This window comes from Kluyvera huaxiensis (assembly GCF_040149365.1).
Lineage (GTDB): Bacteria > Pseudomonadota > Gammaproteobacteria > Enterobacterales > Enterobacteriaceae > Kluyvera > Kluyvera intermedia_A.
In genome coordinates this window covers 1-57,671 of record NZ_JBEFLV010000004.1, presented here as the reverse complement: position 1 = coordinate 57,671, position 57,671 = coordinate 1, and the positions used below count along the sequence as shown (strand labels likewise).

General features: G+C 53.6%; 51 protein-coding genes and 1 rRNA gene (1 of these 52 running past the window's edge). 24 read left to right on the top strand and 28 right to left on the bottom strand.

Features of this window, described 5'->3' with window-relative positions:
• Window positions 1-3,763, top strand: the 3' portion of a protein-coding gene (gene gltB / locus ABOC97_RS05765; protein WP_349595084.1) for a glutamate synthase large subunit. It extends 698 nt beyond the left edge of the window; the window shows 3,763 of its 4,461 coding nt (coding positions 699-4,461); its start codon lies off the left edge, out of view; its stop codon occupies window positions 3,761-3,763.
• A gap of 9 nt (window positions 3,764-3,772) precedes the next feature.
• Window positions 3,773-5,191 (top strand): glutamate synthase small subunit, encoded by a 1,419-nt coding sequence (locus tag ABOC97_RS05760; protein ID WP_349595081.1) that lies wholly within the window; start codon window positions 3,773-3,775, stop codon window positions 5,189-5,191.
• A 566-nt stretch (window positions 5,192-5,757) separates the two neighbouring features.
• Here the strand turns inward: ABOC97_RS05760 and nanQ are convergent.
• The 11 genes from nanQ to zapE all read right to left on the bottom strand — a co-directional run bounded on the left by nanQ (window position 5,758) and on the right by zapE (window position 15,037).
• Window positions 5,758-6,264 (bottom strand): N-acetylneuraminate anomerase, encoded by a 507-nt coding sequence (gene nanQ / locus ABOC97_RS05755; protein ID WP_349595078.1) that lies wholly within the window; start codon window positions 6,262-6,264, stop codon window positions 5,758-5,760.
• A 2-nt stretch (window positions 6,265-6,266) separates the two neighbouring features.
• The gene (gene nanK, locus ABOC97_RS05750; protein ID WP_349595075.1) at window positions 6,267-7,136 is read right to left on the bottom strand and encodes an N-acetylmannosamine kinase; all 870 of its coding nucleotides are present in this window, start codon (window positions 7,134-7,136) and stop codon (window positions 6,267-6,269) included.
• Window positions 7,133-7,822, bottom strand: a complete 690-nt coding sequence (locus tag ABOC97_RS05745) for an N-acetylmannosamine-6-phosphate 2-epimerase (protein WP_349595528.1) — start codon at window positions 7,820-7,822, stop codon at window positions 7,133-7,135. Before ABOC97_RS05745 ends, nanK begins: the two co-directional genes overlap by 4 nt.
• A 45-nt stretch (window positions 7,823-7,867) precedes the next feature.
• Window positions 7,868-9,358, bottom strand: a complete 1,491-nt coding sequence (locus tag ABOC97_RS05740; RefSeq protein WP_349595072.1) for an MFS transporter — start codon at window positions 9,356-9,358, stop codon at window positions 7,868-7,870.
• A gap of 105 nt (window positions 9,359-9,463) precedes the next feature.
• Window positions 9,464-10,357: an N-acetylneuraminate lyase gene (gene nanA, locus ABOC97_RS05735; RefSeq protein WP_349595069.1), complete on the bottom strand. Its 894-nt coding sequence runs from the start codon at window positions 10,355-10,357 to the stop codon at window positions 9,464-9,466.
• 134 nt (window positions 10,358-10,491) lie between these two features.
• Window positions 10,492-11,265, bottom strand: a complete 774-nt coding sequence (gene nanR, locus ABOC97_RS05730) for a transcriptional regulator NanR (RefSeq protein WP_349595066.1) — start codon at window positions 11,263-11,265, stop codon at window positions 10,492-10,494.
• 137 nt (window positions 11,266-11,402) lie between these two features.
• The gene (gene sspB, locus ABOC97_RS05725) at window positions 11,403-11,900 is read right to left on the bottom strand and encodes a ClpXP protease specificity-enhancing factor (protein ID WP_349595063.1); all 498 of its coding nucleotides are present in this window, start codon (window positions 11,898-11,900) and stop codon (window positions 11,403-11,405) included.
• Window positions 11,901-11,904: 4 nt separating this feature from the next.
• On the bottom strand, window positions 11,905-12,543 hold the full coding sequence (gene sspA / locus ABOC97_RS05720) for a stringent starvation protein SspA (RefSeq protein ID WP_234505836.1): 639 nt from the start codon (window positions 12,541-12,543) through the stop codon (window positions 11,905-11,907).
• A gap of 296 nt (window positions 12,544-12,839) precedes the next feature.
• On the bottom strand, window positions 12,840-13,232 hold the full coding sequence (gene rpsI / locus ABOC97_RS05715; RefSeq protein ID WP_000829815.1) for a 30S ribosomal protein S9: 393 nt from the start codon (window positions 13,230-13,232) through the stop codon (window positions 12,840-12,842).
• Between the two features lie 15 nt (window positions 13,233-13,247).
• Window positions 13,248-13,676 (bottom strand): 50S ribosomal protein L13, encoded by a 429-nt coding sequence (gene rplM / locus ABOC97_RS05710; RefSeq protein ID WP_052284015.1) that lies wholly within the window; start codon window positions 13,674-13,676, stop codon window positions 13,248-13,250.
• Between the two features lie 236 nt (window positions 13,677-13,912).
• Window positions 13,913-15,037, bottom strand: coding sequence for a cell division protein ZapE (zapE, locus tag ABOC97_RS05705; protein WP_349595050.1), 1,125 nt, complete (start codon window positions 15,035-15,037; stop codon window positions 13,913-13,915).
• Window positions 15,038-15,235: 198 nt separating this feature from the next.
• Here zapE and zapG point away from each other — a divergent pair, with 198 nt between their 5' ends.
• The 3 genes from zapG (at window position 15,236) to degS (ending at window position 18,303) form a co-directional block, all read left to right on the top strand.
• A complete protein-coding gene (zapG, locus tag ABOC97_RS05700) occupies window positions 15,236-15,634 on the top strand; it encodes a Z-ring associated protein ZapG (RefSeq protein ID WP_052284013.1) in 399 nt (132 codons plus the stop codon).
• Window positions 15,635-15,772: 138 nt separating this feature from the next.
• On the top strand, window positions 15,773-17,149 hold the full coding sequence (gene degQ / locus ABOC97_RS05695; RefSeq protein ID WP_349595047.1) for a serine endoprotease DegQ: 1,377 nt from the start codon (window positions 15,773-15,775) through the stop codon (window positions 17,147-17,149).
• 89 nt (window positions 17,150-17,238) lie between these two features.
• Window positions 17,239-18,303 carry an outer membrane-stress sensor serine endopeptidase DegS gene (gene degS, locus ABOC97_RS05690; RefSeq protein WP_349595045.1) on the top strand — a complete coding sequence of 355 codons (1,065 nt, stop codon included), beginning with the start codon at window positions 17,239-17,241 and terminating at the stop codon, window positions 18,301-18,303.
• A gap of 64 nt (window positions 18,304-18,367) precedes the next feature.
• Here degS and mdh read toward each other — a convergent pair whose 3' ends face one another.
• Window positions 18,368-19,306 carry a malate dehydrogenase gene (gene mdh, locus ABOC97_RS05685; protein WP_349595042.1) on the bottom strand — a complete coding sequence of 313 codons (939 nt, stop codon included), beginning with the start codon at window positions 19,304-19,306 and terminating at the stop codon, window positions 18,368-18,370.
• A 454-nt stretch (window positions 19,307-19,760) separates the two neighbouring features.
• On the opposite strand from mdh, the gene argR reads away from it, so the two are divergent.
• The 3 genes from argR (at window position 19,761) to yhcN-B (ending at window position 21,249) form a co-directional block, all read left to right on the top strand.
• Window positions 19,761-20,231 (top strand): transcriptional regulator ArgR, encoded by a 471-nt coding sequence (argR, locus tag ABOC97_RS05680; protein ID WP_234505853.1) that lies wholly within the window; start codon window positions 19,761-19,763, stop codon window positions 20,229-20,231.
• A 376-nt stretch (window positions 20,232-20,607) separates the two neighbouring features.
• Entirely contained in the window at window positions 20,608-20,871 is a 264-nt protein-coding gene (gene yhcN, locus ABOC97_RS05675) for a peroxide/acid stress response protein YhcN (RefSeq protein ID WP_349595039.1), read from the top strand.
• Between the two features lie 111 nt (window positions 20,872-20,982).
• The gene (yhcN-B, locus tag ABOC97_RS05670) at window positions 20,983-21,249 is read left to right on the top strand and encodes a DUF1471 family stress response protein YhcN-B (RefSeq protein WP_349595036.1); all 267 of its coding nucleotides are present in this window, start codon (window positions 20,983-20,985) and stop codon (window positions 21,247-21,249) included.
• A gap of 54 nt (window positions 21,250-21,303) precedes the next feature.
• On the opposite strand, the gene ABOC97_RS05665 is transcribed toward yhcN-B, so the two are convergent.
• From ABOC97_RS05665 to aaeX, 5 genes are all read right to left on the bottom strand, one after another.
• Window positions 21,304-21,579 (bottom strand): barstar family protein, encoded by a 276-nt coding sequence (locus ABOC97_RS05665; protein WP_061281586.1) that lies wholly within the window; start codon window positions 21,577-21,579, stop codon window positions 21,304-21,306.
• 27 nt (window positions 21,580-21,606) lie between these two features.
• Window positions 21,607-23,061 carry an NAD-dependent succinate-semialdehyde dehydrogenase gene (locus ABOC97_RS05660; RefSeq protein ID WP_349595033.1) on the bottom strand — a complete coding sequence of 485 codons (1,455 nt, stop codon included), beginning with the start codon at window positions 23,059-23,061 and terminating at the stop codon, window positions 21,607-21,609.
• Window positions 23,062-23,165: 104 nt separating this feature from the next.
• Window positions 23,166-25,133: a p-hydroxybenzoic acid efflux pump subunit AaeB gene (gene aaeB, locus ABOC97_RS05655; protein ID WP_349595030.1), complete on the bottom strand. Its 1,968-nt coding sequence runs from the start codon at window positions 25,131-25,133 to the stop codon at window positions 23,166-23,168.
• Between the two features lie 5 nt (window positions 25,134-25,138).
• Window positions 25,139-26,071, bottom strand: coding sequence for a p-hydroxybenzoic acid efflux pump subunit AaeA (gene aaeA / locus ABOC97_RS05650; protein WP_349595027.1), 933 nt, complete (start codon window positions 26,069-26,071; stop codon window positions 25,139-25,141).
• A 7-nt stretch (window positions 26,072-26,078) separates the two neighbouring features.
• Complete coding sequence (gene aaeX / locus ABOC97_RS05645; RefSeq protein WP_349595025.1) at window positions 26,079-26,282, bottom strand: p-hydroxybenzoic acid efflux pump operon protein AaeX; 204 nt, start codon at window positions 26,280-26,282, stop codon at window positions 26,079-26,081.
• Between the two features lie 253 nt (window positions 26,283-26,535).
• Here aaeX and aaeR point away from each other — a divergent pair, with 253 nt between their 5' ends.
• Complete coding sequence (gene aaeR / locus ABOC97_RS05640; RefSeq protein ID WP_234505874.1) at window positions 26,536-27,462, top strand: HTH-type transcriptional activator AaeR; 927 nt, start codon at window positions 26,536-26,538, stop codon at window positions 27,460-27,462.
• Between the two features lie 239 nt (window positions 27,463-27,701).
• The gene (locus ABOC97_RS05635) at window positions 27,702-28,316 is read left to right on the top strand and encodes a YagU family protein (protein WP_349595023.1); all 615 of its coding nucleotides are present in this window, start codon (window positions 27,702-27,704) and stop codon (window positions 28,314-28,316) included.
• A gap of 52 nt (window positions 28,317-28,368) precedes the next feature.
• On the opposite strand, the gene tldD is transcribed toward ABOC97_RS05635, so the two are convergent.
• The 8 genes from tldD to csrD form a co-directional block, all read right to left on the bottom strand.
• On the bottom strand, window positions 28,369-29,814 hold the full coding sequence (tldD, locus tag ABOC97_RS05630; RefSeq protein WP_349595020.1) for a metalloprotease TldD: 1,446 nt from the start codon (window positions 29,812-29,814) through the stop codon (window positions 28,369-28,371).
• 100 nt (window positions 29,815-29,914) lie between these two features.
• A complete protein-coding gene (yhdP, locus tag ABOC97_RS05625; RefSeq protein ID WP_349595016.1) occupies window positions 29,915-33,715 on the bottom strand; it encodes an AsmA2 domain-containing protein YhdP in 3,801 nt (1,266 codons plus the stop codon).
• 33 nt (window positions 33,716-33,748) lie between these two features.
• On the bottom strand, window positions 33,749-35,218 hold the full coding sequence (gene rng, locus ABOC97_RS05620; protein WP_349595013.1) for a ribonuclease G: 1,470 nt from the start codon (window positions 35,216-35,218) through the stop codon (window positions 33,749-33,751).
• A complete protein-coding gene (locus tag ABOC97_RS05615; RefSeq protein WP_349595010.1) occupies window positions 35,208-35,801 on the bottom strand; it encodes a Maf family protein in 594 nt (197 codons plus the stop codon). The genes rng and ABOC97_RS05615 overlap by 11 nt, the downstream gene beginning before the upstream one ends.
• A 7-nt stretch (window positions 35,802-35,808) precedes the next feature.
• Entirely contained in the window at window positions 35,809-36,297 is a 489-nt protein-coding gene (gene mreD, locus ABOC97_RS05610) for a rod shape-determining protein MreD (protein WP_349595007.1), read from the bottom strand.
• Window positions 36,297-37,304 carry a rod shape-determining protein MreC gene (mreC, locus tag ABOC97_RS05605; protein WP_349595004.1) on the bottom strand — a complete coding sequence of 336 codons (1,008 nt, stop codon included), beginning with the start codon at window positions 37,302-37,304 and terminating at the stop codon, window positions 36,297-36,299. Before mreC ends, mreD begins: the two co-directional genes overlap by 1 nt.
• A 68-nt stretch (window positions 37,305-37,372) precedes the next feature.
• On the bottom strand, window positions 37,373-38,416 hold the full coding sequence (mreB, locus tag ABOC97_RS05600) for a rod shape-determining protein MreB (RefSeq protein ID WP_000913396.1): 1,044 nt from the start codon (window positions 38,414-38,416) through the stop codon (window positions 37,373-37,375).
• Between the two features lie 305 nt (window positions 38,417-38,721).
• Window positions 38,722-40,662 (bottom strand): RNase E specificity factor CsrD, encoded by a 1,941-nt coding sequence (gene csrD, locus ABOC97_RS05595; protein WP_349595002.1) that lies wholly within the window; start codon window positions 40,660-40,662, stop codon window positions 38,722-38,724.
• Window positions 40,663-40,880: 218 nt separating this feature from the next.
• Here csrD and acuI point away from each other — a divergent pair, with 218 nt between their 5' ends.
• From acuI to fis, 11 genes are all read left to right on the top strand, one after another.
• Window positions 40,881-41,855 carry an acrylyl-CoA reductase (NADPH) gene (gene acuI, locus ABOC97_RS05590; protein ID WP_349594999.1) on the top strand — a complete coding sequence of 325 codons (975 nt, stop codon included), beginning with the start codon at window positions 40,881-40,883 and terminating at the stop codon, window positions 41,853-41,855.
• Between the two features lie 77 nt (window positions 41,856-41,932).
• Window positions 41,933-42,931 (top strand): protein-methionine-sulfoxide reductase catalytic subunit MsrP, encoded by a 999-nt coding sequence (gene msrP, locus ABOC97_RS05585; protein WP_349594996.1) that lies wholly within the window; start codon window positions 41,933-41,935, stop codon window positions 42,929-42,931.
• Window positions 42,931-43,530 (top strand): protein-methionine-sulfoxide reductase heme-binding subunit MsrQ, encoded by a 600-nt coding sequence (msrQ, locus tag ABOC97_RS05580; protein ID WP_349594993.1) that lies wholly within the window; start codon window positions 42,931-42,933, stop codon window positions 43,528-43,530. Before msrP ends, msrQ begins: the two co-directional genes overlap by 1 nt.
• A gap of 234 nt (window positions 43,531-43,764) precedes the next feature.
• On the top strand, window positions 43,765-44,217 hold the full coding sequence (aroQ, locus tag ABOC97_RS05575; protein WP_052283991.1) for a type II 3-dehydroquinate dehydratase: 453 nt from the start codon (window positions 43,765-43,767) through the stop codon (window positions 44,215-44,217).
• A 22-nt stretch (window positions 44,218-44,239) separates the two neighbouring features.
• On the top strand, window positions 44,240-44,701 hold the full coding sequence (gene accB / locus ABOC97_RS05570; protein ID WP_349594989.1) for an acetyl-CoA carboxylase biotin carboxyl carrier protein: 462 nt from the start codon (window positions 44,240-44,242) through the stop codon (window positions 44,699-44,701).
• A 10-nt stretch (window positions 44,702-44,711) separates the two neighbouring features.
• A complete protein-coding gene (gene accC, locus ABOC97_RS05565; RefSeq protein WP_349594986.1) occupies window positions 44,712-46,061 on the top strand; it encodes an acetyl-CoA carboxylase biotin carboxylase subunit in 1,350 nt (449 codons plus the stop codon).
• Between the two features lie 109 nt (window positions 46,062-46,170).
• Window positions 46,171-46,413 carry a YhdT family protein gene (locus ABOC97_RS05560; protein ID WP_052283988.1) on the top strand — a complete coding sequence of 81 codons (243 nt, stop codon included), beginning with the start codon at window positions 46,171-46,173 and terminating at the stop codon, window positions 46,411-46,413.
• The gene (panF, locus tag ABOC97_RS05555) at window positions 46,403-47,854 is read left to right on the top strand and encodes a sodium/pantothenate symporter (protein ID WP_349594983.1); all 1,452 of its coding nucleotides are present in this window, start codon (window positions 46,403-46,405) and stop codon (window positions 47,852-47,854) included. The genes ABOC97_RS05560 and panF overlap by 11 nt, the downstream gene beginning before the upstream one ends.
• An 11-nt stretch (window positions 47,855-47,865) precedes the next feature.
• Window positions 47,866-48,747 carry a 50S ribosomal protein L11 methyltransferase gene (prmA, locus tag ABOC97_RS05550; protein ID WP_349594980.1) on the top strand — a complete coding sequence of 294 codons (882 nt, stop codon included), beginning with the start codon at window positions 47,866-47,868 and terminating at the stop codon, window positions 48,745-48,747.
• Between the two features lie 360 nt (window positions 48,748-49,107).
• The gene (dusB, locus tag ABOC97_RS05545) at window positions 49,108-50,073 is read left to right on the top strand and encodes a tRNA dihydrouridine synthase DusB (protein WP_234508690.1); all 966 of its coding nucleotides are present in this window, start codon (window positions 49,108-49,110) and stop codon (window positions 50,071-50,073) included.
• Window positions 50,074-50,098: 25 nt separating this feature from the next.
• On the top strand, window positions 50,099-50,395 hold the full coding sequence (gene fis / locus ABOC97_RS05540; RefSeq protein ID WP_000462905.1) for a DNA-binding transcriptional regulator Fis: 297 nt from the start codon (window positions 50,099-50,101) through the stop codon (window positions 50,393-50,395).
• Between the two features lie 71 nt (window positions 50,396-50,466).
• On the opposite strand, the gene ABOC97_RS05535 is transcribed toward fis, so the two are convergent.
• Both ABOC97_RS05535 and envR read right to left on the bottom strand, forming a co-directional pair.
• Entirely contained in the window at window positions 50,467-51,300 is an 834-nt protein-coding gene (locus tag ABOC97_RS05535) for an MBL fold metallo-hydrolase (protein ID WP_349595525.1), read from the bottom strand.
• A gap of 119 nt (window positions 51,301-51,419) precedes the next feature.
• A complete protein-coding gene (gene envR / locus ABOC97_RS05530) occupies window positions 51,420-52,073 on the bottom strand; it encodes an acrEF/envCD operon transcriptional regulator (RefSeq protein WP_349594977.1) in 654 nt (217 codons plus the stop codon).
• Between the two features lie 356 nt (window positions 52,074-52,429).
• On the opposite strand from envR, the gene ABOC97_RS05525 reads away from it, so the two are divergent.
• From ABOC97_RS05525 to ABOC97_RS05515, 3 genes are all read left to right on the top strand, one after another.
• Window positions 52,430-53,569 (top strand): efflux RND transporter periplasmic adaptor subunit, encoded by a 1,140-nt coding sequence (locus ABOC97_RS05525; RefSeq protein WP_349594974.1) that lies wholly within the window; start codon window positions 52,430-52,432, stop codon window positions 53,567-53,569.
• Window positions 53,570-53,581: 12 nt separating this feature from the next.
• Entirely contained in the window at window positions 53,582-56,689 is a 3,108-nt protein-coding gene (locus tag ABOC97_RS05520) for an efflux RND transporter permease subunit (RefSeq protein ID WP_349594971.1), read from the top strand.
• A gap of 313 nt (window positions 56,690-57,002) precedes the next feature.
• Complete coding sequence (locus tag ABOC97_RS05515; RefSeq protein WP_234508679.1) at window positions 57,003-57,224, top strand: lipoprotein; 222 nt, start codon at window positions 57,003-57,005, stop codon at window positions 57,222-57,224.
• Window positions 57,225-57,574: 350 nt separating this feature from the next.
• Here ABOC97_RS05515 and rrf read toward each other — a convergent pair.
• Window positions 57,575-57,671, bottom strand: a 5S ribosomal RNA gene (gene rrf, locus ABOC97_RS05510); the annotation flags it as partial.

The following is a 57,671-nucleotide window of genomic DNA, read 5'->3' as shown; positions in this document are numbered from 1 at the left end:
CTATCTGGCGCACAACGGTGAAATCAACACCATTACCGGCAACCGCCAGTGGGCGCGCGCCCGTACCTATAAATTCCAGACTCCGTTGATCCCGGATCTGCACGACGCCGCGCCGTTCGTCAATGAAACCGGCTCCGACTCAAGCTCGATGGATAACATGCTGGAGCTGCTGCTGGCAGGCGGTATGGACATCATTCGCGCGATGCGTTTACTGGTACCACCGGCCTGGCAGAACAACCCGGATATGGACCCGGATCTGCGTTCATTCTTCGACTTTAACTCCATGCACATGGAACCGTGGGATGGTCCTGCGGGTATCGTTATGTCCGACGGTCGCTACGCTGCCTGTAACCTGGACCGTAACGGTCTGCGCCCGGCACGCTACGTCATCACCAAAGATAAGCTCATCACCTGCGCCTCTGAAGTCGGTATCTGGGACTACCAGCCTGATGAAGTGGTCGAAAAAGGCCGTGTAGGCCCGGGCGAACTGATGGTTATCGACACCCGTTCTGGCCGTATTCTGCACTCGGCAGAAACCGATGACGATCTGAAAAGCCGCCACCCGTATAAAGAGTGGATGGAGAAAAACGTTCGCCGCCTGGTGCCGTTCGAAGACCTGTCTGACGATCGCGTGGGTAGCCGTGAATTGGACGACGATACCCTCGCCAGCTACCAGAAACAGTTTAACTACAGCGCGGAAGAGCTGGACTCCGTTCTGCGCGTGCTGGGCGAAAATGGTCAGGAAGCGGTCGGTTCAATGGGTGATGATACCCCGTTTGCCGTGCTCTCCAGCCAGCCACGCATTATTTATGACTACTTCCGTCAGCAGTTTGCGCAGGTCACTAACCCGCCAATCGATCCGCTGCGTGAAGCGCACGTCATGTCGCTGGCCACCAGCATTGGTCGTGAGATGAACGTCTTCTGCGAAGCGGAAGGCCAGGCGCACCGCCTGAGCTTCAAATCGCCGATTCTGCTGTACTCCGATTTCAATCAGCTCACCACGATGAAGGAAGAGCACTACCGCGCTGACACGCTGGATATCACCTTCGATGTGACTGAAACCAGCCTGGAAGAGACGGTAAAAACGCTGTGTGATAAAGCCGAACAGATGGTCCGCGACGGTACCGTTCTGCTGGTTCTCTCCGACCGTAATATTGCCAAAAATCGTCTGCCGGTGCCGGCACCAATGGCGGTAGGCGCGGTTCAGGCGCGTCTGGTAGATAAGAGCCTGCGCTGCGATGCCAACATCATCGTCGAAACCGCTAGCGCCCGCGATCCGCACCACTTTGCGGTGCTGCTCGGCTTTGGCGCAACGGCTATCTATCCGTACCTGGCCTACGAAACGCTGGGGCGTCTGATTGACACCCACGCTATCGAAAAAGATTACCGCACGGTGATGCTGAACTACCGTAACGGCATCAACAAAGGTCTGTACAAGATCATGTCCAAAATGGGCATCTCGACTATCGCCTCCTACCGTTGCTCCAAACTGTTTGAAGCGGTTGGCCTGCACGATGACGTAGTCAGCCACTGCTTCCAGGGCGTGGTTAGTCGTATCGGCGGCGCATCGTTCGACGACTTCCAGCAGGATCTGCTGAATCTGTCGAAGCGTGCCTGGCTGGCGCGTAAACCGCTGGATCAGGGCGGCCTGCTGAAATACGTCCACGGCGGCGAATATCACGCCTACAACCCGGACGTGGTGCGCACCCTGCAACAGGCGGTACAAAGCGGCGAATACAGTGATTATCAGGAATACGCCAAGCTGGTTAACGAACGCCCAGCGGCGACGCTGCGTGATTTGCTGGCGATTGCCCCGAACGGCGATACCGTTGATCTGGCCGACGTTGAGCCTGCCAGCTCGCTGTTCAAGCGTTTCGATACGGCAGCGATGTCTATCGGTGCGCTGAGCCCGGAAGCGCATGAAGCGCTGGCGGAAGCGATGAACAGCATCGGCGGCAACTCTAACTCCGGCGAAGGCGGCGAAGACCCGGCGCGCTACGGCACCAACAAAGTGTCGCGCATCAAACAGGTGGCTTCTGGCCGTTTCGGCGTGACGCCAGCGTATCTGGTCAATGCCGACGTCATCCAAATTAAAGTCGCTCAAGGCGCGAAGCCTGGCGAAGGTGGTCAGTTGCCGGGTGATAAAGTCACCCCGTACATCGCCAAACTGCGTTATTCGGTACCTGGCGTGACGCTGATCTCCCCGCCGCCGCACCACGATATTTACTCTATCGAGGACTTAGCGCAGCTGATTTTCGACTTAAAACAGGTTAACCCGAAAGCGATGATCTCCGTGAAGCTGGTTTCCGAACCGGGCGTCGGCACCATCGCCACCGGTGTGGCCAAAGCCTACGCGGATCTGATAACCATCGCCGGTTACGACGGTGGCACCGGGGCAAGCCCGCTTTCTTCAGTGAAATATGCCGGCTGTCCATGGGAACTAGGCCTCGTAGAAACTCAGCAGGCGCTGGTCGCTAACGGCCTGCGTCACAAGATTCGTCTGCAGGTTGATGGCGGTCTGAAAACCGGTGTGGATATCATCAAAGCGGCAATTCTTGGTGCGGAAAGCTTCGGCTTCGGTACCGGCCCGATGGTCGCGTTGGGCTGTAAATACCTGCGTATTTGTCACCTCAACAACTGCGCAACGGGCGTTGCAACCCAGGACGAAAAACTGCGTAAGAACCACTATCACGGCCTGCCGTTCAAAGTGACCAACTACTTTGAATTTATCGCCCGCGAAGTTCGCGAGCTGATGGCAAGCCTGGGCGTAACCCGCCTGGTGGATCTGATTGGCCGTACCGACCTGCTCAAAGAGCTGGAAGGCTTCACCGCCAAGCAGCAGAAGCTGGAGCTGTCTCGTCTGCTGGAAACTGCTGAACCGCATCCAGGTAAAGCGCTGTTCTGCACCGAGAACAACCCACCGTTTGATAACGGTGTGCTGAACGCTCAGCTGTTGCAGCAGGCTAAACCGTTTGTTGATGAGCGCCAGAGCAAAACCTTCTGGTTCGATATTCGCAACACCGACCGTTCTGTGGGCGCATCATTGTCTGGCTATATTGCGCAAACGCACGGCGACCAGGGGCTGGCATCAGACCCAATCAAAGCGCACTTCAGCGGTACCGCGGGCCAGAGCTTCGGCGTGTGGAACGCAGGCGGCGTTGAGCTGTACCTGACCGGCGATGCCAACGACTATGTCGGTAAAGGCATGGCGGGCGGCCTGCTGGCCATTCGTCCTCCGGTGGGCTCCGCCTTCCGCAGCCACGAAGCGAGCATTATCGGTAACACCTGTCTGTACGGCGCGACCGGTGGTCGTCTGTACGCTGCAGGCCGCGCGGGCGAACGTTTCGGCGTACGTAACTCCGGCGCGATTACCGTCGTCGAAGGTATCGGCGACAACGGCTGTGAATACATGACCGGTGGCATCGTCTGTATCCTCGGAAAAACGGGCGTTAACTTCGGTGCCGGTATGACGGGCGGCTTCGCCTACGTGCTGGACGAAGACGGTGATTTCCGCAAACGCGTGAACCCGGAACTGGTGGAAGTGCTGGGCGTCGAAACCCTGGCGATTCACGAAGAGCATCTGCGTGGTCTGATTACCGAGCACGTACAGCTGACCGGTTCATCACGTGGTGAAGAGATCCTGGCGAACTGGCCGGCGTTCTCCGCGAAATTCGCGCTGGTTAAACCGAAATCCAGTGATGTGAAAGCACTGTTGGGTCACCGTAGTCGTAGCGCAGCAGAGCTGCGTGTGCAGGCGCAGTAAGGGGTCATCATGAGTCAGAACGTTTATCAATTTATCGACCTGCAGCGCGTTGATCCGCCGAAGAAGCCGCTGAAGATCCGCAAGATCGAATTTATCGAGATTTACGAGCCGTTTTCCGAAGGTCAGGCCAAAGCGCAGGCAGATCGTTGCCTGTCCTGCGGCAACCCTTACTGCGAGTGGAAATGTCCGGTACACAACTACATCCCGAACTGGCTGAAGTTGGCCAACGAAGGGCGTATTTTTGAGGCAGCCGAGCTGTCACACCAGACCAACACCCTGCCAGAAGTCTGCGGCCGCGTCTGTCCACAGGATCGTCTGTGCGAAGGTTCCTGTACCCTGAACGATGAGTTCGGTGCAGTAACCATCGGCAACATCGAGCGCTACATCAACGATAAAGCGTTCGAAATGGGCTGGCGTCCGGATCTGACCGGCGTGAAGCAGACCGGTAAGAAAGTCGCCATCATCGGTGCTGGCCCGGCAGGCCTGGCCTGTGCCGATGTGCTGACCCGCAACGGTGTGAAGGCGGTGGTCTTTGACCGCCACCCGGAAATCGGCGGTCTGCTGACCTTCGGTATTCCGGCCTTTAAGCTGGAGAAAGAAGTCATGACCCGCCGCCGTGAAATCTTCACCGGCATGGGCATTGAGTTCAAACTCAACGTCGAAGTGGGCCGTGATGTTCAGGTGGATGACCTGCTGAAAGATTACGACGCCGTATTCCTCGGCGTGGGCACCTATCAGTCGATGCGCGGCGGGCTGGAAAACGAAGATGCCTCTGGCGTATTCGACGCTCTGCCATTCCTGATTGCTAACACCAAGCAGATCATGGGCTTCGGCGAAACTACCGACGAGCCGTATGTCAGCATGGAAGGCAAGCGCGTTGTGGTACTGGGCGGTGGCGATACGGCGATGGACTGCGTACGCACCTCCATTCGCCAGAACGCGACCCACGTTATCTGCGCTTATCGTCGTGACGAAGAGAACATGCCGGGTTCCAAACGCGAAGTGAAAAACGCGCGTGAAGAAGGCGTGGAGTTCCAGTTCAACGTTCAGCCTCTGGGCGTGGAAGTGAATGCCAACGGTAAAGTGTGCGGCGTGAAAATGGCTCGTACTGAGATGGGCCAGCCGGATGCGAAAGGCCGCCGTCGCGCGGAAATCGTTGCCGGTTCTGAACACGTAGTTCCGGCTGATGCGGTGGTGATGGCGTTTGGTTTCCGACCTCACAGCATGGAGTGGCTGGCAAAGCACAACGTGGAGCTGGATTCTCAGGGTCGTATTGTCGCGCCGGAAGGTAACGAGAATGCATTCCAGACCAGCAACCCGAAAATCTTTGCCGGTGGCGACATCGTGCGTGGTTCGGATCTGGTGGTGACGGCTATCGCTGAAGGCCGTAAAGCTGCTGATGGGATTATGAACTGGCTGGAAGTGTAACGCGCGTTCCCCCCTCACCCTAACCCTCTCCCCATTGGGGAGAGGGGACCGATAGTGCCAATTAACAAGCTTACGGTTTTCTCTCCCATCTCTGAGAGAGAAACCTTTTTGCCCAGCGTTACACCTGTGCGGTTTTCTCCCTCTCCCCATGGGAGAGCAGGCCGATAGTGTCAACACTCAAACTTACGGTTCCCCTCCCTTCTCTGAGAAAGAAACCTTTTTGCCCAGCGTTACATCTGCGCGGTTTTCTCCCTCTCCCTGTGGGAGAGCAGACCGATAGTGCCAACACTCAAACTTACGGTTCCCCTCCCTTCTCTGAGAGAGAAACTTTTTTGCCCAGCGTTACACCTGCGCGGTTTTCTCCCTCTCCCTGTGGGAGAGCAGGCCGATAGTGCCAACACTCAAACTTACGGGTCCCCTCCCTTCTCTGAGAGAGAAACCTTTTTGCCCAGCGTTACACCTGCGCGGTTTTCTCCCTCTCCCCGTGGGAGAGCAGGCCGATAGTGCCAACACTCAAACTTACGGTTCCCCTCCCTTCTCTGAGAGAGGAACCTTTTTGCCCAGCGTTACACCTGCGCGGTTTTCTCCCTCTCCCTGTGGGAGAGGGTCGGGGTGAGGGCATCAGCGCGAACCTTGACCACCACCTTCTTAATCTCTCCGGCTTCACCCACCACACACCCCGGCTTATGCGGCTCGCCCGGCATAAACACCGCAAACATCCCCGGTCTTAGCGTCACACTCTGCTCATATTCCATTACGGCACAAAGCTGATAATCCTCTTCCACATGCCATGCTTCGCACTGCCTTGCGGTTCCTGCGACGCCAAACAGAATCCGCTCCTCACCCCTCAGCAAAAGCTGGATATCGATGTATTGCGCATGCAGCTCCGCCTTTTTGCTTTCCGCAGGCTGCGTGGCAAAGGCCATCACGTTCATAAAAATATCGTCCCCGCGTAGCTCATAGCGCCCCGGGACTTTGTCCTGCGGGCGAGCGGCTAACGCCAGCGTGAGCGCCCCGGTCAGAACCGGATGTAGCCCCGCGGAGTCCAGCGCCTGAATATCACCTGTTACCATGCTTAATCTCCCTGAGCCAACAGCGCAGCCCCCAGTAATCCGGCATCATGCCGATAATGTGCCGGTTGTAATCTCACCTGATAGGCCGCAGGTTCCTGCGCCAGATAGGTTTCGACCTGCTCCAGATAACCTTCCGCTAACCCAACGCTGCCGCCAATCACCACGCACTGACAGTCGGTGGTCGCCTTCACATCGGCGATGAGTCTCGCCAGCGTCTGCGCCGAACGGTGAATCAACTGTGCAGCCTGTTCATTACCTTCTCCTGCGCGAAGAAAGATGGCTTTAGCATCACATCCCGCCAGTTCACCCTGCGCGGCAGCGGCAATCCCGCGCCCGGAAGCTATTGCCTCCACGCAGCCGCGACGGCCGCAGCCACACATTGGCCCGTCAGGATCGGCCAGCGTATGACCCAGATGCCCTGCCAGCCCACCTGAACCGCAAACCAATTTACCGTCGAGCACCACGCCGCCGCCCACGCCGGTAGAAACGGTGATAAACACCATGTCATGATAATCACCGCCCAAGGCATGGAATTCCGCCCATGCCGCAGCCTGGGCATCATTCACCGCCAGCGTGGGCAGGCCCGTTATCGCAGCCAGTGTTTCCGTCAGCGGGAAATTGAGTAATCCGCCCAGATTTTGCGGATTGATGGCCAACAGCATGCCGTCACGAATCATCCCGGTCGACGCAATCGCCACGCGGTCCGCGCGGGGAAAGAGCGGTGCTACAAGCGTCCGTAAAGCCGCTTGTAGCGCATCGGGTGTTTGGCTGGCGGGCGTGGATAACTCACGCCGTTCAAGAAGATTCAACGCATCATCCACCAGCGCAGCGGCCAGTTTGGTGCCGCCAATATCAATCGCCAGCGTCGTCATAGCACCGCCTGTTTTAACGCCGCGTTATACCACTGACAGATATGCTCCAGACGGGTAATCGCGGAACCCACCGTCACCGCCCACGCGCCGCGCCGCATCGCCTCAGCCGCCTGCGCCGGCGTGTTGTATCGCCCTTCGGCAATCACCCGACATCCTGCATCACTTAAGGTTTTCACCAGTTCAAAGTCCGGCTCATCGGGGGTTTCCGCCGTGGTGTAACCGGAAAGCGTGGTACCAATAATCTCAGCGCCTAGCTGCTGGCAGGCCATGCCATCTGCAAAAGTTGAGCAATCGGTCATCGCCACTAATCCGTGCTGGTGAATAGCTGCCAGCAGCGACGCCACGGTGGCTGGACGAATGCGGTCTGTACCGTCGATGGCGATGATATCGGCACCGGCCTGCGCCAGCGCGGCAACATCATCAGGGAAAGGGGTGATTCGCACCGGTGAGTCGTCCAGGTCACGCTTGAGAATGCCGATAATCGGAATAGAAACCACGGCACGGGTGGCGCTTAAATTGGCGATACCTTCAATACGCAGCGCCACGGCGCCCGCCTGCTCCGCCGCCAGCGCCATCGCGGCCACAATGTCAGGTTTATCGAGCGGGCTGTTGGGAACCGGCTGGCAGGAAACAATCAGGCCACCGGATTGCGCAATTCGTTGATTAAGCTGTTCAAGTAAAGACATCATCACTTCCTCATGGATTTGCCCGACAGACGCCGGGCTCCCTGGTTAACTTTTACTTTTTACCAAACCGCTTTTGCTGCTGCCCAGCGGCACTGCACCGCTAAACGGCCTACCATCGATGGCATCGTGGGCGCGTAATGCTTCCGGACGGATCCACCGCTGAACGCGCGTCGGCATATCGAGGCCAATCAGCAGGATAACCACAAAGGTCAGGCTGAAGGAGAGCGAACCCAGCGCGGTTCCCAGATCCAACCGCTGCGCGATCAGCGCACCGAGGATCGGCGCCAGCGCACCGCCAAGCGCACCGACGTTATAGGTAAAGCCCAGCCCCGCCGCACGCTGATCGGTATCGAAATAGCCGCCGATGAGTTTTGGTAAGATCCCGGAGATCCCCTGCCCCAGCATCTGCTGGAAGAAGAGTAAGAAGCCCAGTACCCAGACGTTGGTGCCGCCAATCGCAAACACTGGGATTATCAGTAGTTGCGAAGCCAGCAGGCTACAAACGTAGGCTTTACGGGTGCCCAGCCAGTCGCCGAGGAATCCACCCACGCAGCAACCTACCGCCGCGCCAAAGCCGCTAAAGAACAGCACATTAGCCACGGTGTGTGGGTCATAAGCTAGTTCGGTTTTCAGGTAGGTCGGCAATAACGCCTGAATCGGCCATGAGTAGAGGAAGGCGAACAGCACCACCACCATCAGCATTACCCCGGTTGGCCAGCGTTTACCGCTGCTCTGTACCATAAAGCTGATGAAGATAATGGCGCAGACCAGCCCCAGCAGCGCCACCAGCCCGGCAATGCGCGCTTCACCGGCAAAGCAGTACCACAGCGACGCCCCCGCCACACAGGTCATGATGATGTTCATCACCCGATACTGGCCGCGGTAGAGAATATCGACCATGGTGCGCACCGGCGCTTTACCTTCGTGCTTCTGCTTCCAATCTTCCGCTTCCGGAATGTTTTTACGCAGCCAGAGGGCGAATACGATCGGCACAATGCCGATGAAGAAGAGCGCTCGCCAGCCCCAAACGGGAACCACCAGGCTATAAACTTGCGCCGCGATTACTGCGCCAACGGAGAAACCGGAGATCAGGAAACCACTGGCCTTATTACGCAGCTGCTTCGGCCAGCTTTCGATGACGTAGGTGGCGCTGGAGCCGTATTCCCCCGCCATCCCCATGCCGATAACCAGACGGGCGATAAACAAAGAGGTGTAGCCGGGCGCGAAACCGCAGGCGAGCGTGCCCGCAGAGAAAAGGATAATACTGGTCACCATCGCCAGACGACGGCCGTAGCGATCGCCCATGGCCCCCAGCATCAGACCGCCAAACCAGCGGGAGATAAAGGCGGCGGAAATCAGGCTCGCCGCCTGGATCGTGGTTAAACCAAACTCGCCCTGGACTTCGGTCAGCACCAGCGCAATTAAGACGAAATCAAAACCATCAAGCAAGTACCCCAACCAGGCAGCGGAAAATGCCCGCCACTGTGCCCGGTTGAGATGGCGATACCACGGGATGTTCTGGGTTGTTGTACTCATGGTGAGTCTCCCGCGGTGGGCGATGCCCACGCGCTTTGGTATGAATGAGAGCGGAATTTCCCCTTACCCTCTCCCTTCAGGGAGAGGAGGCCGTCGAGTGCGGTATTAGCCACGCTCCTGCATCAGCTGCTGCGCCAACGCTTTTAATTCCGGTAAGAATTTTTCATCCACCGCCGCAAACGGTTTGCGGCACAGCGGTACGGAAACCACGTCCATGTAATGCAATACCGTTTTCAGTCCGCGGAACACGCCCACTTTGATAAGCAGGTCGATAACCTTATTACACTCACGCTGCAGATCCTGAGCCTTGCCGATATCCCCTTCTTTCAGCGCCTGTACAATCGCCATATAGCGCCACCCCATAATGTTATAGGTGCTGCCGATACCACCGTCCGCCCCCGCCAACAGGCCAGAAGCGAAGATTTCATCGTAGCCGTTGTAGAGCACCAGATCCGGATGCGCGCGGCGGATCTGTTCCATCTGATAAAGATCGCCAGAGGTTTGCTTCAGCGCGCCGACGCCAGGCAACGTCACCAGCGTGTTGATTTGATCCAGCGTTAGTTTTACCCCACTCAGCGCTGGAATGTTGTAGACCACCATCGGCAATCCATCAGCCGAATCGATAATGGCGCGATAGTGATCGCAATGTTCTTCAAAGCTGAACGGGTAATAGAACGGAGTAACAGCGGATACCGCATCGAAGCCATAACGTTTCGCTGCCGCCGCCAGTTGCTGGCTCTCCGCTGTGCTCACGCAGCCGACATGCGCGATCAATGCAATCTTGCCTTTGCCTTCCTCCGCTACGATTTCCAGCACTTCCTCACGTTCAGCCAGGCTCTGGATAAACGCTTCGCCGGTTGAACCGCCCACGTAGACTCCGTCGATACCCTGTTCAATATTAAAGCGCACCAGTCGGCGCAGACTCGCTTTATCAATTTTCTGCTGGGCATCAAAAGGGGTGAGAAGCGCGGGCATCACGCCACGTAAATTGTTAGCCATACATACCTCGTAGTGATATTTAACTGAATTAGCTGTGTACCTTTATACCTGTTATACCAGATAGTTTTTGCAGCAGCGTAATACAGAAAGCTTATTGTGCGATCGACTTCACTAAACCGATCGCTTTTCGAGGATCACTTACGGGATTTTTTGGCTTTGCCGAAGGCGTGCCAGGTGGCAGAAACGCTATTGAGGTGGGCCTGCAGGGCGCGATCGGCTTCTTCCGGATCGTGGGCACGGATAGCTTCGACGATCGCAATATGCTGTTGATAGCTGACGCTATTATGTTCGTGCAGCTCCTGATCCGCCACTTTAGGACGTGCCGCAATCAGCCAATCGAGCAGCGCGACGTGGATCGCCATAAAGATCGGGTTGCCGGGAATTTCCGCCAGCACGCGGTGGAAGTCGACGTCCGAGCGAATAAACTGGGCGTTATCATCCAGCGATTGGCTGTTGATCTCCAGCGCTTTTCCCAGCAGAGCAATCTGTTCATCAGTGGCATGTTCAGCGGCGTAGCGTACCAGACTGGATTCGAAGAACAGACGCAGCTGTTCGAAATGGGCAATGCCGCCGGGATGCGAGAGAAAATCTTTCGCCATACCGGAGAGTTCGCCAATGATGGTGTCCGCCGATGGCCGCGAAACGCGCGCGCGTTCGCCGTTGTTGATCTGTACCAGGCCCTTACGTTTGAGCGCAGCCAGTGCTTCGCGTACCGAGGGGCGGCCAACGTTAAAGAACGCCATCAGCTCGCGTTCGGACGGCAGCTGTCCTTCTTCACCAAATTCACGGCGGCGGATCATCTGTTCCAGCTCTTCTTCCACCATTTCAGACAGCTTTTTGCGTGCCAAAGGGCGGCGACGCAGGCTGTTGCCGATTGTGTCTTCTGAGTTGGAGTCAAATGCGCTCATAGGTACCGTTTAACCTGGGTAGATGGGGAAAATGTACAACGTTTTCATCATATCACAAAAAGTGTAGGGGAAATGAGTGCGGGGATCTGGACGTAGGGCTGAAAAAAAACAGACCCGTTGGGTCTGTTCTTATTACGTTACTTCACGACACGGAGCGCCGGACGGCCACCGCGCGGCGGCGGCGGAGTGTCATCCGGAGAATGGTCATCGTCACTGTCAGGCTTATCGCCATCGATGATCGACATCACCGTTTCGCTTCCAGCGTTTTCCACGTTATCGTCGTTGAAACCTTCAGCGTCTTCATCATAAGCCGCTTCAGCTTCAAACATGGTTCCAGCACCGTTCTCGCGCGCATAAATAGCCAACACGGCTGCCAGCGGGACGGAAACCTGACGCGGTACGCCGCCGAAGCGCGCATTAAAGCGCACTTCATCGTTGGACAGCTCAAGATTGCCCACCGCACGTGGCGCGATGTTCAACACAATCTGACCATCCCGCGCATACTCCATCGGTACGTTTATTCCCGGCTGCATAACATCAACCACCAGGTGTGGCGTCAGCTGGTTGTCCAGCAGCCACTCATAAAACGCGCGAAGCAGATACGGGCGACGCGGAGAAAGCTGTGAAACGTCCATTCAATTAACCCCGGCCAATGCGCATTTCGCGCTCGGCTTCCGTTAAGGACGCAAGGAATGAGTCACGTTCAAAGACGCGCGTCATATAGCCTTTCAGCTCTTTCGCACCAGCACCAACCAGCTCAATGCCCATCACCGGCAGACGCCACAGCAGCGGAGCCAGGTAGCAATCTACGATGCTGAACTCATCGCTTAAGAAGAACGGCTTCTGGGTGAAGACCGGCGCAATGGCCAGCAGCTCTTCACGCAGCTGTTTACGTGCAGCATCAGCCTGAGAGGCAGAACCGTTCATCACGGTATGCATCAGCGAATACCAGTCTTTCTCGATACGGTGCATATACAGGCGGCTTTCACCACGCGCAACCGGATAAACCGGCATCAGCGGTGGATGAGGGAAACGCTCATCGAGATATTCCATAATGATGCGAGATTCCCAAAGGGTCAGCTCGCGATCTACCAGTGTCGGAACGCTTTGATTCGGGTTGAGGTCAATCAGATCCTGTGGTGGATTGTCCTTTTCCACGTGCTCTATCTCAAAACTCACACCTTTCTCAGCCAGCACGATGCGGACCTGATGGCTATAGATGTCAGTAGGACCAGAAAACAGCGTCATTACCGAACGTTTGTTGGCAGCGACAGCCATGAAAACCTCCAGGTATAATCAGAATTTGTACTGCTACCAGCCACAACGGCGGCTAGCCAGACGGTAAGCCTCATCTGCACGTTAGACAACATTCTCGTTCACAAACTAAACAAAAAATGAACAATCGCGCGCATTTGGGCAGAAAATTGGATGATAGTCTACCAGATTTTGAACGACTTGTGGTGAGGGGATTCTGGAAAAGCGGAAAAAGAGCCTGTTAACGCCATTTACGGACATAAAAAAACCCGCCGAGGCGGGTTTTTTCGCAAATTGCCCTCTGCCGAAGCAGAAACCAATTAACGTTTGGAGAACTGAGGACGACGACGTGCTTTACGCAGGCCGACTTTCTTACGTTCAACCTGACGAGCATCACGAGTAACGAAGCCAGCTTTACGCAGTTCGCCACGCAGGGATTCGTCGTACTCCATCAGAGCGCGTGTGATACCGTGACGGATCGCACCAGCCTGACCAGAGATACCACCACCTTTAACAGTGATGTACAGATCCAGTTTCTCAACCATGTCGACCAGTTCCAGCGGCTGACGAACTACCATGCGGGCAGTTTCACGACCGAAGTACTGTTCCAGAGAACGTTGGTTGATAACGATTTTGCCGTTGCCCGGTTTGATGAAAACGCGAGCTGCGGAACTTTTGCGGCGACCAGTGCCGTAGTATTGATTTTCAGCCATTGCCTATAATCCCGATTAGATGTCAAGAACTTGCGGTTGCTGTGCCGCGTGGTTGTGCTCGTTACCTGCGTAAACTTTCAGTTTACGGTACATTGCACGACCCAGCGGGCCTTTTGGCAGCATGCCTTTAACCGCGATTTCAATCACACGCTCAGGATGGCGAGCAATCATCTCTTCAAAGGTCGCTTCTTTAAGACCACCGACGTAGCCAGTGTGACGATAGTACACTTTGTCAGTACGCTTGTTGCCGGTTACAGCAACTTTATCAGCGTTCAGAACGATGATGTAATCACCGGTATCTACGTGCGGAGTGTATTCCGCTTTATGCTTACCGCGCAGGCGCAGAGCCAGTTCGGAAGCCAGACGGCCCAGAGTTTTACCGGTCGCGTCAACAACATACCAGTCGCGTTTTACGGTTTCTGGTTTAGCTGTAAAAGTTTTCATTAAAAGCTTACCCAAATAAATTAGTTACACGTTGGTGAACACCCAAACGTTTAGTCAGATGAGGTTCACACGACATTGTCCAGCAAACCTACCCCTTCGAATAGCCTATGCCGGCACATAGAAAGTTTTGGGAAAAAAACTCTCTCGTAACGTGGGGTCGCAAGAGTATAGAGAAGTCGGGGTCAAAGATCGACCCCTTTATGTGATTTGCGCAGGGTTTTATGCCGGGTCTAGCCTCACGGCATATGCGGGCGCTTCAAATACTCCTCGCTCTGCATCTCCTGCAGGCGCGAGAGGCAGCGCTGGAACTCAAACTTCAGCCGTTCACCCTGATAAATGTTGTATAGCTCGACTTCAGCGCTCACCACCAGTTTCACGTGGCGTTCGTAAAATTCGTCCACCAACGCAATAAAACGCCGCGCTTCGCTTTCCAGCATCGGCGTCATCACCGGCACATCAAACAGCATCACCGTATGGAACAGGCGCGAGAGTGCAATATAGTCGTGCTGGCTGCGCGCATCAACGCACAGGGTCGTAAACGAGACAGCCAGCGTTTGATTCTCTACGCCCAGCGTCGGCAGTTGACGATGGTTAATCTCCAGCGTGGTCTGATTCTGCCGCGAGGTTCCCGCCAACGCCAGCCACAGCTTGTCCATCTGCTGGCGCGTTTCGCTATTGAGCGGTGAAAGCCACAGGTGCGCCTGGGTCAACGTCCGTAGGCGATAGTCGATACCCGCATCCACATTCATGATATCGCAGTGTTCTTTGATAGCCTCAATCGCCGGCATAAAACGTGCCCGCTGCAGGCCGTTACGGTAGAGCTCATCCGGCGGAATGTTTGACGTCGCCACCAGCGTAATGCCGCGGGCAAAAAGCGCTTTCATCAAACCACCCAGCAACATGGCGTCAGTAATATCAGAGACAAAAAATTCATCAAAACAGAGCACGTCGGTTTCGGCTTTAAAGCGTTCCGCCACAATCTCCAGCGGGTCGCTGTGCCCCTGCAATGCCGCCAGCTCTTCGTGCACGCGCAGCATAAAACGGTGGAAGTGCAGCCGCTGTTTACGCGTGCCCGGCAGGCTTTGGTAGAACATATCCATCAGCCAGGTTTTGCCTCGCCCCACGCCGCCCCACATATAAAGGCCGCGAACTGCAGCCGGGCTGTCGTTCTCTTTCTTACCCAGCAGCTTACCAAAGCGCGCCCTCAGTCCACCGCCGGAGGCTGGATTCACTGTTTTGCTTTGAAGTTCCTGGTAAATGACACCAAGGCGGTTTACCGCCTCACGCTGGACATCATCGGGTTGGTGACTGCCCTGTTCGAGGGCCTGAAGATAGCGCGATGTGGGGGACAGGCTTTGCATGATCTAATTGTTATTCCTTTGAAAACCGGTATGTCTTACTTCACGATTGACCAAAAAAAGTCCGTTCTACACTACGCGATGATGCGTCAGGATTCCACTTCTACGGGATTAGCGGTTATAGTGGCACTATCGGGCGTAGGCATGGAGTTGCCGAAGCCGCCAAGACCCTACGGAACAACAAAACAACGGGAGATGTTCATGACCTGGGAATACGCGCTAATTGGGTTAGTCGTCGGTATCATTATCGGTGCCGTGGCCATGCGTTTTGGTAATAGTAAGCTACGCCAGCAGCAAGCGTTGCAGTACGAACTGGAGAAAAATAAAGCCGAACTGGAAGAGTACCGCGAAGAGCTGGTCAGCCATTTCGCCCGCAGCGCAGAGCTGCTTGATAACATGGCGGACGATTATCGCCAGATCTACCAGCACATGGCGAAAAGCTCCAGCAACCTGTTGCCGGGCATGTCGCCTGAAGCCAACCCGTTCCGCAACCGTCTGGCGGAATCCGAAGCGGGTAACGATCAGGCTCCGGTTCAGATGCCACGCGACTATTCTGACGGTGCTTCTGGCCTGCTGCGTAGCGGCGCTAAACGCGATTAATCTGCATTTCAGTTATTTTTTACGGGCGCATGCTATGCGCCCGTCCTCTTCTGCGCACGCCGACTATATTTACTTCAATAACATCAGTCTTTTCGGGAAGCATTGTCCTTATATCCAGGGTCATGAGGGCCAGCATCAATGAGCAAATCGACTTTACTGTTAAGTGCGTTAGCGTTAAGCATCGGGTTATCTCTTGCCGTACCGGCACCGGTGCTGGCATCGCTACCTACGCAGGTTCCCGGCCAGGGCGCACTGCCTAGCCTCGCGCCGATGCTGGAGAAAGTTCTGCCGGCGGTGGTGAGCGTGCAGGTTGAAGGTACCGCGCCGGTCAATCAGCAGGTGCCTGACGAATTAAAGAAATATTTTGGTGACGACGGCGGCAGCACGCCCAATCAACCGACACAGCAGTTTGAAGGCTTGGGTTCTGGCGTCATCATCGACGCTATTAAAGGCTACGTTCTGACCAACAACCATGTGATAAGTGACGCACAGAAGATCAGCGTGCAACTTAACGATGGTCGGGAGTTCGACGCCAAACTTATCGGCAGCGATGACCAAAGCGATATCGCCCTGCTGCAAATCCAGAAAGCCAGCCACCTGACGCAAATCGCTATCGCCGACTCCGACAAACTGCGCGTGGGTGACTTCGCCGTGGCCGTCGGTAATCCGTTTGGCCTCGGGCAGACCGTGACCTCCGGGATAGTCTCGGCGCTGGGTCGCAGCGGCCTGAATCTTGAAGGGCTGGAGAACTTTATTCAGACCGATGCCGCCATTAACCGCGGCAACTCCGGCGGTGCGTTGCTAAATCTGAACGGTGAACTGATTGGTATTAACACCGCCATTCTGGCCCCCGGCGGCGGCAGCGTGGGGATAGGCTTCGCCATCCCGAGCAATATGGCGCAGACCCTGGCTCAACAGCTGATTCAATTTGGCGAAATCAAGCGTGGTCTGCTCGGCATCCGCGGGATGGAAATGACCGCTGATATCGCTAAAGCCTTTAACCTAAACGTCCAGCGTGGCGCCTTCGTCAGCGAAGTTCTGCCGGGTTCAGGCTCAGCAAAAGCTGGGATCAAGTCAGGTGATGTGATTACCAGCCTGAACGGTAAACCGCTCAACAGCTTCGCTGAACTGCGCTCGCGCATTGCCACCACCGAGCCAGGATCCAAGGTCAAACTGGGTCTACTGCGCGACGGCAAACCGATGGACGTGGAAGTTACGCTGGATAAGAGCACTTCGTCGACCGCCAGCGCACAGCTGATTATCCCAGCCCTGGAAGGCGCATCGCTGAGCGATGGCCAGGCGAAAAACGGGACGAAAGGCGTTGTCATCTCGAACGTGGAGAAAGGTAGCCCGGCCGCACAGGTGGGTCTGCATAAAGATGACGTCATCATTGGCGTGAACCGCCAGCCAACTCAGTCGATAGCTGAGCTACGCAAGGTTCTGGAAGCCAAACCGGCGGTGATGGCAGTTAACGTACTTCGCGGCGAGGAGAGTATCTACCTGCTGCTGCGTTAATCCTCGGGAAACCGGACATAGCATGGAATGTATGTCCGGTTAAGTCGTGGTATGCTTCGTCCAGTTTCCTTATCAACGATACCGTTATCATGCTTGTAAAGCTCTTACGTTCGGTCGCACTCGGTTTATTGGTCGGTGGCATACTGATTGCCACCGTCCCTTCTTTACGCCAGTGGAATCCCTTATCCTCCCAGCGCTTTAGCAGCATGGATGAAGCTCCGGCGAGCTACAACTCGGCGGTGCGTCGTGCAGCGCCTGCGGTAGTCAACGTTTATAATCGCAGTTTGAACAGCAGCACCCATAGCCAACTTGAGATTAAGACGCTCGGCTCCGGGGTGATTATGGACGAGCGCGGCTACATCATTACCAACAAGCATGTCATCAATGACGCCGACCAAATTATCGTTGCCCTACAGGATGGCCGCGTGTTTGAAGCGCTGTTGGTGGGATCCGATAGTCTGACCGATCTGGCGGTGCTTAAAATTAACGCGACTGCCGGTCTGCCTGTTATCCCGATTAATCCTGGCCGCGTGCCGCACATCGGCGACGTCGTTCTGGCGATTGGCAACCCTTACAACCTCGGGCAGACCATTACTCAGGGGATCATCAGCGCCACCGGTCGTATCGGCCTCAACCCAAGCGGTCGGCAGAATTTCCTGCAAACCGACGCCTCTATCAACCACGGAAACTCCGGCGGCGCGCTGGTGAACTCGCTGGGTGAACTGATGGGCATCAACACCCTCTCCTTTGATAAGAGCAACGACGGCGAAACGCCGGAAGGGCTGAGCTTTGCTATCCCATTCCAGCTGGCGACCAAGATTATGGATAAGCTGATTCGCGATGGCCGGGTGATCCGTGGCTTTATCGGTATCAGCGGGCGCGAAATTGCCCCAGTCCACGCGCAGGGTGGCATCGATCCTATTCAAGGTATTGTGGTTAACGATATTTCGCCAGATGGCCCAGCCGCACAGGCAGGGATCCAGAATAACGACGTGATTGTCTCAGTGAACGGCAAGCAGGCCGTGTCCGCGCTGGAGACCATGGACCAGGTAGCGGAGATCCGCCCAGGATCAGTGATCCCAGTGGTGGTGATGCGTGATGATAAGAAAATAACGATGCAGGTGACGATTCAGGAATATCCGGCATCAAACTAAGCGGTTAAACAACAAAAGCAAAGGGGCCAATCGGCCCCTTTGTTATACGCTAAGACCTGAGGTCTTATTTATTGATAAACTCTTCACCCAGCTGAATATCTTTGCGCAGCGTCTCCAGCATACCGTTCAGCGCCTGCTCTTCGTAGGCACTCAGTTTGCCAATAGACTGACGCTCTTCAATGCCATTTTTCCCCAGCAGCAGTGGTTGTGAGAAGAAACGCGCATATTCGCCGTCACCTTCAACATACGCACATTCCACAACCCCTTTTTCGCCCTGTAATGCGCGGACTAAAGACAGGCCGAAACGCGCCGCAGCCTGGCCCATTGATAGGGTTGCTGACCCACCACCGGCCTTCGCTTCCACCACTTCGGTGCCTGCGTTCTGGATGCGTTTGGTTAAGTCATTCACTTCTTGTTCGGAGAAGCTAACACCAGGGATTTGCGACAATAAAGGCAGAATGGTCACACCGGAGTGGCCGCCAATCACTGGGACCTCAACATCGCCGCAGTTTTTACTTTTCAGCTCCGCCACAAAGGTATTGGAGCGGATGATATCCAGCGTGGTTACGCCAAACAGTTTGTTTTTATCGTACACGCCCGCCTTTTTCAGCACTTCAGCGGCGATAGCCACCGTGGTATTGACCGGGTTGGTAATGATACCAATGCAGGCTTTTGGCGCGGTTTTGGCAATTTGTTGTACCAGGTTTTTAACAATCCCGGCGTTAACGTTAAACAGATCGGAGCGATCCATGCCGGGTTTACGTGCAACACCCGCTGAAATCAGGACAACATCAGCCCCTATCAGCGCAGGCGTCGCATCTTCACCTGAAAACCCTTTGATTTTTACATCAGTAGGAATATGGCTGAGATCGACTGCCACGCCAGGCGTGACGGGGGCAATATCATACAGAGAGAGTTCTGAACCTGAAGGAAGTTGGGTCTTTAGTAGTAGGGCAAGCGCCTGGCCAATACCGCCGGCGGCACCAAGGACTGCGACTTTCATCCTAAACTCCTTATTATGGTTAATGACATTCAGGTAGCAACCTGTCGTGGACCGCATAACCAACGCAGGAGAGACCTATTGTTACTCCGTTGCGGCGACCTTAATTCACAAGGTAAATAATTACAATCTAATTGCTTACAGAATGCAGCGTCTCCAGCAGCATTGTTGGGACTACTGCACCACTCCCAGAAAAAGGCCTATCTACGAAACCAAATTTTCATCAACTATCGATTACAATATACGCAGCATGTTGCGTAAAACAACAGCAATTTAATAACAATTCATTTACTTTTAACTTATTTAGATCCCGTGATATAGGCATGTTTCTTAGGTCTAATTTTTGCTAAAATTCCGCCTTTCTCTATTCGAATTAGCCTCTTCAGGCAAATTGTTTGCATAAAAATTCACCTATATGCATAATAATGTTAATTTCACCACCATACTCGGGTGACTTATGCGAAGTTCAACCAAACAAGAAGAATTAGTTAAAGCCTTTAAAGCCTTACTGAAGGAAGAAAAATTTAGCTCACAGGGCGAAATTGTTCAGGCCTTGCAGGAAGAAGGCTTCGATAATATCAACCAATCCAAAGTCTCTCGTATGCTGACGAAGTTTGGTGCCGTGCGTACGCGCAACGCCAAAATGGAGATGGTTTACTGCCTGCCAGCCGAACTGGGCGTACCGACTACCACCAGCCCGCTTAAAAATCTGGTGCTGGATATCGATTACAACGATTCCGTAGTCGTCATCCACACCAGCCCTGGAGCAGCACAGCTTATCGCACGCCTGTTGGATTCTCTGGGTAAAGCAGAAGGCATCCTCGGCAGCATCGCCGGTGACGACACTATCTTCACCACCCCGGCAAGGGGCTTTAGCGTGAAGGATCTGTTCGAAGCGATTCAGGTTCTGTTCGAACAGGAACTGTAATCCTTCTCCCTCTCTCCTCTGGTGCTTCCAGAGGAGCTGCCTTTCCTTTCTATCCCCATATCTTCAACTACCGTTTCGTTAGCATTTAGTGCGATTCCGCGGCCTAACGCATAGATACAGTGAATATATCCCGACTTAATCGCACAAAATATCAAATTCTTCTATCTTTTTGATTTTACGCATCATTACAGATTCTCTTTGCCAAAATATGCGTTTTTTTATACGTAAATGTTCTAAAAATGACGTTTATTGACATGTAATTACACGCGAAACCATTAGGAGGGTATTAATATTTTGTGTGATTAGTGTATACTTAATTTCGTGATGAGGGTCACAAAACAAAGACCCTCCAAAAAAATTCGACGAGGTGAGTATCATGAAAATCAAAACTACCGTTGCTGCTCTGAGCATCCTTTCTGCTATCTCGTTTGGCGCGTTCGCCGCTGATTCTATCAACAGCGATCAGGCCCAGACCCGTCAGGCAATCGGCACCGTATCCATCGGTTCCGTCGGTTCATCTCCGATGGACATGCATGAAATGCTGAACAAAAAAGCAGAAGAACAAGGTGCTTCGTCATATCGCGTTATCGAAGCGCGTACCGGCGACCATTGGCACGCTACGGCTGAACTGTACAAATAAGTCAGTGTGAAGCAGTACGTCGGCAGTCAATAAATTAAATTACCCACAGCGGTCCAGGAATCAAAAAGATTATCCTCTCACCGCTGAAGAATAAGGTGAGGAGTAAACACTATGAAAAGCGCAATGATTATCGCATCCCTTGGTCTGGCATCCGTTCTGTCTTTCGGCGCAAGCGCCGCAGTACAACAGGTGAACTCAGAGCAAGCTCAGAGCCTTCAACCAATGGGCACCATCTCTGTATCTCAGGTTGGTAGCGCCCCGATGGATATGCGTAGTGAGTTAGCCGCAAAAGCTGAAAAAGAAGGCGCTAGCAGCTACCGCGTAATTGAAGCCCGTACCGGCGACCATTGGCACGCTACGGCTGAGCTGTACAAATAAACCCTCGTCGTCTTGTCCGACGACTTGCCCTCGCCCTTATGCGAGGGCTTTTTTTTATCCACGCTGAACGTTAAAACGCAGCATCCCTTCCAGTTCTTCTTCCGCCTCATCAAACAGCAGAATCAGCGCACCGTAACGCCGACGCTGTTTATCATCCAGGTGGATGAATTCAATCTCCAGTGGCGTCGGCATTTGCGGGCTAATGACCGCATCCCATAACGCGTCAAGATTGCGAATCTGTTCGCTGTCGAGGGCAAAGAGTCGAGCGAATTCCCGATAAAAATCGCCCTGGTTTTCTATTTCATCAAAATCAAAAGTATAGATTTCCATCTTATGCCCTCTCCCCATCCATCTGGACTAGAGTCCCCCGATGTGTAACGTTTTTACCTCAAGGTACTCTTCCAGCCCCAACACCGAACCTTCACGCCCCAGCCCAGATTCTTTCACGCCGCCAAAAGGCCCAAGCTCAGTCGACACCGCACATTCGTTAATGCCGATCATGCCGCTTTCCAGCGCCTGCGAGACGCGGAACACACGAGAGAGATTCTGAGTATAGAAATAAGCCGCCAGGCCGTAGGGGGTATTATTCGCGCGATGAATGACATCGTCTTCATCGCTAAAGCGGAAGCAGGCCGCCAGCGGGCCAAACGTCTCTTCCTGCGCCAACAGCATCTGCTCATGACACTCTCCCAGCACCGTCGGCTGCCAGAAGTTACCACCAAGCTCATGAGCCTCACCGCCGGCGAGCACTTCAGCCCCTTTAGCGAGCGCGTCTTCGACATGCTCACGTACTTTTTTGACCGCCGACGCTTCAATCAGCGGCCCAACGACCACCCCATCATCCAGACCATTACCCACTTTTAGCGCCTTAACCGCCGTTGCCAGCTGGCTGACAAAAGACTCGTAGATGGTGTCATGAATATAAAAACGGTTCACGCTGACGCACACCTGCCCGGCGTTGCGGAATTTGTTGGCAATCGCGCCCTGCACGGCGGCATCAATATCGGCATCCTCAAACACGATATAAGGCGCATTGCCGCCCAGTTCCATGGAGACTTTCTTCATGGTTTCAGCCGCATTGCGGACTAGCGTTTTCCCTACCGAGGTTGAGCCGGTGAAGGAGATTTTACGCACCTCGTGGCTGGCCATAATCGCGTCGCTGATCTCCTGAGTATTGCCCGCCACCGCATTCAGTACGCCATCCGGGATCCCCGCTTTCTTCGCCAGCGCCAGCAGCGCAAAGGCGCACAGAGGGGTGTTATTGGCAGGTTTTATCACCCCGGTACAACCTGCGGCCAGAGCCGGACCAAGCTTGCGGGTTAGCATTGCCATCGGGAAGTTCCACGGTGTAATTGCAGCGACCACGCCGATCGGTTCACGCGTTGCCAGAATGCGCGAACCGGGTTTTGCTGGCGGAATAATTTCCCCGTTCGCCCGCTTGCCCTGCTCGGCAAACCATTGGATAAAGCTCGCCGCATAATCCACTTCGCCTTCAGCTTCTTTCAGCGGCTTGCCCTGCTCAATGGTCATCAGCCGCGCCAGCCAGCTTTTATTGTCGATAATCAGCTGATACCAGCGATAAAGCAGCTCTGAACGCGCTTTCGCCGTTTTCGCACGCCATAGCGGAAACGCCTTCGCAGCGGCGGCTATCGCCTGTTCGGTCTCTTTTTTACCGGCTTTTGCTACCTTCGCCACGACTTCACCTGTTGCCGGGTTGAGTACGTCAAAGGTGGAATTGAGTTGCTGCCATTCGCCGTTGACCAGATATCCGGTCTGGAAAAGGTCATTATCCTGCAGTGCTTGCGTGGTCATTACACCCTCCTGAGAAATGGTTCTCTCTAAGTATAGGGCGGGATAGGGAATGTGGGGTTTGCGAAGGGAACCTGGCGTGGTGACACACGCCAGGGAAAAGCAACTTAACTGCTGGTCAGCGCGCCCTGATATTTATGCAACATGACTACCAGACGCTCAACCGGCTCCGTGACCTGCGCCGGGGCTTCCCAGGTGCGCAACTTCTGCTGATACACCTCAAGCTCACCCAACAATCGCGTGAAGTAATAGCGGCGTTTATCATCGTTACTGGCGGAAATCACCCGGTCAGCGGTACGACGCAGCTGGCGGTGAAACTCAGACAGATCGTCATTCACCGGGATCGGCGCATCTCGCAGGCGCTGGTGCGCAATAATCAGCGTCAGCGCCAGACGGAACTTGGCAATATCACCGGGAAATTTGTTCAGCAGTAAAAAGAGCTGCTGATAAAGTCCCGGCAGATGATTCTCTTTGCGTCGCGCCATGTTAGTGGTCATTGCCGACACGGCGGCAAATACAAACTGGTTTAACAGCACACGCCCCGTACGCAGACGGGAGTTATCGCGGATAAGCAGGATAACGATGAAGGCCATAAAGCAGCCGACGATTTGCCCTAACGCACTGTCGAGGAACTGGCTGAAGTGGAAAGTCATCGGGTTATCCAGCACCAGAATGTTGATGGTACTGGCCAACGCACCGAGCGAACCCAAACGCCTTTTCTGTACTTCAATCCCGATAAAGAAGCACATCACCGCCAGGCTCAGGCACAGCAGCAGCATACTTTGCTGGGTAGCAGGCATAACAACCAGGAAGTAGAACGCCCCGATGGGAAGAGCAGCGATAGTGCCGTAGAGGAAATCAATCGCCACCATGCGCGGGTTCGGTAAACGCATCGCCAGTGAGGTCACCACGGCGATCATCACCATCGCACCGCTGCCGGAAGTCCAGCCGGTCCACAGCCAGAATAAAATGCCCAACGCACAGGAGACAGTAGTACGCCAAAAGTTGATCATCGCATGATGGCGCTCGGCGGAGTCCGGGCGCACCACCACTTCACTTTGCAGGATCTCTTCTTCACGAGCGCTGATTTTAGCGTTGCCAATCACCCCACGTTTGAGCAGCAGATAGCGCGTCGCCGCGCCAACCCAGCTGTAAATGGTCACCGGGGTGTCATGTTCCCCCGTCCATGCCAACACGCGACGCATACGTTTGAGCTGGCGATGCACATCCTGCACCGTCTCAACCGGCTCTTCAAACAGCTCACGATAGGCGTCAGTGACGATCTCCGGACGTGAGTTTTGCATAATAAAGGTTTCGCAGGCCTGGGTAATCATAGTCAGCGAAACGGTATTCAGCGCTTTTAGACGGCGGTTGGCCCGCGCCCAGCGCGAGGATTCCATATTCAGGTTGCTGCGCATCCCTTCCAGCGCGGCGGTGCGACGCCCCAGCGCCAGCCAGGCGCGGTCCATTTCATCGCTATCGCCATGCTTGATGCACAGCTGCATCAGGCGGTATTGATCGATAAGCATGGCGTCGAGTTCGTTATCGATCTCTTTTTTGATCGAGCGCGGAGAGAACAGCAGATCGGCAACGATCGCGCAGATAATCCCGAGCACAATCTCGCTGCAGCGCTCAACGGCAAACTGTGGCGTCAGCAGCGGCTCTGCCTGAATGGTAACGACAATAATCAATGCCGTGTAGCCGGACAGCCCCCAGGCGTAGGAGTTCTCGACCCGCACCAGCGACGATACCCAGGTACAGAACCCGGCCCAGATACTGCACACCAGCAGCATTAATAACGGAGCGCGGATCATGGTGATGATAATCACCAGCGCGGCGATACAGCCAATAAAGGTGCCGACAATACGCAGCATCCCGCGATAGCGGATTGCCCCGGCGTAGGGTTCACCGCCCGCGGCAAACGCCGGACCTGCCGCAACAATCGCGGCGGTCAGCGCGGCCCAGCGAGGGGTTTCAAGCTGAAAGTGGAAACCAACAAAAAGCGCCAGCACCACCGCGCAGGCCAGCTTGATGGCAAAGCGAATGTGCTGGTTGGCAATACTGAAAATGCCCATGACGATTAACCGAATTCACGCAGGCGCAGCGCCAGTTTCTGGAAGAAAGTCATCTGGCTGGCATCACGATCTTTTTTGCCGGTAATCACCACCGTGGCGGTGGTGCCTGCTGGCCAGAGGTTGCCCGGCTCTTTATCCAGGCGAATACGCACCGGCACGCGCTGGGCCAGACGCACCCATTCAAGGTTAGAATCGACGGTTGCCATGCCTTTGCTGTCCACGCTGCTGCTGGCATTCGTCACACCGGCGGCGACGCTATCGACGGTGCCTTTCAGCACATGGTTGCTGCCCAGCGGCGTCACTTCAGCGCGGTAGCCTGGGCGAACGCCCTCAAGTTTGGTCTCTTCAAGGTAGGCCATGACGTAGAAAGAGTGCTGTTTAACCAGCGCCACTGCCGTTGAACCACGGGTAATAAATTCCCCCGCGTAAACGTTGAGGTTGGTAACCCAGCCATCTGCCGGAGCGCGAATGACGGTACGATCGAGGTCAAGACGCGCCAGGTCGCGCGTGGCTTGCGCTTTAGCCATCTGATGCAGCACGGTTTGCAGCACGTTATTGGATTGATCAATCTCTTCACGCGACATGGCACTTACGCCAAGCTTGTTACGACGCCCGGCTTCACGGCTTTTCTCTTCCGCCAGCGCCTTGTAGTAGGAAACGTCCGCTTCCGCTTCGGCAAGCGCTTTCTGATAACGCGGCTGGTCGATAACAAACAGAACCTGATTTTTAGTAACCAGTTGGTTATCCTTAACCGCAACCTGAGTAATCAGGCCTGAAACATCCGGGGCGATCGCCACCACATCTGCGCTAAAGCGGGCATCACGCGTCCACGGCGATTCGGTGTAATAAACCCAGGCGCGGAAAATCGCGATGAACGCCAGGATAACCAGTATCACCGTAATGGCGGTACGAGAGATTTTTCTTGTTAGTGTTTTCACTTCCACCTCAAACGAACAAACGTGATATCAAATAAAACAGACAGCAGTACAGCGCGGTATTGAACAACGCGGGATGCCAGACGAAATCATAGATCCCGGTTGGCGTCAGTAGCCGACGCACCAACCAAAAAATGACGAGCGATAACAGCAGCTCAAAGAAGATCGGTGGAAAAGAGAGACCGAAAATCACGATGACAGGGAACAGGCTCATGTTGACCTTAATAGACTAGCGTGCAGATGAGATTGAAACGCTACACTTTATCATTCGGGTATCTCTGTATTGGCGACACTCGTTCGTCCCGGCGGTTTACTTGCGTAGACGCCAGGGAATTCAGGCCGTTGCCACTGGGATACTGCTAGAATGGTTTTGTGTATTTAGTTATTCAGCTAACAGTATTTTAACGTAACAGTCATAGCCTTATCTACATAGTGTGATGCAAATCACTTTTAAGCCAGAGTGAACAATGGAACGATTAAAACGGATGTCGGTGTTTGCCAAAGTTGTCGAGCAAGGCTCCTTTACCGCCGCGGCACGACAGCTTCAGATGAGCGTTTCATCGATTAGCCAGACCGTCTCTAAACTGGAAGATGAACTCCAGGTCAAGCTGCTCAACCGCAGTACGCGCAGCATTGGCCTTACCGAAGCCGGGAAAATTTACTATCAGGGCTGCCGCCGGATGCTGTACGAAGTCCAGGAAGTTCACGAGCAGCTCTACGCCTTTAACAACACGCCCATCGGTACGCTGCGTATCGGTTGTTCATCAACTATGGCACAAAATGTCCTCGCTGCCATGACGGCGGAGATGCTCAAAGAGTATCCGGGATTATCCGTCAATCTGGTGACGGGTATCCCCGCGCCGGACCTCATTGCCGACGGTCTGGATGTCGTTATCCGCGTGGGTGCATTGCAAGACTCCAGCCTCTTTTCCCGTCGTCTCGGCAGCATGCCGATGGTGGTCTGTGCCTCGAAAAAATATCTGGCACAGTACGGCATTCCTGAGAAACCGGCCGATATGAGTAACCACTCGTGGCTCGAATACAGCGTTCGCCCGGATAACGAATTTGAGCTGATTGCACCCGAGGGGCTTTCCACCAGGCTGCAGCCAGAAGGCCGCTTTGTCACCAACGATCCGATGACAATCTCACGCTGGCTGGTTGCCGGTGCCGGAATTGCTTACGTCCCACTGATGTGGGTGATCAATGAGATCAACAGCGGCGAGTTAGAGATCTTATTCCCACGCTACCAATCAGATCCTCGTCCGGTGTACGCCTTGTATACCGAAAAGGACAAGTTGCCGCTTAAGGTCCAGGTCTGTATTAACTATCTGACCGACTATTTTGTAGAAGTTGCAGAGCTGTTTCAGGGAATGAGAGAGAGGAGAAAAGAGTAATTTAAATAATATTAATTTCTGAAATTAAATAACGACATAACTCATTTCTGGTATGGGCACTTCCTGAATTACCACCGATATAATTCAGGAAAAACACGCCATACTATCAATATTAGCTAATTGACACCGTTAACGCCCGCCTATTATCTTGTCCTTCTACAGATATTCATATGTTTGTATTTTGTTAAATCATAAATAATAAAATGTATTTTCAAGGCCATTTGAAACAAGGATTAAAAATGAATTTATTCGAACAGACACCGCCATCACGCAGGCGCTATGGACTCGCTGCATTCATTGGTTTAATCGCAGGGATTGTCTCCGCCTTTGTAAAATGGGGAGCCGAAGTCCCGCTCCCGCCGCGCAGCCCAACCGATCTTTTTAACGGCGCATGTGGGCCAGAGCAATTAATAAGAGCGGCGAGTCAAATTGATTGCTCTCGCAATTTCCTCAATCCCCCGTATGTATTTTTACGCGACTGGCTGGGTGTTGTTGATCCTAATGCTGCCGTTTATACATTTGCGGGGCATGTATTTAACTGGGTCGGCGTAACGCATATTATTTTTTCAATCATCTTCGCTTTAGGCTATTGCGTGGTCGCAGAAGTCTTTCCGAAAATAAAACTCTGGCAAGGTTTGCTGGCCGGTGCTTTAGCTCAGCTATTTGTCCACATGATCTCATTCCCTTTGATGGGGCTGACCCCTCCTCTCTTTGAACTTCCTTGGTATGAGCACGTTTCAGAGATAGTGGGCCATTTGATTTGGTTTTGGTCTATTGAAATTATTCGTCGTGATTTACGCAATCGCATCACTCACGAACCCGACCCTGAGATCCCGTTGGACCATTTACGCTAAAAAAAATGGCGCGCCTGTTTCAGGACGCGCCATTTTTTCAGGATTGCTCAGGTCAGGCCGTGCCGCCTACCGTCAAACTATCCACTTTCAGAGTCGGTTGACCTACGCCAACCGGCAGGCTCTGGCCTTCTTTACCACACACGCCCACACCGTTATCAAGCTTCAGATCGTTACCCACCATCGAGACCTGCTGCATGGTTTCGATCCCGGAGCCAATCAGGGTCGCCCCTTTCACCGGCTTAGTCACCTTGCCGTTTTCAATCAGGTAGGCTTCTGAAGTTGAGAAGACAAACTTACCGGAGGTGATGTCGACCTGGCCGCCACCAAAGTTCGGCGCATACAGGCCGTATTCAACGGACTCAATAATTTCCTGCGGCGTCGATTTACCGGCCAGCATATAGGTGTTGGTCATGCGCGGCATCGGCAGATGCGCGTAAGACTCACGACGGCCGTTACCGGTTGGCGCCACGCCCATCAGACGCGCGTTGAGCTTGTCCTGCATGTAGCCTTTGAGGATACCGTTTTCGATAAGCACGTTGTACTGACCCGGCGTCCCTTCATCATCGATAGCCACGGAACCACGACGGTCGGCCATCGTGCCGTCATCGACAATAGTACACAGCTCGGAAGCCACCAGCTGCCCCATCTGGCCGCTGAACACCGACGTGCCGCGACGGTTGAAGTCGCCTTCCAGGCCATGACCTACCGCTTCGTGCAGCAGTACGCCAGGCCAGCCCGCGCCCAGCACAACCGGCAGCGTTCCGGCCGGAGCCGCAACCGCCGACAGGTTCACCAGCGCCATGCGCACGGCTTCTTTCGCCCATGCGTCGGCACGCACTTCACCGTCAAGGTCGGCGAGGAAATAGTCATAGCCAAAACGACCGCCGCCACCGCTGGCACCGCGTTCGCGTTTGCCATCATCTTCAACCTGCACGCTCACCGACAGGCGCACCAGTGGACGAACGTCCGCTGCCAGCGTACCGTCAGTAGCCGCCACCAGGATAAGCTCATAGACGCCGGTCAGGCTGGCGGTCACTTCCTGCACGCGCTTATCAGCAGCACGGGCGACGCTGTCGACACGGCGCAGAATGTCCAGTTTCTCTTCGCGGGTCATGCTTTGCAGCGGGTCGAGCGTGGTGTACAGAGGCGAATATTCAACGGCACCAAGGGTCTGTACTTTGCCATTACCGCTGTCACGTACGATGGTACGCGCCGCTTGCGCGCTTTGCTCAAGCGCTAGCAGGCTAATCTGGTCGGCATAGGCGAAACCGGTTTTTTCACCGCTTACCGCACGTACCCCAACGCCCTGGTCGATATTGTAAGAACCATCTTTAATGATGCGGTCTTCTAAAACCCAGGATTCGTGATAGCTGGACTGAAAATAGAGATCGCCATAATCAAGACGGCGCTCCGTGAGTTGACCAAGAATAGCAAACAGATCCTGATGATTCAGGCCGTTCGCCGCCAGCAATTGTTCACTTACCAGATTTAGACTCATTATTTCGCTACTCGTTAATGCCCGCGCGTCTTACGCATTTCGGGCCTGTATTCCGGGTGTTAGTGTTATGAGATTGAGGCAATTCAAGGCTTGCGTCAAATCATGGCTTTTTATCGCCGCGCGCCTGGCGCAGCACTTCATTCACTTGTGGCTTATCGATTGGGCCGGTGATGCGATAGCGCAGTATCGACACTTTATTCCACAGTGGCCCCAGCACCTTCGTGGCGGCAAATACCGCCGCACCGATAATTGGGTTCACCGCAAAGGCGGTCGCCACGCTGACCGTCGCCGAAATTTCCGGAGCAACAATCGCTTCCATATCTACTTCACGGCGTACGAGGTTAACCGACCCCTTCATGGCAATATCAGCCTCCAGCCCATCCACCAGCGTATCGTCGGTATTCAGCACACCGTCTTTAATCCACGCGGTGCTGCGAATGGAATCGAAGTAGAAACCTTCGCTAAAGGTGTCGCTGAAGTCAAAGCGCAGTTTACGCAGCAGTGAATCCACGCTCAGCAGACGCAGTAGCTGCCCGGCATGTCCGGTCGACAGATCGGTAAACTGCCCCTTGCCGATATGCGATTTCAGGATACCGTTTAGCGATGCCATATCCGGCTGCCACGGTTTATCGCGCCAATGTAAATCGTAGTCCACATCAACAGAAGAATCGCGAATCGGCGTGGAAACGCCGAAGAAAGTCACCGCATCATCAATCTTGTTACCGTGGATTTTACCTTTCAGCGAGGTGCGCTGACCGGAAAGCGAGTTGACCCACACACCATCGGCGGTCAAACGCCCAAAACCGGTATCGACCAGACCATTTGCCAGCGATAGCGTGTCGCCTTTAATGCTGAAGTCGCCGTCAATACGGCCATACTTCTGTCCCCACAGCCAACACTCAGCGCAACGCAGCTGGAGATCTGGCCAGCCGTGGAAATCGATCGGGTTACTTACCGGCTGGCCGGCTGTAGCCACGCTCGACGCTGCCGCCAGCGGGTTAGCCGATGGATTGTAATAGAGATAGCGCACCGCTGCCTGCCACGGCTGGGCATCTTTCATCGTCAGGCTGGCGTTAACTTCGCGCCCCTGAGCTTCAATGCGTGTGCCACCGGCCGTCGGCTGCGAAACGATACTCAGGTTATTCCACTGCTGCCCGGCAAAAGTCAGCGATGGGGTACGCAGCGTCACGTTTTGCGGGAAGGCGGCGGCGCTACTCACGCCCTCGGCCGCTCCATGCTGGAACAGCGCTAGCCACTGCGCACCGTCCATCGGCGGCAGATTGAGCTCAATACCCGGTTGCGGCAGCGGCGGAATTGTCCGGCTGTCCGAGGCCCAAATAGCGCTTTCCAGCCTCAGCTTATTGCCCAGCAGCCAGCGGCTGTTGAGATGATTTGTCGGCCCAATGTTACCGGTCAGGTCAAAACTACGCAGATTGCCATCGACATTAATTTTCAGCGGCAGCGGCTGGCCGGCACGCTTATTCGCCGGAGGAGGTAAATCGCTGCTCACATTCTGCAAATCGCCGGTAATGCCAACCTTGTAGGTGCCGCTACCGCCGTACGGCAGTTCGATAGCGATATTGCCTTTCCACGGTACGCTACCTTTAAGCGCGTCATTCAGCTGTTTTGGCAACACGCCGGTCCGGGCCGGTTGCCAATCCGCCTGCATATTCACGCCCACCTGGTACGCTTTTGCCCCTTCGGTGGTGGTGAAATCAACGTTGAGCGGCTGGTTAAACCAGGTGGCGGTCAGTGGTTCACTGGTCAGGTTGCCATTGTTAAAGCTGAATTTACCTTTGAGGTTATGCAGCGTGCTGCCCAGCGGTTTGATAAACAGGCTGTTATTGTTCAAGGCTACGTCGCCGGTCGCGGAAACCAACTTGCCGTCCAGCGGAATATTAAGATGTAAGCGAGCACTCACATCCCCATCAAGCTGAAGTTCGTCGAGCGTAGCGCCTAACGATTTACTGAGCGGCGTGTCTTTGAAATACGGACCAACCGCTTTCCCTGGGCCGTTGATATCAGCATCAATGAGCAGCTTCTCTTTGGCGTAGTCCGGAATCGAAGCATCAAGATTGCGAGCGGTGACACCGCCCAGCATGGTCTTATCCGCCTTCATCCACAGGCCATTATTGACAAAGTTCAGCTCAATATCGAGGTCAGTCAGCGCCGGCCAGTCCGGCTGGAAAGCAAAGGTGGCGTCGTGCAATGGCACGTAGACCTGGAACTGGCCTTCGTTATGCGGATATGGGAATAGATGCGGGTTACCGCCGTAAACCAGCGTCGCATTTTCAGCCTTACCGGCCTTTATCGCACCGCTCAGATAGTCAACCAGCTTAGTGCCCATCAAGTTCTCAGGGAAATAGCGCCATGCCTGGCCACCATCGTTGGTGCTGATCCCCGCCAGAATACCCAGCCACGGCTGAACGTCCTTCGGCTGGAGATAACGGAAACCACCGGCTGCGCGAACGCCCGTCGCCTGCACGTCGATGTTGCGACCGTCCAGCATGAAACCTTTGTCGTTATTCACCCAATTAAGGGTGGCGACGCCGTTGGCTATCTCCAGCGGCGCGCGGAATACGTGCTCGTAAGGCATCAATGCCTTCTGCATCGCGACCTGCAGTGAACCATTCTCAACGCTACCGGCGATGCTACCAGAAACATGTTCAGCACCCGGCAACAGCTTCCACTGCTTCCAGGCCAGCTCGTTCCAGCTGGCGTTAAAGCGCGTTTTGGCCGTGTTCTGTAGAGGAATGTCCATCGCAAAGGCATCAACCGTGCCGGTTGGCTGGGTAGTGCGCCAGATGTCAGCAAGCTCAGGTGACAGATTTTCCGCAATCGGCAGCAGGCCGTTCAGCCCTGCCAGCGACAGGTGGCTGGCGCGAATGCGCAGTTCATCGCTGCGCTGATGATTTGGCCCACCCACTTCCTGCGACGGGATCCACGCCAGCGCCAGCGCGCCGCGCGGCCATGCCGTGTTATCGATGGTGATACGGGTATCAGGAATGCGGAACTGCCAACCTTCTTTTTCGCGCGACAGGTGTGCGGTGAGGTTATCCACCGCCAGATGGTGCTGCTGCTTGTCCCCCTGCCAGCTCGCGCCACCTTGCTTCAACCAGACGTCGCCGCTGGAAATTTCGCCTTTGTCCAGCGATGCCCAGCCTTCAAGACTAAAGCGGGCGCTGGTCAGCGCGATGTTGTCCTGCATCCAGCGGCCTAACCAGGGTTTCACATCGATATCGTCCGCCTGCAGCCACAGGCGGCCTTTATTCAACAGGCCGTTTTCATCGCGGAGATCCATACGGACTTTCATCACCCCGTGCTGACCGGTCAGGCTTGAGAGGCCCAGCTCGCCCTCGGCGCGGTGGCGATTTTTGTCGTTAAGCCAGGTGAGCTGCGGGATGGTCAGTTCAGCGCGCTGGCCGGAGAGCGTCAGAAAACTGAGCTGGCTATCACGCAGGGTAAAGTGGTCAAACTGCCGCAGAAACAGATCGGCGATGCGATCGCCGTTGATGCCGTCGCCGCCGTCGTTATTTTGCAGCGGGGTATTGGTGTGAATTTGCAGCTGCCAGAAGGTCAGCTCGCGGAACTGCCAGCGCATATGCAGCAGGCTTTGCCAGACGTCCAGCGCCATAGAGGCGCGCTTAATAGACAGCTCGCCGCCGTCTTTAAGTCCGGCTTTAATGTCGCGGACATCCAGCGTCGGGCCGAAATTTTGCCAGCTCGCGGTTATCTGTGAGGCAGACACCGGTAATCCCGTTGCCGCCTCGATTTTCCCCAGCAGCGCCGGGCGCACGGAGTCCAGATGTGGCAAGGCGAGACGCAGGCCGCTCACCAGCAGCGCGATAATCACAATCAGTGTGGCAACGGTGAGCAGTAAAATCCCCGGCAATCGCCTCACGCATCTCTCCTTGGGTTGCAGCAGGCTGCGTAATTACATCATCACCACGTCAAACTGCTCCGGGTTATAGAGCGGTTCGATCTGGACTTTAACCTGCTTACCAACAAAAATTTCCACTTCCGCCAGCGCATGGGACTCTTCCCCCTTCAGCGTTTCAACAACGGAAGGCGATGCGTACACCAGGAAACGGTCAGAATCATAGGCATGATGCACGCGAACAATCTCGCGCATGATTTCGTAACATACCGTCTCGACGGTTTTCACCGTACCGCGACCGTGGCAGGTTGGGCACTCGGTGCATAGCACATGCTCAACGCTCTCGCGGGTACGCTTACGGGTCATTTCCACCAGACCCAGCGCGGAAAAACCGTTCACGCTGGTCTTCACGCGATCTTTACTCAGCGCCTGCTCTAATGAGTGCAGCACCCGACGGCGGTGATCTTCATTACTCATGTCGATAAAATCGATGATGATAATGCCGCCAAGATTGCGCAGGCGCAGCTGACGGGCGATAGCCTGCGTTGCTTCAATATTAGTATTGAAAATGGTGTCGTCGAGATTTCGGTGGCCAACAAAAGCCCCTGTATTGATATCGACGGTGGTCATCGCTTCGGTCTGGTCGATAACCAGATAGCCACCGGACTTGAGTTCGACTTTACGCTCCAGCGCGCGCTGGATTTCATTCTCAACATCAAACAGGTCGAAGATAGGCTGGCGACCGCTGTAGTGCTCAAGCTTACTGGTCATCTCCGGCATATATTCAGCCGTGAATTCCATGAGCGCTTCATAGGTCAAACGGGAATCGACGCGGATTTTATCCAGTTGGGCATCGGCAAAGTCACGAAGCACACGCTGCGCCAGCGCCAGTTCACCGTACAGCTGGTAGCGAGTCTGGTTGCGTTTTTTACGCTCCATCACTTTGGTCCAGACGCGTTTCAGGTAGGCGGCATCTGACGCTAAATCTTTCTCACATACCCCTTCCGCTGCGGTACGAATGATAAATCCGCCCTGCTCATCGCAGTAGTCGGCCACGACCTTCTTTAATCGGTCACGCTCGACTTCACTTTCGATACGCTGTGACACGCCGACGTGAGAAGCACCCGGCATAAAGACCAGGTAACGAGACGGTAACGTGATATCGGTAGTCAGACGCGCGCCCTTGGTGCCCAGTGGATCTTTGACCACCTGCACCATCAGATCCTGCCCCTGACGCACCAGTTCGGAAATATCGCGGACGGTAAACTGTTTTTGCTCTTCACCGGCCACACATTCGGTATGCGGCATGATATCGGAGGCATGAAGGAATGCCGCCTTATCAAGGCCAATATCTACAAAAGCCGCCTGCATTCCCGGCAAGACTCGACTGACGCGACCTTTGTAGATATTGCCTACTATTCCGCGTCGCGCTTCACGCTCAATATGAATTTCCTGCAAAATGCCGCCATCGATATACGCCACTCGCGTCTCCGATGGCGTCACGTTAACTAATAGTTCAGCCGTCATGTTTATCCCTTTTTTCACGTAGCGAGTTAAAGTCACTCAGCAACTCATACGTTTCCACCAGCGGTAAGCCGACTACGGCGTGGTAGCTGCCATTGATCTTCCTGACGAAACAGCCACCCAGCCCTTGAATACCGTATGCACCTGCTTTATCTAAAGGTTCTCCGCTCGCGACATAGTGTGTTATGTCGTCATCCGACAGCGTCCGGAAAGTGACTTCAGTCACCACCAGACAGTCGAGCGTATGCTGGCTATCAGCCAGCGCCACGGCGGTCATCACCTGATGGGTATTTCCTGAGAGCATACGCAGCATGACGGCTGCATGTGCAGCATCACGCGGTTTCTCCAGCACTTCACCGTTTAAAATGACGATGGTATCTGCCCCGAGCACAGGAAGGTCGTGAGCCGTTAATGCCACGCCCGCCTGGGCTTTTTCTCGTGCCAGTCGCCCTACATACTGCTGCGCCGATTCATGCGGACGGCGCAACTCTTCAATGCCGGGAACCACTTTCTCAAACGAAAGACCTAACTGTGTGAGAAGTTCCTGGCGACGCGGGGAACCTGAAGCAAGATAGAGAGATACCATAACGACCTTATTGAACAGCGAATTGCTGGCGAACTTTACGCATCAGAAGAAAGATCCACGGCCAGAGCACGCCGTTTACTACACTACTCCAGAACACTTCAGGTCGGAAAGAGACGTTGATCACTAAAAACTCTGCCCAGAAAACAATAATATCCGTCGCGAGCGAGAGCAGTACGACCACCAGCGCCTGTTGCCAGAGCGCCAGGTTACGAAACAGCTGATATTTGAGCGCGACCAGATAGGCGACGATGCTCAATGACATCGCACGCACGCCAAGCGTTGAACCACTGATTAAATCCAGTATGGCACCCATCACGAAGCCCGTGCCAACATTCACCCGGTGCGGCAGCGCCAGCGCCCAGTAAAGCAGAATGAGCAGAACCCAGTTTGGCCGGAAAACGGTGAGGTCTTCCGGCCATGGCATAACCTGGAGCAGCAGTGCGATAAGAAACGAGAGCCAGATGACCCAGCGTCCCTGGCTGCGGTAACTTGCCACTATTGCCCCCTTGTCGAGGGTTGTGGCGGCGTCACCGCGGACGGCGTGGTAGTAAGACCGGTCGCAGGCGCAGGCAGCTGCGGCCCCATCGTTTCCGGCGATGGCAGAACCTGAGGCATCATCTGCATCAGGCGTTCGTTGGCAACGCGGTGCACCTCTTCTGGCGTCATCGGGTTGCTACCGTTACGGTCAGCTCCCCACAGCAGCAGCAGATAACGTAAACGCTGCAGGCCCGCGGTTGGACGCGCCTGAATCACGGTATACGCGCGCTGCGTATCCAGCTTCACAGAAGAGACCACGCCCACCGGATAGCCTTCCGGGAAACGCCCACCCAGCCCCGACGTCACCAGCACATCACCGACGCGAATATCGGTATTAGCAGGCAGATGTTCGAGCTGCAGGTCATCCGTACAGCCGTTACCGGCAGCAATCACGCGGATATCGTTACGCAATACCTGAATCGGCAGCGCATGGGTTGCATCGCAAATTAGCAGCACCCGGCTGGTCAGTTTGGCAACCGCCACAACCTGACCGACAACGCCTTTGTCGCTGATAATCGGCTGCCCTTCATAGACGCCGTTAACGCTACCCTTGTCGATAACAACCTGATCGCTATACGGGTCGTTAACCGTCGAGATCACCTGCGTCACCATTTTCTGTTCGTCCTGGCGCAGCGGCGAACCTAACAGTTCACGGAGACGGGCATTTTCCTGTTTGTACTGCCCCAGCATCAGCAGGTCGCTGTTTTTCAACAACAGTTCCTGGCGTAATGCGCGGTTTTCAAGCTCAAGCTGATCGCGTGATGCCAGCGTTTGCGAAACGCTATCCAGCAGTTCACGAGGACCATTGGAAACAAAGTAGAAAGGACTGACGGCAGTATCCATGTATGTTCGGATTTGACTGAACATACCGAGGCGGCTGTCGGCGATAATGACACCCAGCGCCACCAGCACCGCCAGAATAAGGCGAATCTGCAGCGACGGGCCACGGCTAAAAATGGGCTTCATAGGCTATGCGTATTCTCGTGTCAGTGAAATTGAGGGTAGCCTGCTGGCTACCCCGAACTTCATGCTGACTACTCTTCGCTAAACAAATCGCCGCCGTGCATGTCGATCATTTCCAGCGCCTTGCCGCCGCCACGCGCTACGCAGGTCAGCGGATCTTCAGCAACAACAACTGGAATACCGGTTTCTTCCATCAGCAGACGGTCGAGATTGCGCAGCAGCGCACCGCCGCCGGTCAGCACCATACCGCGCTCGGAGATGTCGGAAGCCAGTTCTGGCGGACACTGTTCCAGCGCAACCATCACCGCGCTAACGATACCGGTCAGCGGTTCCTGCAGAGCTTCAAGAATTTCGTTGGAGTTCAGCGTGAAGCCACGTGGAACACCTTCAGCCAGGTTACGGCCGCGTACTTCGATTTCACGCACTTCATCGCCAGGGTAAGCTGAGCCGATTTCGTGTTTGATGCGTTCAGCGGTCGCTTCACCAATCAGGGAGCCGTAGTTACGACGCACATAATTAATGATGGCTTCGTCGAAACGGTCACCGCCGATACGTACGGAAGAGGAGTAAACCACACCGTTCAGGGAGATAACGGCCACTTCAGTGGTACCACCACCGATATCCACAACCATGGAACCGGTTGCTTCAGAAACTGGCAGGCCTGCACCGATTGCAGCAGCCATTGGCTCTTCAATCAGGAACACTTCACGCGCACCGGCACCCTGAGCGGATTCACGGATTGCACGACGTTCAACCTGAGTTGCGCCAACCGGCACACACACCAGTACGCGCGGGCTTGGGCGCATAAAACTGTTGCTGTGAACCTGTTTAATGAAGTGCTGGAGCATTTTTTCGGTCACGAAGAAGTCGGCGATAACACCGTCTTTCATCGGGCGGATGGCCGCAATGTTGCCTGGCGTACGGCCAAGCATCTGTTTTGCGTCATGACCAACGGCAGCGACGCTTTTCGGCGAACCTGCACGGTCCTGACGAATGGCGACCACGGAAGGCTCATTCAATACGATGCCTTGTCCTTTTACGTAAATCAGGGTATTCGCGGTACCCAGGTCAATGGACAGGTCATTGGAAAACATGCCACGAAATTTTTTCAACATACTAAGGGATAATCCTGAAAGCTGGGGCGGAAAAATAAAATCCGCTTACTTTACCAACCACACGTGGCAGCGACAAGGCGCAAAAATCATCTGCAACGGTGAAAATTAGTGCAGTTCGTTACCTTTGTTACAAATCCAACCTGACTCCTTCAGTGCAGGTAAACTCACTGCAGCTCCTTCCTGGATTTGTACCTGTCAAAGGTCGTCACATGCGTGATGCGTTATTTTTTCCGGCAAGCGGACATGCACACTCCCAGAAAAAACCGCGCGCGTCATTCTACGTGATAAACACGTTAAACAGCAGGTCAAACCGAATATCTTTGCGAATATTTTTTCACATTGGAGTCAAGTGGCTGTGAGGCGGCAAAAAAATCACCCTGACCGCCGAAAACTCCGCATTCGGTCAGCACCTGCCACTCGCTACGACTGCGGACTCCGGCAGCAAAAACCTGTATTGACGTTCCTTTACACGCTTCCACTAAACTTTGTACCAGTAGCTGGTTTTGACTCCGTTTTTCAATATTTCGCACCAGCACGGGATCTATCTTAATCAACTCAATCTCCAGTTGCTTAATCCAACTGGTGCTGACTAAGGCCAACCCCGCCTGTGTTACCGCCACCCGAACGCCCAGAGCGTGAATTAAACGCACGACTGGTTGTAAGCGCGTGATATGTTGACAGACATCTACCTCTGCAAGTTCAAAAATAATACGTCGGCGTTGCGATTTCTCGCATTGCATTAACGTATCACGCAGCCAACGCTGAAAACGTGGGCGAACCAGCGACTCGACGGTAATCTGGATTGCCAGATTTTCTTCCGGCCAGTACCCCAGAAATGGGATAAGACGGCTAATCTGCTGGCGGTCATACTCTTCACCCAGTCCAAACTCCAGTACCATCGGCAGATACTCTGCGGCAATCACCTCTTCTTTACCATCAAAGATGCGGCACATCAGCTCCCGATGATGAACTTTACCATCCAGAGTCACTGCGGGTTTCTGGTAAATACGCGGACCGCCACGACTAAGCATCTGTTCAATCAGGGTGCGCCAGCGGACATTGCCACGCCCTTTTTCCGGCAGTGAATCATCATAGATGGCCCAGCTGTTGCTACCCTGCAGAACGGCATTGCGTACGGCGGCTTCAGCATGCTCCATAACCTGTTCCGTGGTCTGCCCGCTGCGCCAGGTGCAGATACCGATATGCATCATGTCATCACGATCGAGAATTTTCGCCAACGGCAGACCATCAATCGCCTTCAATAATTGTCCGGCAATACTGTCCGCCTCTTTTAAGGTACGGTGCGGTAACAACACGGTAAAGTCGCTACGGCGATAGCGCGCCAGCAGTGCGCCCGGATAACGCAAAATAAAAGTAGAGAGCAGGTTAATCAGCGTAAAGACATGCTCTTCCGCCGCCGCCCGCCCCCAGTTATCACGCAGGAAGTCGAAATCAGGCAGACGAATCATCATCACAATGCCGTGAGAACCTACGTTTTCCTGGTCATCCAACAGCGTCGCCAGCTGGTTATCAAAGAACAGACGATTGCTTAGCCCCGTTTTAGAATCCTGCGCGGCGTAGGAACGAATGAGCGTATCAAGGCGGCTTCGCTGCTCACCGGCAAATTGTACCTCGGAGAGTAAAGTATCCAGCGCGCTGCTGGTGCGCGCCGGCCACTCGTGGATATTGCCTTTGGCCTTCGCGCCGCGATCGCCATTAAGGATACGAATCGCGCGCATCTCCAGTAACTCTTCTCCTGCCAGCTGTCGGCGGAGCCAGCGCACGGCGACAAACACCACCAGCACCATAAAGGCAATTGTCACGGTCAGCGGGGCGGTGGTTAACAGCGAACGGAAGTAGTTCGCCATCGGATCCTGATAGACCAGATGAATCGTCATGCCGGGATGTTTGAGCGATGGCACTGCCAATTCACGATATTGATAGTGACTGCCAACCGGCAGGTAGCTGCTGCTGCGCGCGTGGTGAAACAGCGATTTGCCGTTAAGTGTAAAGTCGATGCGTACAATATCGAGAGGCACCATCATCTCATCAAGCTGGCCATCCAGCTTATCAAACGAGGTGTTGACCAGCCGGTTATCCAGTACCGTGGCTACGGCCTGTACGCGATTGGCTATCTTATACTGTATGCCGTTATAGAAACTCAGCGATGAACCGATCAATGTCACAAAGATCGTCAGCCCGGTTAAGAGCGTGAAAAAGGCGGAGAACTTCGTCGTTAATCGCATCCCTGAGTTAACTCCGTAGATTAATCGTACCCGACAGATTATCGAGAACCGGCGTCCGTGTCTTACCAGAAGTAAGCACTAACATATCATACCAGGTCGGCATACTACCAAACCTAGCGGATCTGGCAATTTATTGCGCCAAATCGCTATCGCGTGATGATAAACGAGTATAGTCCGGGGTATATTTTTTCACTATAAAGTCTATGTAAGGAAGGGTTATGCAGGCTCTCATCTTAGAACAGCAGGATGGCAAAACCATTGCCGCAGTGAAGGCCGTTGACGACAGTCTGCTGCCGCAAGGTAATGTGACCGTCGATATCCAATGGTCCAGCCTTAACTACAAAGATGCGCTGGCCATTACCGGCAAAGGAAAAATCATCCGCAACTTCCCGATGGTGCCGGGGATTGACTTCGCTGGTACGGTTCACGCCAGCGACGATGCTCGTTTTACCCCAGGCCAGCAGGTGTTGCTGACCGGTTGGGGGGTGGGGGAAAACCATTGGGGTGGGCTGTCCAATCGTGCCCGCGTTAACGCCGATTGGCTGGTGCCGCAACCTGCGGGTCTGGATGGACGTAAAGCGATGATTATCGGCACCGCCGGTTTTACCGCGATGCTGTGCGTGATGGCGCTGGAAGACGCCGGCGTTCGTCCTGAAGACGGCGAAATTGTTGTTACCGGCGCCAGCGGCGGCGTCGGCAGCACCGCCATCGCATTGCTGCACAAGCTGGGTTATCAGGTGGCAGCGGTTTCCGGTCGCGAAAGTACCCATAATTACCTGCGCGCCTTAGGTGCAAGCCGTATTCTTGATCGTGCTGAGTTTGCAGAAACCCGTCCGCTGGAAAAACAGATTTGGGCCGGTGCCATTGATACCGTTGGCGACAAAGTGCTGGCGAAAGTGCTGGCACAAATGAACTACGGTGGCTGCGTTGCCGCCTGCGGTCTGGCCGGTGGTTTTGCACTGCCAACAACCGTCATGCCGTTTATTCTGCGCAATGTTCGTCTGCAGGGCGTTGACTCGGTAATGACGCCAGCAGCGCGTCGCGCTAAAGCCTGGGAACGTCTGGTTCGTGATTTACCAGAATCGTTCTTTGCCCAGAGCGCGACGGAGATTGCTTTGGCGCAGGCTCCGGAGTTTGCCGACAAGATTATCAACAACCAGATTCAGGGCCGTACGCTGGTCAAAATCGGCTAATCTGCAATTTTTCGTGATAAATTCGCAATAACACAATGCCTCCGTCATGCTTAGAAAAAAGTATGACGGAGAGCACGATGAGCCATAAAAAACTAACCGAATCGGACGTCACCGCCGAGTCCGTATTTATGCTAAAACGCCGCCAGGTCTTGAAAATGCTGGGCATTGGTACAGCGGCCGCCTCCCTTCCACTTCACGCTTCCAGCCTCACCGATTGGTTTAAAGGCAACGATCGCCCTGCGGCTCCCTCTGGCCCGGCGCTGACCTTCGATAAACCCGCCCAGTGGCAGAGTAAATTAACGCTGACGCCGGAAAATAAAGTCACTGGCTACAACAACTTTTATGAATTTGGCCTCGATAAAGCCGATCCGGCGGCCAATGCTGGCAGCTTGCCCACCAATCCGTGGAAGCTGACCATCGGCGGCGAAGTGGCGAAACCCCTGACGCTCGATCATGACGACCTGACCAAACGCTTCCCGCTAGAGGAACGTATTTACCGGATGCGCTGCGTTGAGGCGTGGTCGATGGTGGTCCCGTGGATTGGTTTCCCACTGCACAAGCTGTTAGCCGCCGTGGAGCCCACCAGCAATGCCAAATACGTGGCTTTTAAAACGCTCTACTCACCGGAGAACATGCCCGGCCAGAAGGACAGATTTATCGGCGGCGGTCTTGCCTATCCTTATATAGAAGGATTGCGCCTGGATGAAGCCATGAATCCGCTCACGTTGCTGACCGTCGGCGTATATGGCAAAGCGCTTCCGCCGCAAAACGGTGCCCCGATTCGCCTGACCGTACCGTGGAAGTATGGCTTTAAAGGCATTAAATCGATTGTCAGCATTATGCTCACCCGCGAGCGTCCCGACTCGACCTGGAATCTCGCCGCACCGAACGAATATGGTTTTTTCGCCAACGTTAACCCACACGTCGATCACCCACGCTGGTCGCAGGCGACGGAGCGTTTTATTGGTTCTGGCGGTATTCTTGATGTTCAGCGCCAGCCGACGCTGCTGTTTAACGGCTATGCTGACGAAGTTGCTTCCCTGTATCGCGGTATGAATCTGCGGGAGAATTTTTAATGCGTTTGACGTTAAAACAAGTCACCTGGCTGAAAGTTTTACTGCATTTTGCGGCATTTTTGCCGTTCGTCTGGCTGTTCTGGGCCGTCTCACAGGGACAACTGAGTGCCGATCCGGTGAAGGATATTCAGCACTTTACCGGTAGGATGGCTCTGAAATTGCTGCTGGCGACCTTGTTAGTCGCCCCGCTGGCGCGCTACGCTAAACAACCGTTGTTAATTCGCACCCGCCGATTACTCGGGCTATGGTGTTTTGTATGGGCGACAATTCACCTCACCAGCTACAGTTTGCTGGAACTAGGGATTCGGAATCTATCGCTGCTGGGGCAAGAAATCGTTACGCGTCCTTACCTGCTATTAGGATTCGCCTGCTGGTTAATTTTGTTGGCGCTGGCAGTGACATCCACGCAGGGGATGCAGCGTAAATTGGGGCGACGCTGGCAACTTTTGCATAACTTCGTCTATCTTGCCGCAATCCTCGCACCGATTCATTTTCTCTGGTCGGTGAAGATTATCTCACCCCAACCGGTGATTTACGCCGGGTGCGCCATCGCACTGCTGGCGTGCCGATACAAGAAGTTTCGCCAATGGTGGCGTTAGCGTCACGATGTGTGCGTTTTCCCGCATTTCTTTTATCGTTCGGTGTTCTTTCTACAATAGCGGTTGATAATCTTCCCTGATAAGACCAGTATTTAGCTGCCAAATGCTACGAAATAGTTATAATGTGCGACCTTGGTTTACCTGGCAGGGGTTTTAGACCTCTGAAAAGGTGACAATCGCGCATCGAAGGTATATTTTGTTTTTTACCCGAGAATTGCAGGAGATAGCAGCACTATGACTGACAAGTTTCGCATTTTGCTTTTGAACGGTCCGAACCTGAATATGTTAGGCACCCGTGAGCCAGAGAAGTACGGCACGCTGACGCTTTCCCAGATCGTTAGCCGCTTAAACGCGGAAGCCGAAACGCTGAACGTCACGCTCGACAGTCTGCAATCTAACGCCGAGTACGTCATCATCGACCGTATTCATCAGGCTAAAGACAACATTGACTATATCCTGATTAATCCGGCCGCGTTCACGCACACGAGCGTTGCCATTCGCGATGCGCTGCTGGCGGTGAGTATTCCGTTTATCGAGATTCACCTGAGCAACGTGCATGCGCGCGAACCATTCCGCCATCACTCATATCTGTCTGATATCGCTTCTGGCGTTATCTGCGGGCTTGGGGCTGACGGCTATTCATACGCTTTACAGACGGCGGTCAAACGCCTGTCACAATCACACTAAACAAAGAGTACGGAACCCACTCATGGATATTCGTAAGATTAAAAAACTGATCGAGCTGGTCGAAGAGTCTGGCATCAACGAACTGGAAATTTCTGAAGGCGAAGAGTCTGTACGTATCAGCCGCTCAGCACCGAACACCGGCTATCCAGTGATGCAGCAGGCCTACGCAGCGCCTGTTATGCAACCGCAGGCACCTGTTGCGGCAGCAGCACCGGCTGCAGCTGAAGCTCCGGCCAAAGCCGAAATCAGTGGTCACATCGTACGTTCCCCGATGGTTGGTACTTTCTATCGCACTCCAGGCCCGGATGCCAAAGCATTCGTGGAAGTTGGTCAGAAAGTTAACGTGGGCGACACCCTGTGCATCGTTGAAGCGATGAAAATGATGAACCAGATCGAAGCTGATAAATCAGGTACTGTGAAAGCAATCCTGGTAGAAAGCGGTCAACCGGTTGAATTTGACGAGCCTCTGGTCGTCATCGAGTAACGAGGCGAAGATGCTGGATAAAATTGTTATCGCTAACCGCGGCGAGATCGCACTGCGTATTCTTCGTGCCTGTAAAGAACTGGGCATCAAGACCGTCGCCGTGCACTCCACTGCGGATCGCGATTTAAAACACGTATTACTGGCGGATGAGACGGTTTGTATTGGCCCGGCTCCATCCGTGAAAAGCTACCTGAACATCCCGGCTATCATCAGCGCAGCTGAGATCACCGGCGCTGTTGCGATTCACCCAGGCTACGGCTTCCTCTCTGAGAACGCCAACTTCGCCGAGCAGGTTGAACGTTCTGGCTTTATCTTCATCGGCCCGAAAGCTGACACCATCCGCCTGATGGGCGACAAAGTGTCTGCAATCACCGCCATGAAGAAAGCCGGCGTACCGACCGTTCCGGGCTCTGACGGCCCGCTGGGCGACGACATGGACGCGAACCGCGCTCATGCTAAACGCATCGGCTATCCGGTTATCATCAAAGCCTCCGGCGGCGGCGGCGGTCGTGGTATGCGCGTTGTGCGCAGCGACACCGACCTGGCGCAGTCCATTGCCATGACCAAAGCTGAAGCCAAAGCGGCTTTCAGCAACGACATGGTGTACATGGAGAAATACCTGGAAAATCCTCGCCACGTCGAGATCCAGGTACTGGCAGATGGTCAGGGCAACGCTATCTACCTGGCTGAACGTGACTGCTCCATGCAGCGTCGTCACCAGAAAGTTGTCGAAGAAGCACCAGCACCGGGCATTACTCCGGAACTGCGTCGCTACATCGGCGAACGTTGCTCCAAAGCCTGTGTGGATATCGGCTACCGCGGCGCGGGTACTTTCGAGTTCCTGTTCGAAAACGGTGAGTTCTACTTCATTGAAATGAACACCCGTATCCAGGTAGAACATCCGGTAACAGAGATGATCACCGGCGTTGACCTTATCAAAGAGCAGCTGCGTATCGCTGCCGGTCAGCCGCTGTCCATCAAGCAAGAAGAAGTGCAGGTTCGCGGCCATGCGGTAGAATGCCGTATCAACGCCGAAGATCCGAACACCTTCCTGCCTAGCCCGGGTAAAATCACTCGTTTCCACGCGCCTGGCGGTTTTGGCGTTCGTTGGGAGTCTCATATCTACGCTGGCTACACCGTACCACCGTACTATGACTCAATGATCGGCAAACTCATCTGCTACGGTGAGACCCGTGACGTGGCGATTTCCCGCATGAAGAATGCGCTGCAGGAACTGATCATCGATGGCATCAAAACCAACGTCGATCTGCAGATGCGCATTATGAGCGACGAGCACTTCCAGCATGGTGGGACTAACATCCACTATCTGGAGAAAAAACTCGGATTACAGGAAAAATAATCCTGTTCTCGCAGCAAAAGGCCGGAATTTCCGGCCTTTTTTCTTTTTCTCTCCCCTCATCTTTTCCTTGCGGTACAATCCCCGCTTTCTTCATCACAAGGGACAAAAAATGGACAAGCGTTTTGTTCAGGCCCATAAAGAGGCGCGCTGGGCGCTGTGGCTAACCCTTCTTTATCTTGCTGCATGGTTGGCAAGTGCTTACTTACCAGACTCAATGCAGGGCTTCACCGGCCTACCGCACTGGTTTGAAATGGCCTGTCTGCTGATGCCGCTGATTTTCATCCTGCTGTGCTGGGCGATGGTGCGTTTTATCTTCCGTGATATCCCGCTGGAGGATAACGATGCAAACTGAAATTATCGTCGTGCTGGTGCTTTACCTGCTGGTCGTATTCGGCCTGTCGCTGTACGCCATGCGTAAACGCAGTACCGGATCGTTCCTCAGCGAGTACTTCCTTGGCAGCCGCTCGATGGGTGGCTTAGTGTTAGCCATGACGCTGACCACCACCTATATCAGCGCCAGCTCATTCATCGGTGGCCCAGGAGCCGCCTATAAATATGGCCTTGGCTGGGTGCTGCTGGCGATGATTCAGGTGCCGACTATCTGGTTGTCGCTTGGGGTGCTTGGCAAGAAGTTCGCTATTCTGGCCCGCCGCTACAACGCTATTACCCTCAATGACATGCTGCAAGCGCGCTACCAGAATCGCGCAGTGGTGTGGATTGCTAGTATCAGCCTGTTGGTCGCTTTCGTCGGCGCCATTGCGGTGCAGTTCATTGGCGGTGCGCGTCTGCTGGAAACCGCGGCGGGCATTAAATACGAAAATGGCTTGCTGATTTTTGGTATCACCATTGCGCTGTATACCGCGTTCGGCGGTTTCCGTGCCAGCGTTCTTAATGACACGATGCAGGGCATGGTGATGCTGGTTGGCACCATTGTCCTGCTGGTAGGCGTGGTTCACGCCGCGGGCGGGCTGCATAACGCGGTCGAAACGCTGGAGCAGATTGATCCTAAGCTGGTGTCGCCGCAGGGTGCCGACGATATCCTGACGCCAACCTTTATGACCTCTTTCTGGGTGCTGGTCTGCTTCGGAGTCATCGGTCTGCCGCACACCGCCGTGCGCTGTATCTCTTATAAAGACAGCAAGGCAGTACATCGCGGCATTATCATCGGAACCATCGTGGTGGCGCTGCTGATGCTGGGGATGCACCTGGCGGGCGCACTGGGTCGCGCGGTGCTGCCGCACCTGACCGTTCCGGACCTGGTGATCCCAACGCTAATGGTGCAGGTCTTACCGCCGTGGGCGGCGGGCTTGTTCCTTGCCGCGCCGATGGCCGCTATCATGTCAAACGTGAACGCTCATCTGCTACAGGCATCCGCGACCATCGTGAAAGATCTGTGGCTCAGCGCGAGCCCGACTAAAATGCATAATGAGCGTCGCCTGAAGCGCATCTCGACCTGGACCACGCTGGTACTGGGTATTTTGATGATGCTGGCCGCCTGGCGTCCGCCAGAGATGATTATCTGGCTAAACCTGTTAGCGTTTGGTGGGCTGGAAGCTGTGTTCCTGTGGCCGCTGGTGCTGGGCCTGTACTGGGAGCGTGCTAACGCAGCCGGAGCGCTGAGCGCAATGATCGTCGGTGGCGTCCTGTATGCCGTGCTGGCCACCTTTAAAATTCAGTATCTGGGCTTCCATCCGATTGTGCCTTCGTTACTGCTAAGTTTGCTGGCGTTTGTGGTGGGGAACCGTTTCGGTCAACCCGTCCCGCAGAACGCCGTAATTTCTACTGATAAATAAAGAGTTTTGCCATGCCGTGGATCCAACTAAAACTGAACACAACCGGCGCAAATGCCGAAGACCTTAGCGATGCGCTGATGGAAGCCGGTTCGGTCTCCATCACCTTCCAGGATACGCATGACACGCCGGTATTTGAGCCACTGCCGGGTGAAACTCGCCTGTGGGGCGATACCGACGTTATCGGCCTGTTCGATGCAGAAACCGACATGAAAGAGGTGGTTGCCATCCTCGAGCAGCATCCTCTGTTGGGTGCGGGCTTTGCGCATAAAATTGAACAGCTGGAAGATAAAGATTGGGAACGTGAATGGATGGATAACTTCCACCCAATGCGTTTCGGCGAACGACTGTGGATCTGCCCAAGCTGGCGCGACGTGCCGGACGTGAATGCCGTCAACGTGATGCTCGATCCGGGCCTGGCGTTCGGTACCGGCACCCATCCAACAACCTCCCTGTGCCTGCAGTGGCTGGACGGGCTGGATCTGGAAGGTAAAACGGTTATCGATTTTGGCTGTGGTTCCGGGATCCTTGCGATCGCTGCACTGAAGCTGGGTGCAGCAAAGGCTATCGGGATCGATATTGATCCGCAGGCCATCCAGGCCAGCCGTGATAACGCGCAGCGTAACGGCGTTTCCGAACGTCTGGAACTGTATCTGCCGCAGGACCAGCCAGAGGCCATGAAAGCCGACGTGGTGGTCGCTAACATCCTGGCAGGCCCATTACGCGAGTTAGCCCCATTAATCAGCGTGCTGCCGGTTACAGGCGGCCTGCTGGGCCTTTCCGGTATTCTGGCAAGCCAAGCGGAAAGCGTTTGTGAAGCTTACGCCGATCTCTTTGACCTCGATCCAGTGGTGGAAAAAGAAGAGTGGTGCCGGATTACCGGGCGCAAAAAATAATCGTTTTTCAATGCGGCCTACGGGCCGCATTTTCCCCTGTTATTTCCCCCTCCCACCTCATAAATGAGAAGCAGATCTCATTTATTGCTCCATTTTCGTTCATAAAATCATCTCTTTATTCACTAAGTCGTATGCATTACGTAAGAAAGCGCGAGAAGTTTTACGATTTTATTCATGTGCACAAATTATCCAGTTTTATTTAATGTGATGATTAATATAGATATTTATTAACCATTCGCTCCCGGTGCTGAGATTCATTGATCTACAACATCTGATTGCTCAAAGTTTGGCCTTTCATCTCGTGCAAAAAATGCGTAATATACGCCGCCTTGCAGTCACAGTATGGTCATTTCTTAACTCATGCGCATCGGACAATATCAGCTCAGAAATCGCCTGATCGCAGCACCTATGGCTGGCATCACTGACAGACCATTCAGGACGCTGTGCTACGAGATGGGAGCCGGTTTAACGGTATCCGAGATGATGTCCTCAAACCCGCAGGTTTGGGAGAGCGACAAATCTCGTCTACGAATGGTGCACATTGATGAACCAGGTATTCGTACCGTGCAAATTGCCGGAAACGATCCTGAAGAGATGGCCGGAGCCGCCCGCATTAATGTGGAAAGCGGCGCTCAGATTATTGATATCAATATGGGCTGTCCGGCAAAAAAGGTGAATCGCAAGCTCGCAGGTTCAGCCCTACTGCAATACCCGGATCAGGTGAAGGCTATCCTGGAAACGGTTGTTAAGGCAGTGGACGTTCCTGTCACGCTCAAGATTCGCACTGGCTGGGCTCCAGAGCACCGTAACTGTGTAGAAATTGCCAAACTGGCTGAAGACTGTGGCATTCAAGCTCTGACTATTCACGGACGCACACGCGCCTGCTTGTTTAACGGAGAAGCTGAGTACGACAGCATTCGGGCAGTTAAGCAGAACGTTTCCATTCCGATTATCGCGAATGGTGACATTACTGACCCGCTTAAAGCCAGAGCTGTACTCGACTATACGGGGGCTGATGCCCTGATGATAGGACGTGCGGCTCAGGGAAGACCCTGGATCTTTCGGGAAATCCAGCATTATCTGGACACTGGGGAGCTGCTGCCTCCACTGCCTCTGGCAGAGGTGAAGCGCTTGCTCTGTTCGCATATTCGGGAACTGCATGACTTTTATGGTCAGGCGAAAGGGTACCGAATTGCGCGGAAACACGTATCCTGGTATCTCCAGGAACACGCTCCAAATGACCAGTTTCGGCGCACATTCAACGCCATTGAAGATGCCGGCGAACAGCTGGCGGCGTTGGAGGCATACTTCGAAAATTTTGCGTAATTAGAAATAAAGAGCTGACAGAACTATGTTCGAACAACGCGTAAATTCTGACGTACTGACCGTTTCTACCGTTAACTCTCAGGATCAGGTAACTCAAAAGCCCCTGCGTGACTCGGTTAAACAGGCACTGAAGAACTATTTTGCTCAACTGAATGGTCAGGATGTTAATGATCTGTATGAGCTGGTACTGGCTGAAGTAGAACAGCCCCTGTTGGACATGGTGATGCAATACACCCGTGGTAACCAGACCCGCGCTGCCCTGATGATGGGTATCAACCGTGGTACTCTGCGTAAGAAACTCAAAAAATACGGCATGAACTGATACTAGTCAGTTAAGTTGCTGTTTAAGAAGGCGCTACTCGGCATGGGGACGCGCCTTTTTTATTGCTCTTTTTACGCCGCAGAATAAACGATCCGATACCCGCTTTCTGCCCGGATCAACTGCGCGAATCCACTACCGGAAAAATGCATCCCGGCCACCAGCAGCTCTTCCTTCGCCACCTGCGCCATTATCTCTTTACGCGATGCTTGTGCCTGTATCGGGTCAATATCAAAGGCCACCATCACCTCCGGCCGTGCCGTCTGAATATGCGGGAAATGGACAATATCCCCCCAGATAAGCAAGCACATATCAGCCGCATCAATTCTGAATCCAGTATGCCCCGGCGTATGGCCCGGCAATGGGATTGCGGAAATCCCCTTCACAATAGGCTTATCATCCAGGAAATGGACCCGTGGGCCATAAACGGCCAACGTTTGACGCACGCGTGCAAAGTTCAACTGCCTCCGCTCGTTTGCCTGCGCCAGGTATTCATCATTTTGCCAGTACGCCACTTCAAGTGGATGCAGGTATAGTTGTGCGCGAGGATAAACGGCTTCACCGTTGCCATCCAATAGCCCACCAATGTGATCGGGATGCGCATGCGTCAGTAAGACAGTATCCACCTCATCAGGCATGACTCCGGCCGCCAGCAGATTAGACTTTAACTGACCCCCTACATTGTTAACACCACCCGTCCCTGAATCCACCAGCATAGTGCGCCCACGCCCGCGGATCAGATAGCCATAGATATGGAGGTTGTTGGGTTCAACAATTCCAGCATTGCGCTGTATCTCTCCCGCCTCCGCTACATCAATCCCCGAGAGCAGTTCCAGGCTAGCCGCCATATTGCCGTCACTCAGTGCCGTGACCTGAAAATCACCCACCTGACGGAAAACATCATGCATAAAAACCTCATTATGAGCAGGATCGGTAATAAACAAGATGACAGATACCGAATGCGGAGGACAGCGTAAGAACGATTGAATGAATTATTTTCAGGTATTACAACCGGTAAGACAGACGTTTACTGATTGACCTCTAGAGTAGGTTGAGTCTCCCAATGGTGTTGCGAGCACAAGATGGCCATGATGTTATCGACCAGCAGGGGCGCCTGTTGGTAGAGATCGAATTGCTGCGGATCCATTAACCAGTTTTTGATAATACCGCTGAAAGCACTGTGTAATATAATCAATGTGATTTCGATATTTGTATCAACAGGCAATATTTTGTTACGGACGCACATCTGTAATTCACTGCGCATATAATCATAATTAAAGCCTATCTTCCTCCTGATTTCAGTTTCTGACATCATTTCACTACTGAATTCACATTTATGATACAGAATTTGCATCAATGCGCGTTGTTTGGGATTTTCAGCAATATATTGCAAAGCGATGATAAATTTATTTCTTAGTTTTCCTAACGGATTACTATCGCCAAGCTGTATCAATTTATCATGCGTTAACTCGCGCAGCGGTGACTGTTCTTGCCACATCGCATTAAATAATTCGCTTTTACTGGCAAAATGCCAATAAACCGCTCCCCGCGTAACCCCTGCAGCGTCGGCGATGTCCGTCAATGTCGTACTACTGAAACCGCGCAATGCAAACTGCTCGATAGCCGCGTTAAGCAGCATCTGTCGCGTCTGGAGTGCCTCTTCTTTCGTTCTTCTGGCCATAAAATATTTCGCTTACCACTAAATGTGCGGTGTTTAGAATATTCCATTTAATTAAATTTACCATTCAGATTACACGGAGCGCTTATAAAAAATCGGCGTCATTAAAAATTAATAAATTCACAATAAATATAACAATTGAATTCATATTCACATAATGAATGCATAGTACTCACCACTTCCTGAATTAAATGTGCAAACTCTGTTATTTTATGTATTTGTGCCTTTGTTGATGCACGAAAAATAACTAACCCTTACATCCACCGGTGTTTATTTGTAGGATAACAAACTATTTTTTATTCACACTTTCTTTCACGGATTTTTAGCCAACGCGGGTTATCAATCTACAAGGAACTGCAATGACGAGTTACGCTAGGGTTACACTTTTATCGAGCTTAATTATCTCCGTGGCACTACTGAGCAGTTGCGATAATTCAGGGGAGCAACAAGCGCACGCGCCAACGCCTCAGGTCACTGTTCATGTTGTGAACAACGCGCCATTGTCTATTACCACCGAACTGCCGGGTCGTACCTCCGCATTTCGCGTTGCAGAAGTCCGTCCGCAGGTGAGTGGGATAATCCTTAAACGCAACTTCACCGAAGGCACAGATATACTGGCCGGACAATCGCTGTATCAAATCGATCCGGCGACCTATCAGGCAGCCTATGGCAGCGCAAAGAGTGATGAGTCAAAAGCGCAGGCCGCTGCGGTTATCGCTCACCTGACGGTAAAACGCTACGTTCCACTGCTGGGTACGCAATATATCAGTCGGCAGGATTACGATCAGGCGGTGGCGACTGCTCATCAGGCCGATGCTGATGTGATGGCGGCCAAAGCAGCCGTTGAGAGTGCGCGTATTAACCTGGCCTATACCAAGGTAACGTCGCCAATCGCGGGGCGCATTGGTAAATCAAGCGTGACGGAAGGTGCGCTGGTCACTAATGGCCAATCTAATGCCATGGCTACCGTGCAGCAGCTTGATCCTATTTACGTCGATGTCACCCAATCCAGTAGCGATTTTATGCATCTGAAACAAGAGAGCCTGCAACAGGGTGGCGCGGCCAAAAGCGTTCAGTTAATCATGGAAAACGGTCAGGCATATGCGCTGAAAGGCACACTGCAGTTTTCTGATGTCACCGTCGATGAAAGCACCGGTTCAATTACTTTACGAGCCATCTTCCCAAATCCACAGCACACGCTGCTCCCAGGCATGTTTGTCCGTGCACGTATCGATGAAGGCGTAAACCCGAGCGCAATGCTAGTCCCTCAGCAAGGGGTGAACCGCACACCACGCGGCGATGCAACGGTCATGCTGGTTAACGATAAAAACCAGGTAGAAGCACGCAATGTCGTTACCGCACAGGCCATTGGCGATCAGTGGTTGATTAGCAGCGGTCTGAAAGCCGGCGATAAAGTGATTATTAGCGGCCTGCAGAGAGCACATCCAGGCATAACCGTGCAGCCAGAAGAAGAGACCGCAGCCCCAGCTGCACAATAAGGTACCGACCCTATGTCAAAGTTTTTTATCCATCGACCGGTGTTTGCGTGGGTGTTGGCCATCATCATGATGATGGCCGGCGGCTTAGCTATTTTGCATCTGCCTATCGCCCAGTATCCAACCATCGCGCCACCTGCCGTCGCCATCTCCGCAACTTACCCTGGCGCTGATGCGCAAACCGTACAGGACACTGTTACCCAGGTTATCGAACAGAACATGAGCGGTATCGATAACCTGATGTATATGTCCTCGACGAGCGACTCTTCTGGTTCTGTGACTATTACGCTGACCTTTGAGTCCGGGACCGACCCGGATATCGCCCAGGTTCAGGTACAGAATAAGCTACAACTGGCAACACCGCTGCTGCCGCAAGAAGTTCAGCAACAAGGGATTAGCGTAGAGAAATCGAGCAGTAACTTCCTGATGGTCGCCGGGTTTATTTCTGAAAACCCGAATACGGTACAGGACGATATCGCTGATTACATCGCATCCAATGTGAAAGATCCTATCAGCCGCCTTAACGGCGTTGGTGATGTGCAGCTGTTCGGTGCCCAATATGCCATGCGCATCTGGCTTGATGGCAATCTACTGAATAAATACAACCTGACGCCGGTCGACGTTATCAACCAGCTGAAAGTGCAGAACAATCAGATCGCCGCCGGCCAGTTGGGCGGGACGCCATCGGTGAAAGGACAGCAGCTTAATGCGTCAATTATTGCCCAGACACGACTGAAAGATCCGGCAGAATTTGGCAAAGTCACCCTGCGCGTCAACGCTGACGGTTCTGTGGTGCACCTGAGCGACGTCGCCCGTATAGAACTCGGTGGCGAAAACTATAACGTTGTCGCACGTATTAATGGAAAACCAGCCTCTGGTCTTGGGATCAAACTAGCAACCGGTGCCAATGCGCTGGATACCGCAAATGCCATTAAAACCAAACTAAAAGAGCTGGAACCTTTTTTCCCACAGGGGATGAAAGTGGTGTATCCCTACGACACCACACCGTTTGTGACCTTATCCATCCATGAAGTTATCAAAACGCTGTTCGAAGCGATTATTCTCGTCTTCCTTGTGATGTATCTGTTCTTGCAGAACATCCGCGCGACGCTTATTCCGACAATCGCAGTTCCAGTTGTATTGCTGGGTACCTTCGCGGTGCTGTCGGTATTTGGCTACTCGATAAATACGCTAACCATGTTTGGGATGGTGCTCGCGATAGGCTTGCTTGTAGATGATGCCATCGTGGTGGTCGAAAACGTCGAGCGCGTGATGGTCGAAGAAAAACTCTCCCCCATCGAAGCGACGGAGAAATCCATGTCGCAGATTCAGGGTGCGCTGGTCGGCATTGCGATGGTGCTCTCGGCGGTCTTTGTTCCAATGGCCTTCTTTGGTGGCTCAACCGGCGCCATTTATCGCCAGTTCTCCATCACTATTGTTTCAGCAATGGCGCTGTCGGTTCTGGTAGCCTTAATCCTCACGCCCGCACTGTGCGCCACACTGCTGAAACCGGCCTCCGCCGAACACCATGAGAAGAAAGGTTTCTTTGGCTGGTTCAACGCGAAATTCGAGTACAGCGTGAACCACTACACCAATAGCGTGAGCGGTATTCTCCGCGGCACCGGACGTTATCTGATCATTTATCTGCTGATTGTAGCGGGTATGGCGGTACTGTTTATGCGCCTACCTACCTCTTTCCTGCCAGAAGAGGATCAGGGGGTGTTCATGACCATGATTCAGCTACCTGCCGGTGCGACACAAGAACGCACGCAGAAAGTACTGGATACGGTCACAGACTATTATCTGAATAACGAGAAGGCGAATGTGCAAAGCGTCTTTACCGTTAACGGCTTCAGCTTTAGTGGCCAGGGCCAGAACTCCGGCATGGCATTTGTCAGCTTGAAACCCTGGGATGATCGGAGCGGTGAAGAGAACGGTGCCCAATCGATAATCAAGCGTGCCACCATGGCATTCAGCCAGATTAAAGACGCGATGGTCTTCCCATTCAACATGCCCGCCATTATCGAACTGGGTACAGCGACAGGTTTTGACTTTGAGCTCATCGATCAGGCCAGCCTTGGCCACACGGAGCTAACCAAAGCACGTAATCAACTTTTGGGCATGGTGCAGCAGCACCCTGACCAGCTAGTTCGCGTACGTCCGAATGGTCTGGAAGACACGGCTCAGTTCAAACTTGATGTCGACCAGGAAAAAGCACAGGCGCTGGGCGTGTCGCTATCAGACGTCAACGAGACTATCTCTGCTGCACTCGGGGGTTACTACGTTAACGACTTTATCGACCACGGGCGAGTGAAGAAAGTATACGTTCAGGCCGATGCGAAGTTCCGTATGCTTCCGAGCGACGTCAATAATATGTATGTCCGTAGCGCCAACGGTGAAATGGTACCGTTCTCTGCCTTTGTAACCTCTCATTGGGTATATGGCTCTCCACGTCTGGAACGTTACAACGGCCTGCCTTCTATGGAGATCCTCGGAGAAGCAGCTCCGGGAAAAAGTACCGGTGAGGCCATGGCATTAATGGAACAACTGGCCACTAAGCTACCTACAGGCATCGGTTTTGACTGGACCGGTATGTCTTACCAGGAACGCTTATCCGGTAATCAAGCGCCGGCGCTGTACGCAATTTCATTGATCGTTGTCTTCCTATGCCTGGCTGCACTGTATGAGAGCTGGTCAATCCCGTTCTCCGTCATGCTGGTTGTCCCACTAGGCGTAGTCGGAGCACTGTTAGCTGCATCGCTACGTGGTATGAATAATGATGTTTACTTCCAGGTCGGTCTGCTAACCACGATCGGCCTGTCGGCGAAAAACGCCATTTTGATCGTCGAGTTTGCTAAAGATCTTATGGATAAAGAGGGGAAAGGGGTTATTGAAGCCACGCTTGAGGCATCACGCATGCGTCTGCGACCTATCCTCATGACCTCTCTGGCCTTTATCCTTGGCGTAATGCCACTAGTTATCAGCCATGGTGCGGGCAGCGGCGCACAGAACGCAGTGGGTACCGGCGTTATGGGTGGAATGCTGACGGCCACGTTGTTGGCTATCTTCTTTGTCCCAGTGTTCTTTGTCATGGTCAGACGCCGGTTCAGCAAACAAACCTAATAATCGGTTTTCAACACCGGAGATAGCGCCTTCGGGCGCTTTCTTTTTGCCTGGAAGATAACAACCAAGATCTCAATACGTTAGTGTAACTCTCACTTTATTACGCTGTATAACGCATATATTCGTTATTTATCCCTCCATTATTTCCTCACGATCTTGTTGATGGCAATGCCCGTTCTCCATGATTTTTACATAGCACATAAATTGAGATTATTTCCCATATCAAGACGATATAGCTGAGGTGGTAAAATAAGCCATTCCGTAATACGGCATCTTCCTGTCGTATTGAAACGGACTCTTTAGAGGCACTATCATGAAAAAATTTATTCTGGTGACGGTTCTGGCAACATTGCTTGCTGGCTGTGCACATGAGTCTCCTTGCGTACCGGTATACGACGATCAGGGCCGTCTGGTCCACACCAATACCTGTATGAAAGGAACGACGCAGGACAACTGGGAAACAGCAGGTGCCATCGCTGGCGGCGCAGCTGCGTTAGCTGGTTTAACGTTAGGTATCGTAGCTCTGACCAAATAACACAGCGGCTGGATAATACATTTTCCGCTCTTCTTCCGCGCTTATCGGCATTTATCTAAATGGCATAAGCGCGGAATGATAAAGTTATCTTCCAACATATTTCCATTCTTTTAGATCATTCAAATAGCTCACCATCTTATATTCAAATTCACAATAATAATCGATGAAATATACGGTGACACACCCACTAAATTAAGGGTTTTCCTGGGTAAAATAGCAGGGAAAATCTCTTCACAGCGGCATATTGCAGATATAAAAAAGGCTCATCCCGATGAATGAGCCTTTTTTAAAAAATAAAATACATAAACAAAAAGCCCAGTCTCTCGACTGGGCTTTTTGCTTTATTTGATGTCTGGCAGTTCCCTACTCTCGCATGGGGAGACCCCACACTACCATCGGCGCTACGGCGTTTCACTTCTGAGTTCGGCATGGGGTCAGGTGGGACCA

Coding starts and splice junctions, on each gene's coding strand:
- ABOC97_RS05760 (WP_349595081.1), top strand. CDS start 3,773: ATGAGTCAGAACGTTTATCAATTTATCGACCTGCAGCGCGTTGATCCG.
- nanQ (WP_349595078.1), bottom strand. CDS start 6,264: ATGGTAACAGGTGATATTCAGGCGCTGGACTCCGCGGGGCTACATCCG.
- nanK (WP_349595075.1), bottom strand. CDS start 7,136: ATGACGACGCTGGCGATTGATATTGGCGGCACCAAACTGGCCGCTGCG.
- ABOC97_RS05745 (WP_349595528.1), bottom strand. CDS start 7,822: ATGTCTTTACTTGAACAGCTTAATCAACGAATTGCGCAATCCGGTGGC.
- ABOC97_RS05740 (WP_349595072.1), bottom strand. CDS start 9,358: ATGAGTACAACAACCCAGAACATCCCGTGGTATCGCCATCTCAACCGG.
- nanA (WP_349595069.1), bottom strand. CDS start 10,357: ATGGCTAACAATTTACGTGGCGTGATGCCCGCGCTTCTCACCCCTTTT.
- nanR (WP_349595066.1), bottom strand. CDS start 11,265: ATGAGCGCATTTGACTCCAACTCAGAAGACACAATCGGCAACAGCCTG.
- sspB (WP_349595063.1), bottom strand. CDS start 11,900: ATGGACGTTTCACAGCTTTCTCCGCGTCGCCCGTATCTGCTTCGCGCG.
- sspA (WP_234505836.1), bottom strand. CDS start 12,543: ATGGCTGTCGCTGCCAACAAACGTTCGGTAATGACGCTGTTTTCTGGT.
- rpsI (WP_000829815.1), bottom strand. CDS start 13,232: ATGGCTGAAAATCAATACTACGGCACTGGTCGCCGCAAAAGTTCCGCA.
- rplM (WP_052284015.1), bottom strand. CDS start 13,676: ATGAAAACTTTTACAGCTAAACCAGAAACCGTAAAACGCGACTGGTAT.
- zapE (WP_349595050.1), bottom strand. CDS start 15,037: ATGCAAAGCCTGTCCCCCACATCGCGCTATCTTCAGGCCCTCGAACAG.
- zapG (WP_052284013.1), top strand. CDS start 15,236: ATGACCTGGGAATACGCGCTAATTGGGTTAGTCGTCGGTATCATTATC.
- degQ (WP_349595047.1), top strand. CDS start 15,773: ATGAGCAAATCGACTTTACTGTTAAGTGCGTTAGCGTTAAGCATCGGG.
- degS (WP_349595045.1), top strand. CDS start 17,239: ATGCTTGTAAAGCTCTTACGTTCGGTCGCACTCGGTTTATTGGTCGGT.
- mdh (WP_349595042.1), bottom strand. CDS start 19,306: ATGAAAGTCGCAGTCCTTGGTGCCGCCGGCGGTATTGGCCAGGCGCTT.
- argR (WP_234505853.1), top strand. CDS start 19,761: ATGCGAAGTTCAACCAAACAAGAAGAATTAGTTAAAGCCTTTAAAGCC.
- yhcN (WP_349595039.1), top strand. CDS start 20,608: ATGAAAATCAAAACTACCGTTGCTGCTCTGAGCATCCTTTCTGCTATC.
- yhcN-B (WP_349595036.1), top strand. CDS start 20,983: ATGAAAAGCGCAATGATTATCGCATCCCTTGGTCTGGCATCCGTTCTG.
- ABOC97_RS05665 (WP_061281586.1), bottom strand. CDS start 21,579: ATGGAAATCTATACTTTTGATTTTGATGAAATAGAAAACCAGGGCGAT.
- ABOC97_RS05660 (WP_349595033.1), bottom strand. CDS start 23,061: ATGACCACGCAAGCACTGCAGGATAATGACCTTTTCCAGACCGGATAT.
- aaeB (WP_349595030.1), bottom strand. CDS start 25,133: ATGGGCATTTTCAGTATTGCCAACCAGCACATTCGCTTTGCCATCAAG.
- aaeX (WP_349595025.1), bottom strand. CDS start 26,282: ATGAGCCTGTTCCCTGTCATCGTGATTTTCGGTCTCTCTTTTCCACCG.
- aaeR (WP_234505874.1), top strand. CDS start 26,536: ATGGAACGATTAAAACGGATGTCGGTGTTTGCCAAAGTTGTCGAGCAA.
- ABOC97_RS05635 (WP_349595023.1), top strand. CDS start 27,702: ATGAATTTATTCGAACAGACACCGCCATCACGCAGGCGCTATGGACTC.
- tldD (WP_349595020.1), bottom strand. CDS start 29,814: ATGAGTCTAAATCTGGTAAGTGAACAATTGCTGGCGGCGAACGGCCTG.
- rng (WP_349595013.1), bottom strand. CDS start 35,218: ATGACGGCTGAACTATTAGTTAACGTGACGCCATCGGAGACGCGAGTG.
- ABOC97_RS05615 (WP_349595010.1), bottom strand. CDS start 35,801: ATGGTATCTCTCTATCTTGCTTCAGGTTCCCCGCGTCGCCAGGAACTT.
- mreC (WP_349595004.1), bottom strand. CDS start 37,304: ATGAAGCCCATTTTTAGCCGTGGCCCGTCGCTGCAGATTCGCCTTATT.
- mreB (WP_000913396.1), bottom strand. CDS start 38,416: ATGTTGAAAAAATTTCGTGGCATGTTTTCCAATGACCTGTCCATTGAC.
- csrD (WP_349595002.1), bottom strand. CDS start 40,662: ATGCGATTAACGACGAAGTTCTCCGCCTTTTTCACGCTCTTAACCGGG.
- acuI (WP_349594999.1), top strand. CDS start 40,881: ATGCAGGCTCTCATCTTAGAACAGCAGGATGGCAAAACCATTGCCGCA.
- msrP (WP_349594996.1), top strand. CDS start 41,933: ATGAGCCATAAAAAACTAACCGAATCGGACGTCACCGCCGAGTCCGTA.
- msrQ (WP_349594993.1), top strand. CDS start 42,931: ATGCGTTTGACGTTAAAACAAGTCACCTGGCTGAAAGTTTTACTGCAT.
- aroQ (WP_052283991.1), top strand. CDS start 43,765: ATGACTGACAAGTTTCGCATTTTGCTTTTGAACGGTCCGAACCTGAAT.
- accB (WP_349594989.1), top strand. CDS start 44,240: ATGGATATTCGTAAGATTAAAAAACTGATCGAGCTGGTCGAAGAGTCT.
- accC (WP_349594986.1), top strand. CDS start 44,712: ATGCTGGATAAAATTGTTATCGCTAACCGCGGCGAGATCGCACTGCGT.
- ABOC97_RS05560 (WP_052283988.1), top strand. CDS start 46,171: ATGGACAAGCGTTTTGTTCAGGCCCATAAAGAGGCGCGCTGGGCGCTG.
- panF (WP_349594983.1), top strand. CDS start 46,403: ATGCAAACTGAAATTATCGTCGTGCTGGTGCTTTACCTGCTGGTCGTA.
- prmA (WP_349594980.1), top strand. CDS start 47,866: ATGCCGTGGATCCAACTAAAACTGAACACAACCGGCGCAAATGCCGAA.
- dusB (WP_234508690.1), top strand. CDS start 49,108: ATGCGCATCGGACAATATCAGCTCAGAAATCGCCTGATCGCAGCACCT.
- fis (WP_000462905.1), top strand. CDS start 50,099: ATGTTCGAACAACGCGTAAATTCTGACGTACTGACCGTTTCTACCGTT.
- ABOC97_RS05535 (WP_349595525.1), bottom strand. CDS start 51,300: ATGCATGATGTTTTCCGTCAGGTGGGTGATTTTCAGGTCACGGCACTG.
- envR (WP_349594977.1), bottom strand. CDS start 52,073: ATGGCCAGAAGAACGAAAGAAGAGGCACTCCAGACGCGACAGATGCTG.
- ABOC97_RS05525 (WP_349594974.1), top strand. CDS start 52,430: ATGACGAGTTACGCTAGGGTTACACTTTTATCGAGCTTAATTATCTCC.
- ABOC97_RS05520 (WP_349594971.1), top strand. CDS start 53,582: ATGTCAAAGTTTTTTATCCATCGACCGGTGTTTGCGTGGGTGTTGGCC.
- ABOC97_RS05515 (WP_234508679.1), top strand. CDS start 57,003: ATGAAAAAATTTATTCTGGTGACGGTTCTGGCAACATTGCTTGCTGGC.